Here is a 41128-nt window from a genome sequence, read left to right as displayed (position 1 = left end):
CACACAGTCATTGCCCCTTTTAATTGCCCTTGTCAGGATTTTTATCCCCGGCCTTCCTCATGACATTTCGTATGTGCATTTTGACTGTCATGATATTTATTCGCAATTTCTCAGCAACATATCGCTCGGTTTCCCCTACCCAAAGATATCCCAATATTTCTGCTTCTCGCTTTGTCAGTAAATAATCCCGGGTAAATACCGATAAATTTTTCTCATTTTTTGTTAGATCACCCGATACTGCTTCCGGTCCAGAATAACCACGTGGGACGGCCACTCCTCCTACTCCAACTAAAGCAAGAGTCTTTGAGAATATTTTCATGTCACTGCTGCAAGACGAAATATAGGCTGACACACCGCATGTGAGTGCTGCATCAATCGTCTTGGAGTCGACGTCTAGTTCGTCAGACACAATGACAAGATAGGACGTTGGGAGCGACTTTCGAAGGCTCATAATGTCTTGAAAGCTTTTGAACACGACCTCATGCGAGTAAAATACTACGATGTCGAACGTTCTATCCTGATGAGCGACGCAGGTTTCGACGGAGTCGAATGCTTCGATCTCGTAGGCAGAATCCATCTCTTTGACGGTGATTGAATAAATTTCTTGACTTAATTTTGAGTCATCAATCCAGGCAATTGCTATATTATGGACGCCATACTCGTCCATCGACTCTGCCATTGGATGCTGTTCCCTTCTAAGGTTTTTTTTTGCTTTCTCCTCAATTGCTAGACTCCTTGCTACCTGTTCATTCACAATTGTTCTATATCCTCAAGAAAGCCACAGCTAGGGTCATGAACTCCCTAACTTCTAACATATAATGTTGCGATGATAAGGCCGCCGGTCTCCAATCAAATGTAAATAATAGGGACAACGTCAATTGGCTATATTTCCACACTATCTATGTCGCGGAATAACGCCAAATACCAATATACATGGAAATATTGCTCGATATAATCATTCACTGCAAATCCACTCATCCATTTGAAATATCTTTGCAACTGCTATCCTGTTCCCACAAGCGACCTCATGGGTCAGCGCGCATTGTGTATCTGCGAAGGGCCATCGGTGATCGCAGCCGCTTTGCTCAAATTTGCAGGCTGAATTTGACTATGTTGAGCGGCTGGCCGAGACAAATCGGCGCTTGAATTTGACAATTTCTCTGTCTTATCGTGGCCGAGATAAAATTGTTGCCGCTGCCCGTGCAATGGCCGAAGCCGTGCGTGCTGGAACTATTCAGCCGAATGACCTTGATGAAGCCCGAGTCAAACCGTTCCTTTGGACCAGAACCATGATAGATCGCGATCTTCTTATCCGAATGAGTGGCGAAAAGCGCATCCCCAATTTTCTTCTTTGGCAGTGTAACTGTTCTGAATTTTCTTTTTCTTGATATCTTATCGTTTGACTTCAAAGCTGATAATTTTAAACTGCATTAGAGAAATTTTCCGGCTGTGAGCGCTGTTATAGAAAAGTCATCAGCTGAGGCTGCTTTCTGTACATGATCGGTCATGCCAATTGCTTATGTCCTGAAGCCGTTTGTCCTGACTTCTGATCGGTTAGTTCAGGTATCTGCACTTTGTGAACTTTTTCACTCGGTCCAGCTTGGACCAGAGTGATAGCAACGGCCTCCCAATTATAGCGCTCCGCGCAGGCAAGTTGAAAGCGGACTAAACGATCTCGAAGCATGCCGGGATCCATTCGACTGATGGACATGACATGTCCAAGAATCTCTGAAGCGTCTTTGATGCGACGGACAAAGAAATAATGATCTTTGACGTCGCTTATATCATTGTTCACCTCTGACAGAGACAGGACAATCTGATTTTGCGCAATATAGGCCAAGGTTTTCAGCTTATGCCCGGATTCAAAACGATCGGAGATGATGCCAAACCGTATAGCATCAGCCGATTCGTCTTCAGATGGAAGCAAAGATACGGGCAATATATCGGTCGCTTGCCTTGGCAGGTTTCCGCCCAAGATTGGAAAATGACTTTTACTGCGCAAGTAATCCTTGGCGAATTTGACAGCATCTCGGCGCTTCGGTCTCCACTCGTATGTTCCTGCTAAAACTAATTCATTAACAACTTTTGCCTCAGGCTTCAGCAGTGTCACGGGAGGCATCCCGGGAATAGTCAAAACCACCGGTCGGGCATTAGGCAGATTTACTAAATAGTCACGGTCATTTTTTGAAAGCGTTGCGATCGCCGTCACATAAGGCAGACTATAAAGCTTTTTTTCCCACCAACCGGCTTGGAAAGCTAGCAGCCAAAAAAGCGGATTGCGTGGGAATATTTTTCGCAACGCTTGGCTTGTAATGTTATGAGCGACAAGAACCAGCGGTCCCTTCATGCCAAAAGCCAAGACATCAAGAGGTTCCCACGAGCAAATAGTAAGGTCGTGCCCTAACTGCGACTCTTGCACCAGCCGCCGATTGGCCTCAGTGGCAAAAGCCGCGCGATAGTTCGGGATACCGCGGGCTAGATTCCATAGTTCTAGCCAACGCGGCGCGCGCTTTGGAAAAATCGTGCTGACGATATGGCCAAGATCGCGCAAAGCCGTAATGGTTTTCCGATCAAAGACTTCGTCTCCCCCGTCGCCACTGGTTGGAGCTTTTCCAATCCATAGAATAAACATTTTTGAATACTTTCAGACATTTTCGCTAGCAAAGGACAGTCGTCTGTGCCCGCGGCTTATTCGTTGTGGACGCCAGAACGCCCTATTCCTGGACAAGGTTTCCAAAACTTGCCTTGCGCCTGATAATTTGTCTCTAGCCACTTTGCACTACGCGATCGCGAACCTTGGCGATTGAAACTAGCGGACAGCCGCTTCTTCCAGAGACGCGTTTGATTCTGGCCACTCCCACAGCGCCGCGTCTGCCACTTTGTCTGATCGTGACGGCACGATGCGAATGAGAGAGCCGAACAAAACCAGCGTCATGACGCTGCTATGCGCGACGATGCCCCCTCCAAAAAATAAATGCGGTATAAGGACCACTAAGGCCATTGTGCGACTGGCTGGAGACCCGAGAACAGACCAAAGAAGAAAGATATGGAAGATGACAGCCGTCACCAATCCATATTCATAGATCAATTTATTCGCTGGCCACTGTACCTGGTTGTCGCCCTTGGGAGATGTGCCAGGCCCATCACCGACCAGAAGAAAGGACGGGTTAGCGATCAGCGACCACGTTTCGTCGAATGGGATGACAAGTCGCGCATATCCGCTCGAATTACTCGATGATAGCTCTGTCGACCGATCCAAAAGATGCGAGAAGGCACCGTTCAACCCAGCAACAACCAATAATGGCAGTCCTATGCAGCTCGCCAATTTTAGCAGTTTGCGATCGAGCTTGAACAGAAGGACGGGGGAAACCAGTGCGATCACGGCAAGGCCCGTGCCCGCCATACCAGCGACAAGCCCTCCAGCAAGAATTGCCAGACGCCATGTCTTACGGAACCAGATGAGTTCGGCGGTGAAGGCAATGGCGAGATATTCGGAAGCGATGGACGGTTCCAGAAAAAACACGCCATTAGGTGTAAGAAAAGGCGAATTCCAGCTATAGGGGCGCAAATATGCATAGCCATGTATGAGCAGTCCCGACGGAAGAATGCTGTCCAGATTTGGCCAATATCGGTTGCCGATGGAAAATTGCATGGCCTGCTGCGCGATGATAACAACCGCTATGGCTAGCATGCCCCGCTGAAAGATATTGAAGCAGCGCAACGCGAGTTTACGACTCACATCAACCTGAAATATCAGAGTGGTATAGATCAGAAGAAAGATAAAGACCGCTGGCAAGCTTCCGATCGCTGCCCCCGCAAAGGCTTCGCCCACCAAGGCGAAGGCAACGCTAAAGAGAAGCGCAACAAGTAGAAGTGCGCGGGCCGGTTGAATCACCGCCCGCCCATTGAGAAAAAGCCATAACAAGGCTCCCAGAAGGATGAATGCATCAATTCCGATATTGCTACCGTTACTTGATGTAAGGCCAAGTTTCTGGAGATATATTGCAGACAAACCAATAATGCCAAAGGAAATCATCACATTTCCCTTACGTCGGGTAGCCGAAGTGATCGCGGCAGAGAGGTCTAAGTTATTCACCGCTGGCTGGCTCCTTACGATAGGCGGTGCTCATTGGCGGGGTGCTCATTGCTTTGGCGGGGCATAAACACGCACATAGTCGATAGCGATCGATGCCGTTCGCTCAGGATAATGCGCCTGCTTTTCCCAAGGAAAGCCATAAGCCAAATCGAGAATGATGAATTGAGGTTGGTTGGCGTTAGACCCTAACGGGTGCGCCATTCTTGCAACTTCGCGATCATTAAAATACCAAATGGTCTCTGTCTTCGTCACCATGGACCCGTAACGGTTAAAGCTGTGCGCAAGATCCAGCGTCGTCCCGATCCCCACAGTCCGCTGCAAATACGGTGCCGTAAAGCTCGGGCTACTTTCGCGATTATTCCAGTGAATAGAGGCGAAATACGTCTCGGTGCTCCCGAAGCTTTCGATCACGTCGTCTTCCCACTGCTTCACATAGCGATTGCTTGGCGGCCCAATGCCCTTGTCAATCCCAAGTGTCCAGAACGCCGCCCACGCCGCCGGATTATCCGAAAGCTTCATCCGCGCCTCCACATAAAAAGGGGGTGCTATCGAGAAACTGTCGAAGGTTGAAATCGCTCCGCCGAAATGCGTCGGCTTACCGCGCGTTTCCTGTGGATAGACCGAGACTGAGGCCGAAGGCATTGGCCCGGCACTAATAGTAAGAACTGATCGGTCAATTGAAAACGGGCTAAATGTCGCCGGATTTTCGGTCACGAACCACTCGTAACCGAACCCCTCTTCGTTTTCCGGCGTCCACACGCCCTGCCCTTTGTGAAAGCCTTCTACCGTCGGGCCGCCCGACCGCAGCGAAAGCCTGTCAAATTCATCTTGAAAGACCAGATTATAGCCGGCTGGCTGAGCCCTGACCATCGCCGGCAAGGCGCACAGCGTGATTGCAAAAAATGTTGAGGTCATTCGCGTCATTGCCACGTCCGCTACCCTCTACAGCCGTCTATGCCGAAGCCGCGGCAGGCCAAATACTACATCGTAAATCCCCACATACGCCAGGATGACGACGAGGATGCAGGTGCCTCCAAGCACTGTGCAATCGAGCGCAGCAGCAAATGTTCGTTCCCGAAAAATCTCGCCGAGGCCAAAATTAGCCGCCAGCCAAAACAGCACCGTGGCAGAAAGTGCGACCAGAAAAGCCCCAGCATTGAGCCATAAGAGGCGCCCACGGAGGCATGACATAAAAACAATCCCAATCAACACTTCCTGCGCCGCCAGCAAAGCGAGATACAACAATACTGAGCGGCACCAATAACCAATCGCAGCTGCGACAAGGCTAGCGGCGATGTAGATGTATTGACAAAGAGCAACCCTCACGATTTGTCCGGTCCGCATTTGAGTTGCCGAAATTACCTGGAACGAATTGCCGGCAGCCCCCACCGCGAAGGAAAGAGCAATCCAAGGTTCCAGCGCGGGATCTACGCCATTAAGCCACAATGCGAGCAAACGACCGTGATCGCCAATAATAGCACAGGCCACGGCACTCGCCGCTAGGGTCGCGAGCAAAATAAAGCCACCCATGACGGCTTCCGCCTGATCGGTGTCATGGGAAATCTGCTCTGCGTATCGAATGGAGGCAAAGCGGCTCAACTGTGCAATGACTTGGCGACCTAGGCTGAACAACGCCCGCATTGCCACAAAAGTGGTGAGATTAACAGGGCTTGCCATCGTCGCCAAAATCATCACCGGCAGGCTAAACCTTATCCAACCGGCGGCCGGATCCGTAACGGCAAAGGGAATGACGCCACCGATGTGCCAGCCGACCGCACGCCAACCTGACACGAGAAGGCCAAGCGACTTTGGCTCCTTCAATATGCTGGCTTGAGCTACGACAGCGCCAATGCCCGTTCCAAGCATCACATAAGTCAAGACCGCCGGCCCGGCGTGGAAGACAAGCAATGCGAGGACCGAAAAGATATTGCGGAACGCCACCATTCCAAAAAACAGACCTTCAACGGGGCGAAAATTTCCCAGCGTATCAAGCCAAGAACCACGAACGATAAGGAGCGTATCAAGTGACAAAGTCACAATCAAAACGAGTGGCCATATTTGAAATGGTTCTGCTCGTGTGAGGCAAACCAAAGCAGATCCCGCGATGACAGCAATCGTAAAACCTAGCATCACGCCACGGGTCAGTGCCCAAATTTGCTTAAAATACCGGGCATCACTGGAATCACCATAGTGAACGCTCGACAGCAACTGTGCATGGCCGATGCTGCGGAGCCCGACATCGCTAATGCTACATAGATTTGCAATCGCCAGGGCCACCAACCAATAGGCCGTTTCTGTCTGCCCCCAGACTCGTAGCTGTAGTGGCAGAAGAACCAATTGGTTTACGGCGAGACAAATCTGTGTGCCGACCGTGAGTGAGAAGAATTGCAAAAAAATCTTCAACATTCACCGCCGTAAAGATGGAGTGGCAAGCTGTCGGAGAGGAAATATTTAATTTCCTGATCCTCTGTCTCCTAATTTTTAGTCGATGACAGATGGAAATAATATTCCGCCATTGTGCTTAGTTCTGAGGGCGACAATTTCCCAATTTTCTAGCCTTTGCTGCCAGTTCAGGCATAGCCCTTCTGGGAAGCGCCAGGCGCGCAAAGGAACTATAGACGCTTTATCTGCCTGATTGCAGCTTAGCCGCCGAACCTCCTTGTGGCTGGTCGGAAGGAACTCAAGATGAAGCTCGTTTGGCACGCCGACAATCTTCTCGAAGTCGACTGGCTTCGCGATATACTCGGAAACCTTATCGACAGCGAGGTGACCGACCTTGAATGCACCTGCTTCGATGATAATACCATCCACGTAATTAGCAGCAATTGGAAGCCGATTCCGACCTATGAAACCTATTTCGCCGAATGTCGCAGACGCTGCAAAAAGCTAGTTCTTTTTCATGCGAGCGACGAATATTTTTCAAACGGTAACGCCCTCTATCGGCACTTTGATTTGGTGCTAAGGAATTTCCGCACTTATCTTGCGACAAGCGACGGCATTATCACCTTGCCATTCGGCTACGCCAACGGCACGTCCCGCAGTCCGTACAAAAAGTCTGCTTTGGAACGTCGCTATACCTGGTCTTTCACGGGAGAAGTTAAGGCGTCCCGGGTCGATATGATGGCGGCGATGGCAAGCTTTGGCGGCAATCTTGTCACGAAGACCTCGTCCATTAGTGACGACAGGGGCCACAAACTCAGCAAAACGGAGTTTGACGCAATCCTGATAGACACGGTATTTTCGCCTTGCCCGATGGGCAACGTTATCCTAGAAACTTGGCGGTTGTATGAAAGCCTGGAGCTAGGTTGCATCCCGTTGATCGAAAGGCGGCCCACGCACAATTACTACCGAGCGCTGCTTGGCGATCATCCGATTCCTACATTCGCCAACTGGCAGCAGGCGAGGCAGTTCGCTGATAACCTCTACGCCAACAAGACGGCACTTCTTGCTTTGCAGCAGGAACTGAATATGTGGTGGGAGACGAAAAAGGCGAGCGTCCGCGATACTGTCAAAGCCGCGATTGACGGCCCCTCGCAGGCCGCCGCCCTGCATCGCTTCGCTAGTCTTCCCTACAACCGCCATCCGATGCTGTATGAGCCACTGCGACTGGCAGAATTACTTCGCCACCAGAGCGTCGCTAGCCTGCGGCGCAGGGTCATGCGCCCCAGTGGCCCGCTCAAACGTATTACGCGCGATTCACTGCGGCCATTGGCGCCGAAATCCGGCTCACAGCGCTGAAATAGCCCCGCCCGGAAGCGGCTATTTGGCGAACTCCGGCCGCGCCACAACGAGAGCGCTATTAAACGGCACATCTATCCGGCGTCTTGGCCCATGGAGCTTCGCCGGATGGCCCATCGCTACCATGCCGGGTGGAACATCTTTCAGTACAAGTGAGCGTGCACCCACCACGGCCCCCCGCCCGATCGTCACTCCAGGTGCCAAGAAGGATTGGGCGGCAATCCAAGCCTCATCAGCCACGACAATCGGGCGCGCATGGATCGCAAAATCTGAGGCCTTATAGTCGTGACTTCCTCCGCAAAGATAACTGCCCTGAGATACGACGGCATTCCGTCCGATATAAATTTTGCCTAACGAATAGAGAGTGACGCCATCGCCAATCCAGCTGCCATCGCCGACCTCAACTTTCCAAGGGAAGGTGATATGCACCGAAGGACGGATTCTTACGTTATTGCCAATCTTGGCTCCAAAAAGCCGAAGCACAAATCGTCTCCAACCGTACATAATTTGCGGAGACATATGAACAAGAACTGCTTGCGCAATCCACCAAATCTGTACCATGACGGCCGACCGTCCTCTGAATCCAGGAGGAAGCCGAAAGGACGACAGATCTTGATAGAACATTTTCTCATCCGATAACTGGTGAGAATACACACCTGATAATGCTTCATCCGCATCCATAGTTATCGCTCCAACCTCCACTTAAAAAACGCGGCACGTCATATCTGAATGTCCAGCAACCTCAGGACGTGGCTGTCGTTCCTGTCAGAAACACGCTATTGCTCAGCGATCCGGCATAGCCGGCAAGGGTTACCGTCAGGCTCACGCCAAAGGATGAAAGGTCCACGACTGATGAGCCATTGGTTTGCGTGAGATGACTATTAAGAATGGCAAGGCTCGTGAGTCCAGGAATATTGTCCCATTCCAGCAGATCACCTTGCGATGGTGTGAAGTCGGCCACCGTAATGGCCCCAGCGACGGGTTTGATGTCGAACTCGTCGGCCCCAGGACCGCCGACAAAAATATCGCTCCCGCCGCCGCCAATGAAAACGTCGTTGCCGGCACCACCGCTCAGGATATTGTTTCCACTATTGCCGATAAGAAGGTCATTTCCAGACCCACCGACAGCATTCAGCGTAGCCGGCGAGATGGTGGCAATGGTGCCACCTGGCGTTCCACCAGAGAGCGGCTGCCCCGCCAGCATCGCCGTATAAAAATTCTGGGCTATGAGCGCATATCCCGCATCAGTCGGGTGCGTGCCGTCATAGATCAGGTCGGAGGACGGAAAGTTGCTTTGACTGACAAGACTGACGTTATACCCGGCAGCGCTCTCCTGCTTGACCAAGGCGTCGATCGCCGTGTTAAGCGCCGATACCGTGCTAACAGTGGTGTTCGGCGGTAATTCGGAAAGGTAGATATGGGTGGAGGGACTCGCCGCATTAGCTAGAGTGATCATTTTGGTGAGGTTTGCGATGATCGTTGTCTGCGAGACGCCCTGCAACAGGTCGTTGGTTCCTGCCAAAATCAAAATGGCCTGCGGCTTTTCCTGAGCAAGAAGACTAGGCAGCCGAACGAGGAGCTGCGCTGTGGTATCGCCCGGATAGCCGGCATTGTCTGGATCGAGGAAGGTCAATGGACCATCCGTCTGATCGCCCACGAAGTTTATAAGAGCCCCCGTAGATAGGAAGGACTGCCACAATGGGCCGCGATATCCCTGGTCAGTCGTGCTTCCCTGCACCATCCAGTCATTTGCCGTCCAGCCATGGGTGATTGAATCGCCAAAGGGCATGACCGTTAGCGCCTGAGACCATTGGTCAGTGGCAAGATTGACCACCACGCCCTGCGAATTGTTTTGCAAATTGAGAGAGGGAGCCGACCTGCCAGCATCCGTCCCCATAACGCTGACGGCGAGCGTGGAACCGAAGGTGGCGGCCCCGGTCGCATAGTCATTGGCGCTGACGGCCGTGCCATTCGTCGCAATATAGTCGTCGGCCGTGCCACCGGGGTTAAGCTGCGCGCCATAGAAGTCAAACGTCCCCGTCGTCGTTTGCGCGCTGCTATGCATCAAAGCGACATTAGAATTCGCATTGCCATCACCCATAAAAGTGAAACTGACGCGGACCCAGCTCGATGTAGCGGTCGCCGTCTGTAAATAGTCCACCTTGGCCGAACCCTCATAGTAGTTGAAACTGAATGTACCCGATCCGCTGATCAGCTTCACCCAAACACTAAATGTGTATTCGCCGGATACGTTCGTCGCATAGTACAGTCCAGAATTTGCCGCCGTGATTTTGACCTGATCGGCTGTCGCCGCTCCACCTGATGGGCCGGCAGCAACATTGGCCGTGACAGTCGGCGATGTTCCAAACTTCGTCCAAGGCGAGACATTAAAGGCCTCCGACTGGATAATGAGATTTTCATCGATCGTTGGACCAGGCTGATTATAGGAAATGCCGTCGGTGACGCTGTAAGCAAAGGTATCTTGCTCTATTTCACCGCCCAGCAGATCGGCGGTCAAAGGAAGCCCGGCGTTCATGGTGTAGGTGTAGTTGCCGTTAGCCTGGACGACCAAGGTACCATAGAGGCCGGTGACGGTTGTGGTCCCGGTGATGGCAATACCGTTGACACTCGCGACCGAGAGGCTTGTGCCGGCTGGGCTGATATCATTCGACAGCAGATTGCCGGTGGCCGTTGTCGTGCCCCCGACAGCAACAGCAGCTGTATCCTGATTAGCGACCGGCGTCGAACCCATCACCGTCACGGCCAGGCTGTTGCTAATCGGTGAACTAACCGAAGCTGTGGTATTGACTGCTGTCCCGGTGGTGGCGACATAGGTCAGCGGTATTGATCCGCTGTTGAGCTGCGCCCCCCAAAGTTGAAAAACGCCGCTATCTGTCTGGTTGAGGGCATGCATGATGGCCAGATAGGATGCTGAACTCCCATCACCGGAAAAGACGATAGAGAAACGTTGCCAAAGAGAACTTGCGAGGAAGGCTGTCGTCACCGAGTTGCCCGCGGCCGCGCTGAAATACGTGAGGGAAAAATCGCCAGCCCCCTGGACCAACCTGACCCACACGCTGAATGTATACTGACCCGACACGGCAGCGAGAACCGAGAGAATGGCACCTGGCCCGTCGATATTCACCTGATCGGCGGTAGCCGTGCCGCCATTCGGTCCGGCGCCGACATTGGCTTGCACGATCATCGGCGGAATGCCGACCTCCGTGACTTTCGTCCAGATCGCATTGTCGAAGGCTTCCGACTGCGTGATCAGGTTCTGCTGAACCACCGACACAGTCTGGGTGGAGGTTGTGCCGTCCGAAATCGCGTAAGAGAAGACATCAAGCTCAGTCTGCCCATTGACCAAAGCCAGGACATTCGGCTGGCTATTTCCGAGCGTATACGAAAAGGCCCCGTTAGCCTGGATCACCAAGGTGCCGTAAGTGCCTATGATCGTCGTCGTGCCACTAATCGCCGTGCCATTGACGCTGGTGACCGTCAGCGTCTTTCCTGTGTCGTTGGTGAGTACATTGCCGGTCACCGCCGATGTGGCACCCTCGGTTATGGCCGTCGTATCAGCGACGGCGGTTGGCGGCGTATATGCTCCATTGCCGGTGACATTGACCGTAAGGTTTGCGGTAACGACGACAGGCGTCGTGACGGTCGCCGTCGTATTGATGGCAGTTCCGGTTGTAGCGACATAGGTGAGCGCTGTGGCGCCGGCATTGAGTTGTGCACCCCAAAATTCTAGAGTAGCCATCGCCGTTTGCGTATTCGCAAGCATCAGAGCGATATTTGAACTCGCGTTGCCGTCGCCAGTGAACGTCCAACTCAGGCGGGTCCAGCTGGAGGTCGCATTGCCGTTCATTAGATGATCGGTGTTAGTAGAGGCAGCCCAATAATTGAAACTGAAAGCAGTACTGCCGCTGACCGACTTTACATAGACACTAAACGTATACTGGCCGCTTACCCCGGTCGTGGTATAGAGACCGGATCCTGCTGTCGACAAAGCCACGCTGTCGGCCGTCGCCGCACCGCCAGTGGGCCCAGTGTCGATATTGGCCGTCACAACTGGGCCTGCGCCAGACGTCACAAATTTCACCCAAATCGCGCTGTCAAATGCCTCCGATTGTATAATGAGATTCTGTTGAGTTTGCGTGGTCGTCACCGTATAGTTGGTGCCATCAGACACCACGTATGAAAAAGCGTCCGCCACAGTTTGGCCGCTCGCCAACGCCATGACGTTAGCTTGCGCACTGGCCAATGTGTAAGTGTAATTACCGTTTGGCTGAATAGTTAAAGTGCCATACGTGCCGACAATCGTCGTGGCTCCGCTGACAGTCGTGCCATTGACGCTCGTGACGCTCAGCGTTTTGCCTGCGGGATCGGAATCATTTGTCAGAACATTACCCGCAGCAGTGACCGTTCCCCCTTCGGCAACCGCTGCGGTGTCAGCGACGGCGGTAGGCGGCGTATTTGATCCGTTCCCCGTGACTGTCACAGTCAAATTAGAGCTGATGACAACCGGCATCGTCACCGTCGTAGTGGTATTTACAGCCGTGCCGGTCGTCGCGACATAGGTCGTAGCGGTTGCACCCGCGTTGATTTGAGCACCCCAGAATTCCAGCACACCGCCCGTTGCCTGGGCTGCCGACAACATCAGCGCAACATTGGAATTGGCATTACCGTCACCGGTAAATGTCCAGCTCAATCGGGTCCAAGCGGCGGTAGCCGTTGCTGCCACCATATTATCGGCATTGGTGGAGGCGTCCCAATAGTTGAAACTGAAAGCGCCGCTGCCACTAACAAGCTTGACGTAGACACTGAAGGTATATTGGCCGCTCACTCCGGTGGTCGTATAGAGCCCCGACCCTGCATTCGTAAACGCGACCTTGTCAGCCGTTGCCGCCCCACCGGAAGGCCCGGAGTCCACATTGGCCGTGACGCTCGGCCCGGCACCCGAAGTAGCAAATTTCGTCCAGATCGCATTGTCGAACGCTTCCGACTGCGTGATTAGATTCTGCTGTTGCTGGGTGACGGTCTGCGTGTAAGTAGTCCCGTCCGAGATCGTATAGTTAAAGACGTCGGTAACCTGCTGCCCTTTGCTGAGCGCCAATACATTGGCCTGCTGGCTGGCAAGCGTATAGGTGTAGGTCCCGTCGGGCTGAATGACCAAAGTACCGTAGGTGCCGGTGACAGTCGTCGTATTGGTAACAGCGGTTGTGCCGACATCCACCACAGCCAACGGCAAGCCGGCCGGGTCAGTATCGTTCGTCAATACATTGCCGGTCACAGTGATTAATCCGCCCTCAGTCACCGCCCCGCTGTCGGGCGTGGCTACTGGAGTCCCTGACGCTGACATTTATACTGCCTTCTATTTCACCGCTAATTTTAAATAGGCTAGGTCAAGCCAAGCGCTTCCTGCCTTGCTCAAGCGACTTTATCCACGCCCGCAGCAAGCGGCGCAGCCTGGGCTCGGCCTGATAAGCGATCAAGAAGGCGACGAACGCTGAGACCAGCACACCACCAACCGCACTGATCAAAGTAGAGCCTCCTCGCGCCAGGAATACGTGACGTGCCGCGTGCCCCACCACTTCGTGGACAAGATAAAAGGGATAGGTCGTCAGGCCCAGAAGTCGGATGGCACGCAAAACCGAACTCGGGAGTGCATTCACCTCGGCACGCCAACGCGCAGCCGCCAGAATAAATACGACCGCGGCGATCCAAATGACGAGCGGCACCCAACTGACCGAAGAAAGTTTCATTGAAACCGGCATCAATGGCACAAGTTCTGCCGTGCGGCAGATTATTTCAATAGGTGCTGCAATAGCGACAATCGCTAGACCTATGATACCTTGCCACGTCAATTTTTTTTCTGATGTGAGCCAGCAGAAGATGCCGCCTGAAAAATAGACACCGTGTCTCAACAGCGTCACGTTCTTCCAGCCATAGCCGAACGCGATCCAGGATGTATTGACCGCACCGAGATAATATAGGCCCAGGAAAGCGAGATATAGTCCGCTAAAAATGGCCATCACGAGCGCGATGGCTTCGATATGGCGGAACGCATGTCTGTAGAGCACAATTGCGATTAGCCCATAGAACGTGATTTCAACCGGCAATGTCCAATAGGCCGTGGCGAGGAACGGGCCTGTCGGATAAAGGACGAGCGAGCGGAAAAATTGCAGCAGCAATGATGGTGCTGCAGCCATCATATTGCCTCTGCAAAGAAGAGCCACCAAGCTAATGAGGGCACATATCCAGGCCGCAGGGTAGAGGCGAAGAAAGCGCGAGATCGCGAAGGCTAACACACTTGACGTCTGGGCCGATTGTGAGATGACGAAGCCCGAAATGACGAAGAAGATCTGGACCCCAATCCACCCAAACCAAGCGAGCTTAGCGGTGGTTGGCTCAAGCCAGGTCAGGTGAAAAAGCGCGACGAGCGAAGCTGCCAAGAAGCGCAGAAAATCCAGACCATAAATATACGACTGATCGCGCGCCGATCCGAGGGTCGGCTTCAGGGACACCGTTTTGCCAAACTCTATTTGTTCACCGTCCATCAGCGGCGACCCGATTTGCGGTCGCAGGTGCATGACAAACCGCCGCGCGTTTGATCTGTCTCGCCGCGGTCACCGTTCGTCAACCTCAGGCCAAGTCGCCGCAGGCTCATGCATGATGACAGGAAAATGGCCCCGGCCGCTATAGCCTGCATAAAAGCCCAAACCTGTCAGCATTCGTTTTGGCGCACCAGTGATGACAGTCGCAACGAGGGCGCGACGATCAGCCGGCAGACGCTTCAGCGCTTCCGCAATGACCCGCTGCGGGGTGCGTTCTGCCCGCATAACCCAGATAATGCGATCCACCAGTCGGGACAACACCAACGGATCCGGCACGCGGAGAAGCGGCGGCCCGTCGATCACGACAAGGTCATAGATTGATCGTCCCTCCTCTACGAGTCTGCGAAAGCCATGGCTGTCAAGGAAGGCGACGGCATTCGGCACTGACGCTCGCGCGAAAAGGCAATGCAGGCCGGTCTCTCTGTGGATCTCAAGAACTTTCTCACGTTGCAGCTTGCCGGAGACAGCTGCTTCAAGCCCGCGACCACCATTGGCCATCTTGAAATCTTCCGAGAGAGACGGCCGGTGTAAGTCACCTTCGATCAACAATACGCTTAGACCGTCTCCTGCTGCGCGCAAAGCAAGAGCCGCAGCTACACTCGTCTTCCCCTCACCCCGTTCTGCGGAGGTGACAAGCACCACTACGCCAGCGGTTCCTTGAGCGTATTCCTGAAGCCGCAGCCGAATGCCGCGCAGGGTCTCCGCGATCGCCCCGTGAGGATGGTCGAGCGCCAATCTGCCTAGCGTGCCGCGCCGCGAACCGATGATAGGAAGGCTGCCAAGATTGGGCACACGCAGGAAACTGGAAAGGATACTCACCGAGCCAATCCGAGCGTTGAAGAAATGCCGTTGAACAAGGACACTGACGGTGAGCAGACAGCCGACGACAAAACCGAGGATGACGTAGAGCACCGTGCGCGCGGATTCTGGAAGGGATGGAATGGTCGCCTGCGACACGATTTGTGCGTGGGTGAGTTGCGTCGCACTGAGCTCGGAGTCATGTAAACGCCCAAGCAGGTTGTCGTAGACGCTGTGCTTGCTTTGCGCTGATGCCATAAGCTGATGCAGATCAAATTCGTTTTCTGATGCGACCGCCGCCGCGGCAGCGGCTTGATCGACCTGACCCTGTAGCGCGTCGACACGCGCTTGGGCTACCGCCACCCGCTCGCCCACAGAGCCAGCTGCCTTACCACTGGCCGCTGCCATCTGGCGGCGAATCGCGTTTAGCTGATTTTGAATTTCCTGTTGGCCAAGATTGGCCGGGCCCAATGATGCCTGCGCGGCGGCCAATTGCTGTGACATTTGGATCTGTCGCTCACGCAATATCTGGATTTGGGGAGACGATGCTGAAGCATCATCAAATCCAGATTTGACGAGGCTTTGCGAGAGTTCAGCGTCCGAAAGCTGCTGCTTGGCAGCCGACAGAAGGTCCCATTGCCTACTAAGGTTGATATCGGCATAGGATCCCTGCGACGACGACGATACATTATGCGTGCGCTGAAAGGCAGCAATCGCTCCATCTGCTGCGGCTGCATCCTTTGCCGCGGCTGTCACCTGAGCGGTGAGCCAAGCATTCGGGGCAACAACGGTTGCAAGCCTCGCTTCATAATCTGTGGCAATGTAGCGAGCCATGAGCTCATTGACGACCGTTGCCGCCAAACTCGCATTGCCAGCGGAGAAGGCGATCGCAATAACCCGGCTGTCAGGGTCTCCCGTCACTTTTAAGCTGCTGTGCAAATAAGCTGCAATTCCATTAATATGGTCCGTCAAAGCCCCCTTCTGCTGCTTCGTCGGATGCGCAGCTTTGTGCCAGGTCGGAATGGCGTAACCGAATAGGGTTTTGGGGAGTTCCATGTCCCGAAACGAAGGCAGCCTCAGGGATGGCACAAGATCAGGGCGCTGGTAGATTGCCGGTAGTGACGCCACTTCCGTCAACAAGGTCGGCGAAAGCAGAACGTCGATATCCGTAATCCGCGTCATAGTCGCAGCTGTCTGATCCTTGGGCGCATCAAACATCAAGTAACCAGTGCTGGTGTAGCGAACCGGAGCCATTCCTGAGAGAAAAAAAGCGAAAATGGCAAATAACAGACCGCCAAATAAAATGGACAGTTTACGCGGCAAAACAATCTCAAGAATGGTACGCAGGTCCATCCGTCTGTCCTTAGTTGCTCGGCGTCAACCGACCTGCTGGACGCTGTCCGCAGGAAGAACTGTCAAAAACTTCTCGTCAATCTCATTAGATAACGCCGTGATTCACGCCACTTTTGCAACCTGCGCCATCGACTGTTCAACCTGCAGGGCAATCCAGGCATAGGTCTTTTCCAGGCCAGCGCGAAGGGACTCGCTTGGTGCCCAGTTCAGCTGTTCCTGTATGAGCCGGTTGTCGGAATTGCGGCCGCGCACGCCAAGCGGTCCAGCAATATGACGTTTGATGATTTTTTTGCCTGCAATGTCTGCGACAAGATCGACCATCTGGTTGATCGTGACCATTTCCTCCGAACCAATATTGAGCGGTCCTCGGATATCGGAACGCATCAGCCGCAATGTTCCTTCAACACATTCATCGACATAGAGGAAGGATCGTGTCTGACAGCCATCACCCCAAACCTCGATCGCGTCACCATCCGATGCCATAGCTATCTTCCGGCAGATCGCTGCAGGCGCCTTCTCGCGTCCACCCGCCCAAGTGCCTTCTGGCCCAAAGATGTTGTGATATCGTGCAACGTGAACATCCATTCCATAGTTGTGGCGGTAAGCCATGTGGAGGCGCTCACTGAAAAGCTTTTCCCATCCGTATTCGCTGTCGGGAGCGGCAGGATAGGCCGAGTCCTCGGCGCAATTGGGATTGTCCGGGTCAGTTTGGTTATGTGCCGGATAGATGCAGGCAGAGGATGAATAGAAAATACGCCCGATGCTTCTGCGATGACAGGCATTCAGCATATTGAGATTGATGGTGGCCGAGTTCTGCATGATCGCGGCATCATTCTCGCCTGAGAAGATATAGCCGGCGCCACCCATATCGGCTGCGAGCTGGTACACCTCGTCGTAGTCACGGTCGACGACCTTTGCCACGAACTGCTGGTCACAGAGATCACCCAGCATGAACTCGGTCGGATGAGCCGATGAATATTCGTGGCGCTTATTATCGACACCACGAACCCAGCAACCTTCTTCCATCAAGCGCCGGACCAAGTGGCCGCCGATGAACCCACCTGCGCCACATACGAGGACAGACTTAGTCATTCGCTCATTCTCCAGATTGGTCTCGCGCTGAGTGCTTGGCCGAGCATTCGCCTAGGAACACTTTCTTGGTCAGCTTGAAACGATGAAAACACAACAAAAATCTACGAATGTGGTTTGCAGGACATCTCACGACATCCCGATCAAGTTAAATTTCTTCAGACCTAATTCGAACTTTCTAGTTTCAAATGCTACACTTTCGATAAATGTTGTCTCTATTGACAATGAGCTGTGACCTGTCCAGCCTCAAACCCAGGGATCGTAACAATCTTCCTTTCGATTTGACGAGTAGCCATATAGAGCTAGACGATTTCTGATTAGATTTAGACTCGCGTGTTGAAAACGGCAGAGCAGAGCAATCCCGCAAATCACAAGGTATATCATTATGCGTGTTGCCATTCATGATTACGCTGGTCACCCATTTCAGTTCGACCTGTCACGAGCGCTTGCGCGTCTGGGACACGAAGTGAGGCATTTCTATTTTGGAGATGATCCCGGACCAAAAGGAGATAGAAATCTGCGATTCGATGATCCTTCTGGTTTTTCTATCGAGGCGATACATATTCCTTTGGGCTATACGAAAGATCGAATGCTTCGCAGATTTGCCGCCGACCAGATTTACGCCGTTCACGCGGCAAGGCGGATCGCTAAGTTTGCACCAGACATTGTTGTTTCTGGCAATTCACCTCTTGATGTTCAACGCGCATTGCGAGCCGCTACACATAGGCATGGCGGCACATTCGTTTTCTGGGTACAGGATTTTTATGGATTGGCCATGCAAAAGCTTCTCGCTCGACGTTGGATGGGCGCGGGCGATATGATCTCTAAATGGTATCGCAAAGTTGAGATTGATACATTAAAAAAAAGCGATGCAATCATATTGATTAGTCCGGCCTTTGCACTCCATCTGCCTTCCGGCCTTGCGGCCAGAGATGCCGTTCATATCATGCGCAACTGGGGATCTGTGGACCTCATCCGCCCTGGCGATCGTGACAATGCTTGGCGTCGAAAGATCGGCTTGGGTGAAAAATTCGTCTTCATGTACACGGGAACTCTAGCCCTTAAGCATGACCCTGCTCTACTCCTCGCACTGTCCGATGCATTCGCTGACGATCCGGATGTCGAAATCGTCGTCGTGGCAGCCGGTGTTAACGCCCAACGCCTGGCTAAGGAGCAGGAATCGGCCCCAAGGGCTAATTTGCGGCTACTACCGCTGCAGCCTGCAGTCGAACTAGCCGATACGCTGGCAACAGCCGATGTGCTCGTCGCTCTTCTGGAAGAGGATGCAGGAGAGTTTGCCGTACCGTCTAAACTTTTAAACTATCTCTGTGCTGGTCGCCCGATATTGCTGTCGGCGCCATCCAGCAACCTTTCCGTCTCGATATTGGCCGAAAGCGAAGGCGGAATTTCTGTGCCTCCGCTCGACCGGCTTGGGTTCGTCACACAAGCCCGGCGCCTCTACGAAGATAGCTCCTTTAGCCAAAGGCTCGGGCGGTCTGGGCGTGATTATGCAGAACGACATTTTGTCATCAGCGAGATTGCGGCTCGCTTTGAGGCCATCTTCAATCAGGTGCGTCCGGCTGCTTGCTTGCCGTCTGCGCCTGACAAAAGACGTAAAATATCTCGGCCCACTCGGAACGATTACCCAAGGACCGGCTAAATCAATCGTTCCGCTTTATGCCCTTAGGACTAGCCAGATCACGGGCGGCGCTCTGTAGCGGCTATAATGCCAAGCCAGAGTGGCTATAGCGCCAGAATTTTTAAACTGGCTATATTTTTGTGAAGGAACCTTGGATCTTAGCCCCACGTTCTCGTTATGAATTGATCAATTCAACCAGACCGCCTAACCGGAGGTTCAAAGCAATGTTGGACTTGCCTAGTGCTGCACGACAGGCGGCTCTGTTTGATCAAATCACGAATGATCCTTCGCCTGTGGCTAGCGATGCGACACCCCTCTGTGTCGATCTCGATGGGACACTTGTCAGGACGGATTTGCTTGTCGAAGGGCTTGTCTCACTATTCACGAGCAGGCGCGCGGTTAATGCTCTACCAAGCCTGCTCACTCTGAACCGTGCGATCTTGAAACAACGCGTAGCAGAGCTCGCCAATATCGACGTGACGATCTTGCCCTACAATGAGGAACTTATCGCATATTTGATAGAGCAGAAGACTATAGGCAGAAGGCTCATCCTGGTCACAGCTGCCGATGAGACGCTTGCCCGTGCCGTCGCTAGTCACCTGGGCATTTTCGATCTGGTTTTGAGTTCCGATGGCAAGACCAATCTAAAAGGCAAAAAAAAGGCGCGCCTTCTTGTCGATTACTTTGGGAAGGGCGCCTTTGACTATGCCGGAAACGATAGGAACGATCTCGTCGTGTGGAGCGAGGCAAGGCGTGCCATCGTTGTTAATGCCAAAGGTCAGGTCCAGTCCAAGGTCAGGAAACTCGACGATGTCGACTTTCGTTTTGCCAGTCGCGCGTCGGTCTTTCGCTATGCTTTGAAAGCATTGAGACCACATCAATGGTGCAAGAACGTACTCGTCTTCGTTCCTATGATCATGGCACATGCCGTAGAAAATCGAACCACTTGGCTTCACGCCTTTGCCATGTTTCTGGCCTTCTGTGCAATGGCCTCCTGCATTTATTTGCTTAATGACATCTCAGATTTGGCGGCCGATCGTCGGCACCCACGCAAATGTCGTCGGCCTTTCGCGAGCGGCCGGCTCGGCTTGCCAATAGGACTGATGCTGGCCGTCCTATGCGGAGTGCTCGGATTTTCACTCGCTCTTTCAGTCGGTGGACAGGTCATCATTCTAGTCTATGCGGCCATTTCGGTTGCCTATTCGCTCGGCCTCAAAGAGTTTCCGATACTCGATGTCTTTTTATTGGCGACTCTCTACACAATCCGAATGCTGGGCGGCGGTGTGGCTACGGGATATGACGTGTCCCTTTGGCTTCTCGCGTTTTCCGGGTTTCTGTTTCTCTCACTCGCGCTCGTAAAGAGAGCCGGCGAAATGGATGGTGTGCTGCGCGCGGGCGGAGCCGGAAAGGCCGCGCGACGCGGCTATCTGTCAGATGATCTACCTATGCTGACGAGCTTCGGATGTGCTTCATCCTTTACGTCAAGTATCGTCTTGGCCCTTTTTGTTCGGAGCGATGACGCTATGCTTCATTATGGAACACCACAGCTTCTGTGGTTCGTTGTTCCGCTCACACTATTTTGGCAATGCCGTCTCTGGCTTTCAACCACGCGCGGCCACATGCATGATGATCCGATTGTCTATGCAGCGACCGACTGGGTCTCCTGGATTGTCGTCGCCCTTGTTCTTGTGGTCGTGGCTGGTGCGGCTTTGGGCCTGCCTTTGGATATGATAGGGATTGCACGCTGATGACCCTTAATACACTTTTTCTTATTCTACTTAGTGTTTGTCTGTCGGCCTTTGCACAGGTTTCATTCAAATTCGGTGTCGGCAGCGCGACTGTATCGGCATCGGGAAAAGCTGGACTCCTGACGTCGCTAAGCCAGGCATTATTTACGCCCGGCGTTATCGGTGGGCTTGCGCTCTATGGCATTGGAACAATCATCTGGCTCGGTGTATTGCGGCGTATCGACGTATCCCAGGCTTATCCCTTCATCGGCCTCGGCATCGCTCTAACGACATTTTTGGGCTACGCATTATTCGGCGAAACCCTTGGTATGCAGCGTATTCTCGGAATGCTGTTGGTGATCGGTGGCATCGTTGTCGTGGCTTGGGCGTGATGCGGGCGGGATGAAGACCATTTCTTTGTTAGGTTTTTTTCATGAACCTCCACAAAAACCAATCAATCGACCGTTTTTTTTCTATCTCACGATGTTTTTAGTCTTTTCTTCTGTGGTATTTTATTCGATTACTATTTTACTTGCGCATATTTGGCCAGAAGCGCGTCCGTTGGCACCGGCAAACCCACTCTCTTTCGCCTATCACCTCATCTTGCCGGCCGGGACTAATCATGGTGACTCTTGGAACGCCATGACCGCGGCGCTCGGATTGCTGCATGAAGGCTCGACGAATATCTATGAAAGCCTATTTTTTGAGCGCGGACTCAAGTTTCAATACCCACTATCAAGCCTTCTGCCACTTGATCTGCTCAGCCGGTTGATGCCCGTCTCGGCTCGACTTCTCAACGCCATCAACTCGATCTGCATGGCCGTTCTCGTGGTCGGACTGTGGAAGCTGTCAAGGCACGCATGCCTTCAGCTGGCCATGACGGGGACCCAGAGGACTCGACATCGGTTTTTCTGGCCACTCATGAGCACGCTTCTTGCGGTTGCTACTTTTTATCCCATCACGCGCGCGATTCAACTTGGGCAGATTCAGATTTGGATAGATTGTCTGGTAGTGTGGATCTGCTTGTTCTTTTGGCGGGGCAATAAACTTGTCGCCGGTATGTTAATCGGATTCATCTGCACCCTGAAACCTCAGCTTGGTCTTCTTCTGCTATGGGCGCTTGCTTGGCAAGAATACAAAATATGTCTCGGTTTTCTTGCGGTATTCCTGCCTCTCGAAATTGCAACGACAGCGCTGTATGGCATACACAATACGTTAGCTTATCTTAAGGTTCTGTCTTTTATCTCCGCCCACGGCGAAGTTTATTTTCCAAATCAATCTTTTAACGGCCTTGCCAGCCGCCTACTCCACAATGGAGACAGCTTGATATGGCAAGCGCATAGCTTCGCCCCTTTTGATGGCGTCGTGTATCTCACGACGCTGATAACAAGCACTGCTCTAATACTGATAGCACTCGTGATGCCGCTCCGGCTGCGTCGTGGCGCTGACATAACTGACCTCTGCGTGGCTCTTTTGTGTTTTACCATGGCGTCGCCCATTGCCTGGGAGCATCACTACGGCATCACATTGCCTATTTTCTGCGTAATGCTTTATCGGATCATGGCCAAAGCGCTTGCGCCTCGACGCCGCTATCTTTTGGCAGTAACTGCGGTCGCCTGGTGCCTTATGGCCAACTTCATGCCTTGGCTTAATATGACCGCAGGGTCGGTGGCAAACCCACTCCAAAGCTATCTCCTGTTCGGCGCCATAATTCTGCTCACTATTTCAATTGTGGTCTCCCTATCACTAGCGCAGGGTGACAAGGACAGCCGTTTTCCGGCCGGACAGGCATTGTCTTCGGATCCCCTTTCAGGTCCGATTTCCAGCGGTGAGGGCATTGGCTAGCTCCAGCTGCATATCGTCTTTGTCGCTTATTGGAAGATGCCAAGAACCATGACGTCATTCAGTCATCTTTTGCCGTGGCGCGCCGGCCGGGGGAGACCGGAGAACTGGACCGCCCAAAGTTGGCTCAGCCGGGCCCGGGCGAAGCCAGGGGCCCTAATATTGGTTGTGGCTGCGGTCACATTCGGCTTGATAGGATTTGCTGTCAGCGACCCCCAGACCCTCTTCTGGGATTTTCGGAGCGCCTATTATCCAGCAGGCGCCGCCGTTCTGCACGGTGCGTCGCTCTCTCCCTTTATTCACAAAGGCATATGGGGCTTTGTCAATCTACCCGCAATGGCTTGGCTCTTTGCGCCATTCGCCGTTGTATCGGCGAAAATCGCAGCTTTGTTGTTTACATTCACCGGTATCTGCGCCTTGGCCATTGCCTATCTACTGATGGTCGATCTTGCTCGATTGACGTCGATTGGCCGCGCTTGGCTACTGCTCGCCATGAGCGTCAATGGTCCTCTCATCTATAGCCTCAAGCTTGGAAATACGAGCCATATTGTGCTGGCGATGCTAGCCGGCGGATTGTGGCTGCTGCGTCGAAAGCTCGTTTTGCTTGCGGGCGTTCTGCTTGGTATTGCCGCCCTAGTAAAATTACCCTTGTTGCTATTTGGCGCGTATTTTCTTCTGCGGCGAAATTATTTGGCTGCGATGGGTTTCTTTGGCCTTATCCTAGCTGCTTTCGTGGTTTCGGTTGGCATCTTCGGCTGGGGACTGCACGTGCAATGGTATGAGGACGACATAAGAACGTTCAATAGCCATGCGCTAGCTGCCTTCAATGTGCAATCTCTGCAGAGCTTTCTGGTCCGCCTTCGAGAGCCCGCACCGCCGCTCGCGGATTGGCAACTCTACGTTCCGCTGCCAGAGGCGAGGTATTTAGCCCTTAGTGGGACGCTGGCACTGTTGGCGTTCTTTTTCTGGTGCAATGTCATTCCTAGACGCGAGCAGGATCCGACAAGGGCGATTGAGCGACAAAACTATGAGTATCTAGCGGTGATCGTTCTTTGCCTGATTAGCAGCCCATTGTCTTGGACACATTATTATTGCTGGCTGCTTCTTCCAGCAGCCTTCGTCATCGGCCAAGCGACGCGAGGTGGCAAGCTGCCTTGGATTTCGGTGGCTGGGCTGATGCTTGCCACTCCTCTCGTTCTGCTTCTTCATCCTGGAAGCGACGGTCTGGCGGCCTTCTATGAAAAAGCCATAGTCTCCATTTGGCTGCTCGGTGGAATTGTGCTTTTCGTGACACTCAGCCTGGCAACGAGAACCGCTGACAGATTGCGATGACCCATGTCTGTTTAGGTTTAGGGCGTGGCTGCCAGCATGCCAACCCAATGGATGAGTTGGTGCCGTAGGAAAACATTCCATACTTGATCACGCGCCAATTGGGGCGCCTAAACGCACAGGCCATTGTTGGATCGGCTTTTCTCCAATCCATGCCAGCAAGGAAGCGCCTGACGCCTGCGGCCCCAATGCGTTGTCAGGGGGGTGATCAGCCTGACAATGACATGTGGCGCCGATAGTGGACATACCATCAAACCTAACTCGCGCTACAATATTGAAATTTTCTAATATATCAATTAGCCCCTGCATGCCGTAGATGCGATGGCAAAAAGGCGTAATTTGTTACGGGTTGTGCTTACGCCCCTCATCGAGGGCGCATTCAGCAAACGAATGGGCCATCCCCATTTCAACCCAAATAGACTAAATAATTTGACATAAAAGAAACGATCCCAGTTCGTTTCTGGCAAATTTGAACACATAATTAGCCCTTTATCCTTCGTTTCAGGATAACTGCTGGTCGGCCTAGCCCGATTGATGGTTTTTAGACCGATATCGCGATGAACTGCCCATTGATCGTAGTCGCAATGACATTTGTTTTTTGATGACAAGAGCCAAATTTGTGTCCACAGTCGTATTGATTTTGAGATGTCCGATAACGCGTCGATCAAAACCTTTACACTGGACAACAAAGATGGACATAAACCAATTAGATAGCAGCATCGCCGGCGATGAATTCGATGCACCTCAGATACCGACGGCAGAGCCCATACATCATGCCGCAAGCCTATCCATTTGCTGGATAGCGGCGGTTTCCTTGACACGAACCTGCCTAACGGAACTGATACTGCATGTTGATCCGCGCTTTTCCATAACCACTTTTGATTCAGCCCAGCATTTTCCTACTGAAAAGCAGAGCAATTTTGATCTCGTCGTCTATCATTCCCAAGCAACACATACGATCAATCTTGCTGAATTGACCGCACTGACCCTTTCGCTCCCAGCCTCGACTCCGCTTATAATCCTTTCTGACGCAACAGATTTGTCACCTGATGTTGTTGCCGAAATCCTTAAGCATAGCATCTCGGGATTTCTATACTCCCGCGATACATCAATAAAGATTCTGATATCCTCTCTTGCGTTTGGCACGTCCGGAGGAACCTTTATGCCCAGAGATTTTTTTGCATCTGGTAGTGCGGTGAAAGCCGCCCCTTTGGAGGAACCCGTCGAAAGACGGCTGCTTACACCGAGGGAGCTCGAAGTATTGTCTCTGATAAGACAAGGAAAACCGAACAAACTTATCGCCCACACTTTAAATCTTAGTGCGTCCACAGCCAAAATTCACGTTCGGAACGTGATGAGGAAACTTGGAGCTACAAACCGGACGCAAGCCGCATTTAGATCTCTTTCATATTTGCGTAACAATTCCGACTGCCACACTCCGGTTTGAACATTTGCGACAAATACGCCATATCACCGAAGTCGTAACTATTTTTATCAGATCATCATCAAATTTATGCTTCGTCGATCAATTATTTTGTTATTGCTGGATTTTTACATGAATATTTATTGTCGGCTGCAAAAGCCGCCGTCGCTATAGGGCAAACGAGAAGCTTGCCTTAGTTGATGCCACTAAGCCCCGTGATCTTGAACAGCGCGTGCGGAAGTTCGAGCGTCTCCTCGAGCTTAGAACCATGGAAAGGGATGTAACCGAGGAGGCGCCTGCTATCGGTCGGACAAAAGGGCCTTCTGGCGGTTGCCTCCGCCGCCCCGGGGCGTCGCACGGTAATGGTCGTGGCCGACGCGCTTGGTGTGGTCTGGCCGAGCAGATGTCTCGCATACCTAAGCGTCTTGGTCCTTACCGTCACCAGGGCAAGGAGAAGTTGATCCTCATCGTTCGATCGCTTACTGACGGTGAGTTAAACAGATCGACGCAACACTTTATTCTTTAGACAAGAAGGAGTGTGATCCGTGACGTATCGCTGCCGGATTTTCTTCGCGGAATAACAGAAATCGGAGACCTGGGTCCGCTGGCAAGGTGGTGAGTCGATGAGCTCGATCGGTCGAGGGGTTGAGCGCAATTCTTCGTCGATTTATCGCAAGTGGTCCCCACAGCAGATTGCGGGCTGACGCATGCGAGAGCATCCAGATGAAGCGCACCTGCGCTTGTCCTACGACACGATCTACAAAAGCCTGTTTATTCAGGCTCGTGGCGTTCTGAAGAAGCAATTGCTGGTATATCTGAGAGCCAAACGCCCTATCCGCCGCTCTCGCCATGCCAGCCTGAAAGGCGATGGGCTTGGACAGATCAAAGACCCCATCTCGATCCGTGAGAGGTCGGCGGCGGGCGAGGACCGCGCGGTGCCAGGCCACTGGGAAGGCGATCTGATAGAAGGCTCTGTCAACAGCTTCATCGCCACGCTCGTCGAGCGCCAGTCGCGCTTCGTCATGCTGGCGAAGGTCAGCAACAGGGATACTGCCAGCGTCATGACTGCCCTCATAAAGCAATGCCAAAACTTGCCGCGTGAGCTGTATCAATCCCTCACATGGGACCGTGGGACGGAGATGGCCGGTCATAAACGCTTCACCGTGGCTACCGATGTCCAGGTCCATTTCTGCGATCCGCAAAGTCCCTGGCAGCGTGGCACAAACGAAAACACTAACCGTCTCCTGCGCCAATACTTTCCCAGGGGCACGGATTTGTCGGTATACAGTCAGTCAAAGTTGAGCGCTGTCGCGCGCCAGCTCAATGAGCGCCCACGCAAAACGCTCGGCTATGAAACACCCGCCGAGCGTTTCCAAGCATGCGTTGCGTCGATCCGTTGAACTCCCCCTCAGATTTCGTAACTTGGGCTTAGATCCAGGCACAATCCAGGTGGCCACCTCGCATCAGTTACGAACCATCGTAATATAGGAACTTCAAATAGTCGGCGCGCTTGCCGCAGAAAATGAAAACTTGTCCAGAGACGGGATCGACGCCAAGGATCGGGCCACCTGCGCCGTGAGACCATCGAAGCCATAGCGCATGCTGGCGGGACGACATGCCAGTTAGGCCCGCGCTCCTGCGGCAACCGGATCACAGGCTCCGCAGCACCGCCAACACGCGACGGAACGCCCTGTCATCGACGGTCGCTCATCCCCCCTGCCGCGCGGCGGAACGACCGCCCGGGGTCACCGTATACCGCACGCGACGGCCCTGGTAAGCCTTGTCTCGGATCCAGTAGCCGCCTTCCTCAGTGGGCGACCGACCCGTACACTCTAGATGCCCGACGATCCCAAACGGGATGAAGGTAACCGGCAACTCGCCCGCCGCATTGGCATACATGACGTCCAGCTTCTGATGTCTGCATCACGTGGTGGCGGCGATCTTTATTTTTGCTTTCGCCATCCACCGCTATCGATAGATCAAACGGACATGGATGCCATAGCGGCGGGCTAAGCCTGGAGCCCAGCCCTCTGGGTCCGATGACTCCGCCACAACCCGCGCACCACATGCCGCGCTGTAAGCTGGCCGTCGTTCAGTGACGATCTCGATCCGAGGCCCGGAAGTGGCCTCTGTGGCTACCACAGTCGTAGCTTCAGTAGTTGGGATTCTCTCGCTATCCATCTAACAAAATTGAGCAAAAACCGCTCATTCGAACAAAGCGGCCATCACCAGCCGCTTACTTTTGTCTTCGCGATCGATACCTGCGGCCGGGAACTTGTTGCCAGGCGAGCTAGCACCGGCAGCCTGAGCGGACACTTGCGCTCACTAGCATAGGCCAATTTCTTAAAACCGTAGCCGAGCCGCCAGAATGAAACAGGCGATACTGGTCGCTAGGAAGCATATGACCATCAGTCGAAGAGCGAACTGACCGAGCTTTCCTCGGAGATACGACGGATGGCCTCCGCCAGCAGTGGCGCGATTGTCACCTGGCGAACATTCGGCGACAGCCGCGCAACCTCTGTCGCCAAGATACTGTCCGTAATCGTCATCATCTCAACCGGAGAAGACGCAATGCGGTCGACCGCGCTACCTGACAACACACCATGCGTCGCATAAACATTGGCAGAACATGCGCTTTCCTTGATTAGCGCCCTAGCGGCGTTGCAAAGCGTGCTGCCAGAATCGACAATATCGTCGATCAGGATACAGTCGCGTCCGGCCACATCGCCGATAACGTTCATAACTTCGCTCACGCCTGCCCGCTCTCGTCGTTTGTCGATAATAGCCAAATCGACGTCCAACCGCTTGGCTAGAGCGCGAGCGCGTACTACGCCGCCGACATCGGGTGAGACGATCATCAGATTGCGGCCTGCGTAGCGCTCCTGAATGTCGCGAGCGAAGAGGGGTGCCGCATTGAGGTTGTCGACAGGAATGTCAAAAAAACCCTGAATCTGGCCGGCATGCAGATCCATCGTCAGCACGCGGTGGGCACCTGCCTGGGTAATCAGGTTTGCGACCAGCTTGGCACTGATCGGCGTTCGAGGGCCTGACTTGCGGTCCTGTCGTGCATAGCCAAAGTATGGAATAACGGCAGTAACGCGCTTAGCAGAACCGCGCCGTAGCGCGTCCAAAGTGATGAGCAGTTCCATCAGATGATCGTTCGCAGGATAGGCCGTCGACTGAATCACGAAAACATCTTCTCCACGGACATTTTCATGAATCTCGACGAAAATCTCCATATCCGCGAAACGCCGAACGGAGGCCTTAGTAAGTGGCAGGCTCAGTGCGGCAGCTACCGCCTCTGCGAGCGGACGGTTACTGTTGCAGGCAACAATTTTCATGCAGCGAACCCTGTCACTAGCTTTGGTTAGAGAAGCTGCCCAAAAAATTATAAAATCATCCTATTAATGCAACCATTTTAATTTTCTTCGCATATTTATTAGATCAAACACTCTATTCTGCCACTAGCCACAAGGAACTAGGGGACTAATCTGCAAGCTAATCCAAATGCCCCTTTCCGAATAGCCGCGATTTAGCTTAGAGAGTTTGACCCTATGTGTCGAACATGGAGCGGCAGTATTGTTTATCTCGGGACCGATAATCCATTGGCCAGCGACGAAAGTGTCAGAGCAATATCTTGGCCTTTTTTCAGCCTCTCTTCTCGGAACGATCTTGTCACTGATGTCGACCGGATATATTTTTGGCACCGGAAATAACCTATTCCATCTGGGCATAGTCGGAGCTCTTTATGATCTTCCACAATATAAGCATGACGTTTTTATTCAGTCCTTGAGACATTACTCCGCAGGCCCATGGCTACTATTTTCGGGCAAGGATAAAACGCTCAGCGTCAGCGACTTATTTTTTCTTTTACTATTTCTATCACGCTTCCTCTCCATTTTGGGCTTTCTGCTCTGCGCTTCCTTGATCGGTCTGGTATCGACACCAGAACGGCTCGTTTTTGCCTCTATCATCGCCACCTGCAGCGTCATGCGTGGCCTATCGCTGGCTGGCGGCGGTGGCCTCTTCATCGCAGAATTCACTCATTCTGAGATCGCAAATGGCCTCACATTGATAATGCTCTATTTTCTAGGCCGTCGTAATCTTCTCCTAGCCGTGCTGTTCAACGCACTAGTATTTTTTACAAATGCTTTTGTTGCGATATGGAATTTGGCACCACTTCTCATGATCGGGGGTTACTGGATTTGGGCCGGACAGATTAGCCACAAGAAAGCACTGCGCGATATTGCAATTGCTATTGTTCCGGCGCTCGCCATTGCCGCTCCGGTTTTAATCAATGTCGCGACAAATCCTGATTATGGTCGTCCTATGCCGGTAGATTACGAAACTTTTCTAGATCAATACTGGCCACTTCATTTCCTTTTTTGGAAGAACTCTATAGGTGCGATTACGGGCCTCGGCATTGTTATTGCGCTTGGAGCAGGAAGCCTCCGTGCTCTGCATCTCCGGAATCCGTTCATTGCTCTTGCGTCACTCGGCTATATTCTCGTGTATCTTGTGGGCATCATCGTGCCACTACTGACGCACAACCCTACGATCCTCAATTTACACCTCCTTCGGTCCAGCACTTTTCTACATATCATGACGAGTCTCATAGCCGCAGCTCTGACGACACGATGGTTCTTTCATAACGACGTGATCGAGCGCCGCTTTTGCGCTCCGCTTTTGCTGCTTGCGTTTTGCTCGGTCCGCGCCTTCATTCCGCTGGCTATTCTGCCAATTTTGCTCTCACTTTCGACATCAATGCGCCGGACTTTATTGCGCATTGTAGAGCGGAGACCATCATCCCTAGCGGTAGTTTCCTTGTCAGTGGGAGCTATTATGCTCGGTGCATGGGCCGTGTACGGGAAGCAGGAAGCCACGACCATCCGCGAAAGCCGCCAGCAGCTCCAGAACTGGATTGCCATCGCTCAATGGGCGGGCGACCACACTGCTCCCGATTCCGTCTTCCTTCTCCCGACGAAAGACATTCGACCTGGCGCTGCGCCGCCAAAATCCTTCGCCGGTGATACCGCGGTTTTTGAATTTGTGTCTCACAGACAAGTTTGGGTAGATTTCATCCGCGGCGCGGCCGCCATGTGGACACCATCCTACTATCGTGAGTGGAATAGCCGGATCTGGCCCGTCTTGGCGTTGCAAGGTCCGGAAGAACGCATGGCCTACGCCCGCAAGCACCATATCTCGTATCTAGTAGAAACTTGCACGCAACCAGCGGCTATGTTCAGCTTTTCCGGGCTCTGCGTCTACGCAACCGGTGTCGAGGTCAGCGCACCAAATACCTACTAGCCCTTGGGCCTTGCGATGCGGATTAATGTTTCAAGCGCCCCGAGATCTGCGCATTCCAAATCGAAAGAAGACTCTACTTCGTCGATTTGCGTAAGACCTAAACAAAATACTCCTTTAAGCGCCTCATAGGCGGCCTATGGAAGAAGCGAGCCAAGCAATGCTTCAAACCACCGGTTAACGGCGTCATAGCACTTACAGTGCTCGTGCCTTTTTCAGATGTCGCTAGTCGCCGACTAGCCTCTACCAGCCGGCCAAGTTAAGCTGCCGCATGGCGGCAGGTAGTTCCCGGCAATCACCCTAGCCACCGTCGCTGCGAACTGCCCGCCGAAGCAGACGCGCCAGCTCCATACACCCTTAATTGGCGCTCACCGTCGGACCGGCATGCCATCGCGAGATGCCACATTATCGAGACTGAGAACCTAACAAAATCCGACGGCGTATGAGACAATCTCAGCCGGGGACCCGAAGTCAAGACGGGAGCCTCAAGGCGCGTTCATGTCCCACCCCCCGCCCCTTCCGCATCGCTAACGTGACAACGCCAGAGCCTAAGCCTGATATCATTGATCAGCGCCAAACTCTGCTAGAACTCAATGACCTAGGATACCCCTGAACAGGTTGAGGAAAATTAATAGGCTCTCGCCCAATGGGATTGGTCCAGACTAAACCGCGATCAAAAGGGCTAGTTGTTCTACGAAGCGTTTTGAAATACGACTGACGTACAACAGATAAATACAATTCATCACAGGAGATGAGGACGCGTCTGTACCGACTTGCAGTTCGTAAAGCTCTTGCGATTATTGCAATCTCTATAATGGCAGGCTGCCGACATGGCCATTTCGAGAACCATATCTGGCACGGATGAAAATAATGGCTTGAAGGGTTCCGCGTATGGATGTGGCGTCGTCTATTTTCTTTTCTCCTCATTTTGCAGCACGAAGCAAAATTGTCTGGCAGACCTCAGTCTAAGGTTTACGAAGAATGACTAACTTGACTGATCAGCGTCCTATTACCTCTCCGAACATAAACAAACTTGTGGAAACCGCTATGGAAGATCGTATCCGTGAAATCCTTTCCCGTTGCGCTCGCTTGAGCGTGCCAGTCGAAGCTCTCAACGATGAGGATAACCTATATGATGCCGGGTTGAGTTCACTGGCGACCGTCAACGTGATGCTCGCTATCGAAGAGGTGTTCTCTGTAGAGTTTCTTGACCATCTTCTCACCCGCAGGTCCTTTGAGAGCATTTCCTCTCTTGCGGCAGTCATTGCTAGCCTGAAGTCGGGAGCTTTGACGTTTTGAAAGACTTCGGCACGCTGATCGATCGCGCGAGAACGGCAGCCATCATCGCAGCTGCCCATGCCGACAGCGTTGACATTGAGTCATGCTTTCCTCACGAATCTCTTGAGGGACTAAAACAAAATCGCCTTCTCGGTCTTCTCATTCCGGAACGCTTCGGGGGACCCGGTGCGACCCTAAGGGATGTGGCATTGGTGTGCCGCATCCTAGGGCAAGCCTGCGGGTCGAGCGCTTTGATCTATGCCATGCATCAAATTCAGGTCGCCTGCCTGGTTGCAACAGCGCGTGGCGCCGCATGGCAAGAGGCGTTCCTGAGACGCGCTAACGCCGATCAATTGTTGCTGGCGTCGGTTACCTCTGAAGTGGGGACAGGTGGAAATATTCGTTCCAGCCTCTGCGCGCCTGAATACGAGGGGAATCGGCTTACGTTGCGCAAGCGGTCCCCCGCGATCTCATATGGCGAGCACGCAGATGCGTTTCTTGTAACGGCCCGACGCAGCAACGAGGCGCCGTCGTCAGATCAAATTCTCATTGTGGCTGAACGAACCGACAGCGCGCTGGTCGAAACCAGCCGTTGGAATGCACTGGGTATGCGTGGTACGGACAGCAAAGGGTTCGATATTTCCTTTTCTGCCAATGCCGCACAGATTATTTCTGTCCCGTTCGATGATATTGCACAGCACACGATGCTTCCCACATCCCATATTCTGTGGGGCTCGGTATGGCTTGGTATTGCGACGGACGCCACAGAGAAAGCGCGCGCATTTCTTCGCAATGAGGCGCACCACAACGCGGATGCACTACCACCCGGTGCGGTTCGCCTGGAGAAAGCGGTGTCAATGCTGTCCTCGATGCGCGCGCGATTGGATAGCGCAGTTAACGAATATCTTAATATTCAGATCAGCGATCGCGAGGCATTGCCGCTAGGTTTTCTGGCCGAGGTCAACGGGCTAAAAATTGCGATGTCTGAGGCGGCTCTTGCGGCAGTACATCATGCGATGCTTATTTGTGGCATCGCGGGCTACAAATATGGAACGCCTTTTAGTCTCGGCCGCCATATGCGCGATCTTCATTCTGCGCCGCTGATGGTCAACAACGACCGAATCGCGGCTAATACTGCAGCGCTGCTTGTTGCTCAGCGCGCGTCCTTGATGAAGGAATAGAACATGCTAGAGAAGGTCTCGTTTCGCGATACTCTTTTTGAAGCTGGTCTGCTGGTCGCGAGCGGCGTCGACGGCATTTACGGCCGCAGCGGTGACTTTGAAGCTGTGGTCGATGGAATAGACGGGCTGATCTCCCGTGACGGCGCTATGCCGGGAGCGGAGGTGGTGCGCTTTCCGCCTGCTATGCCGCGATCAGTCATAGAAACGAGCGGATATCTCAAGGGGTTTCCGCATCTCGCTGGCACGGTGCATTGCTTCTGCGGTGACGACCAAGCTCATAAGAAGCTATTGCAGTGCCTCGATGATAAAGAAGACTGGACAGGGCAACAGAAATCCGTTGACCTAGCCCTGACGCCGGCAGCCTGTTATCCGGTCTATCCAATGATTGCGTCTCGCGGTCCGGTCAAGATGGATGGCCATATCATCGACGTGTCTTCGTATTGCTTCCGCCATGAGCCATCTCTCGAACCAACGCGCATGCAGATGTTTCGTATGCGCGAATTTGTGTGTATTGCGACTCCCGAAATTACCAAGGCATTTCGCGACCGATGGGTGGAACGTGGGCATGCAATTGTCAGCGCGCTCGGGTTGCCGGTAGCCGTCGACCTTGCTAACGATCCTTTTTTTGGTCGTGGCGGTAAAATTATGGCCGACAGCCAACGTGACCAGGCGCTGAAATTTGAACTGTTGGTGCCTGTCAATAGCGCAGAAACGCCAACCGCATGCCTCAGTTTTAATTATCACATAGACCATTTCAGCAGCATCTGGGATCTTAAAATGCAGGACGGTCGTCTTGCTCATACGGCATGCGTCGGCTTCGGATTCGAACGACTGGCGCTGGCCTTGTTTCGCCATCACGGCCTCAATCGTGCAGGGTGGCCGGCGCATGTCCGGGCGGCACTGTGGCCGAACTGAGTCTGCATACCGAGCCGAGGCAAACGGCCCGGTTTACGCCGCACGCCCTCCACGGCGGCGGGCAATCTTGGCCCGAAACAAACTGCTATACTGATTTGTGGATTGAGGTTCTCGCCAAGCTTGGCGAAATTCCCGAAGCTGCGTTCGGTTTTGGCATTGCACAGGCATATGAGGGTGACCAGTTTACATTCTGTAAAATTCCATCCGAGGATCTGCGCCGCTTGTACGGGCTGACCGTGCAGGAAATATCGATCTACCATACTTTGGATCAGCACATCGCCCAGCATGTCGGAAGAGGCCGAGTGGTGCTCTTGGAAGTCGACGCCTTCTATCTGCCCGACACTCTGACCACGACCTATCGACGCCAGCATGTCAAAACAACGATCGCAGTCGACTACATCGATCTTGCTACGAAGCGAAGCGAATACTTCCATAATGCTGCACGCAGCGTGCTCCAGGATGAAGATTATTATGGTGCGTTTCGTCTGCGGCCGGAATTCTCTGAACAGCCCGACCTCCTTTCTCCCTATGTTGAAATCGTCAAGCGAGGCGCAGCGCCGCTCGACCCGGCTGCTTTGCATGCGACAGCGGTCGATCTACTGCGGAGACACCTATCCGACCGGCCAACGATCAGCCCCTTTTCCGCCTGGCGCGATGCATTTCCAAATGATCTTGCAAGGCTGAGCGCTAGACCAGAAACATTTCACGATTATGCGTTTCATTTCCCGCGCGCCATTGGGGCAAATTTCGAGCTGTTCGGCAGTCACGCGGCTTGGCTCGCGCCAGACCAACTCCTGAGCGTGCAAAAGGCTTGCGCCAGGATCGCACACACTACAAAAATCCTTCAATTTCGTCTTGCCCGTAGCATAGCACGCAATTATCCAGATCTTTGCCTGGAATGCTTTGACACGCTCGAGGCCGCATATGCCGAGATTGTGCAGGATCTCAGGTGGTTCACATCATGAGCTGCCATCACTGGCACAAAGCTGACCTGCCGAGCGACCCATGACGAACCCAGCTATATTGTCCGATACGGTGGCGCTTGGCATTGCCCAACCTTTAAAGGCATCATGGCGGGCCACGCGCACGGCTCGCGGCGCTGCCCCAGACCCTGCCGCACTTTCAGCCGACACGCTGTGGCTAGACGCCAGGGTTCCGGGGACGGCGCTCCAGGCTCTGCAGGGGTCTGCCGCGTGGACGGCGGTCACGCCGATGCCTCTCCATGAAGACGATGTCTGGTATGAGACAGCCTTCGAAGCCTGCCCAGGCCAGAAGCTACGCTTCCTGGGACTTGCAGGGCTTGCCGAGGTCTGGATCGATGGCGAGTGCGTCGCCGTTTCGACGAGCATGTTCCTCCCCCTGGCCATTGATCTCGCGACCGGCGGGACGGTGCGGCTGTCGATCTGCTTCCGGTCCCTTTTTGCCGCGATGGCGGCCACCTCGGAGCGACCCCGTTGGCGCACGCGGCTGGTGACGACGAATGCCTTGCGCCTCTACAGACAGACCTTGCTTGGCCATATGCCCGGCTGGTGCCCTTCCTTCCATGCCATCGGCCCGTTCCGTCCAGTCGAACTTGTCGATCGCCCTGGAATCCTGCAGTCATGGCGGTTTGCAACCCATATGCGAGGCAATGACGGGATTTTGTCAGTCAATCTCACATTTAGTGGGTCGGCAGCCCGGTTTCGCGCGCTCACCCTAAGTGTCGGTACAGTCGTTTTTGCTTTGGAGGATGTTCGAGACGGTAGCATTGCGGCGGAGGTAACACTGCCCGACGTCGCGCGCTGGTGGCCGCACACGCACGGCGAGGCGATTTTGCATATGGTCTCCTTGAGCGACGGCACTACTGAACTCGCACTTGGCCAAGTTGGTTTTCGTGAAGCCACGATCAGGCGTGGGGAAGACGAGACCGACTTCGCTTTGGAAATGAACGGTGTTTCCGTTTTCTGCCGTGGCGCCTGCTGGACCAGCGCGGATTTGCTCGGCCTTGCCGGCGACCGCGAGGCCTACGCACCTTGGCTTATCGCCCTGCGGGATTCTGGCATGAACATGGTTCGCGTCGGCGGCACCATGCTCTACGAAAGCCAAGCCTTCCACGATCTTTGTGATGAACTTGGAATTATGGTCTGGCAAGATTTAATGTTCGCCAATCTCGATTATCCGCTTGATAGCGAGCCTTTGCGCCAGCAAGTGATCGCGGAAGTCGAACAATTACTGAGCCGTCTCGGAGGCAGCCCGTCTTTTGTCGTCCTATGTGGCGGCTCGGAAATAGCGCAGCAGGCGACGATGGTTGGTCTAACCGCCGAACGCCGCCAGATGCCTTTCTTCGAGACGGTCCTGCCCAGACTTATCCGGCACCTCAGCCCCGATCTGCACTACATACCACACTCTCCATGGGGCGGGGCGTTGCCGATCACTGTCAGTGCGGGGGTTGCGCACTACTACGGCGTGGGCGCCTATCGCCGACCGCTGGAGGACGCGCGGCGTGCCAAGGTGCGTTTCGCCAGCGAATGCCTCGCTTTCGCCAACCCGCCAAGCAGTGTGTCCCCGGCCGCCCTTAAAAGTGACAAGGCTCCGCGCGATCATGGGGTTTCCTGGGATTTTGCCGATATCCGCGACCATTATCTCGGCACCCTATATGGATATGAGCCTGTGAAGCTGCGCCTGGAGGATCACGCGCGGTATCTGGAACTGTCCCGCGCCGTGACTGCGGACTTAATGGAATCTGTCTTCTCCGAATGGCGGCGGCCGGGCTCACCCTGTTCAGGCGGCCTCGTCTGGCAGCTCCAAGATCTGGCGTCCGGAAGCGGCTGGGGCGTCATTGACAGTCATGGCCACAAGAAAGCCGCTTGGCACGGCTTGCGCCGTGTCCTGGCCCCGATCCAACTGCTGCTGTCAGACGAGGGAATGGACGGAATCGCTCTGCATGTTTTGAATGAAAGTCCCGATGCGGTTTCCGCCGTCCTATCACTCGACTGTCTGAGACGCGGCGCGGTCTCCGTTGTGTCGGCCCAACAGCCAGTCGAAATCGAACCACGAAGTTCTGCCTCGTTTTCTAGTCAAGCGATACTCGACTCTTTCTTCGACATCACCAGAGCGTATCATTTTGGCGCACCGGAGCACAATGTCACCATCGCCACACTCCGATGCGCCAAATCCGGAAACATTCTGTCAGAGGCGTTTCATTTTCCGGTCGGCCGCGCATTGCCGCCGGACGATCTGGGTATGCAGGCCACCATCGTCGGGATTGATTCCTGCTGGTTCATTGACATCATCGCTGCACGGTTTGCCCAGGCAGTACATATCGTCGCGGACGGCTATCAGGCGGACGAGGACTGGTTTCATCTGCCTCCTGCCAGACCGCGTCGCATCCGTTTGCGGGAAAAGCGCGGCTGGCACGAACCGCCAAGCGGCCTCGTGATAGCAATCAATGGCACGACCACGGTGTCGTTCCGCGCTCCCCGCGAGACGGGCACGGCAACGCGAACTAAGACGGCCGCGCTCGCATGATGCCCGTAACGTTCGATGGATGCGCCGGGTGGTTGGACATCGGCTCGAACGGAACCGGCATCGTGATTTGCCCGCCATTCGGGCAGGAAGCGATGCTGACCTACCGCGGATGCAAGATCCTGGCTGAACGACTGCACGCACGCGGCTTCAGTGTACTGCGTTTCGACTATCCCGGAACCGGTGACTCAGCCGGAAGCGAAACCGACCCGTCGCGTTTAGAAACCTGGCAGCTAAGTGTCTCTTCGGCAGTGACGTTCTTGCGCCGCGCAGCTGGCGTTGAGGCCATCCTGCTGATCGGTGTTCGTCTGGGAGCGGCACTTGCGCTCCAAGCTGTCGCGCAAGACAATTCAATCATCGCGGTCTGCTGTCTGGCACCCGTCGTTTCAGGCAGAAGCTATGCCCGCGAATTAAATTTGCTAGCCAATGGTTGGCGCGAAGCAAACCTGCTACCCCAACAGCAGGCAGGTGCTGGCTATCGCGATATAGTCGGCGACCGGCTAAGCGAGGAGACGTTGCAGGCAATTTCAGCGATCGACCTGCGTGCAATTGCCGTGACTGCCACTGACGTCATGTTAGTGGAGGCGTGCGGCACGCCATCGATCGACAGTCTAGCCACGCATTTGCGCAAACTCGGTGCGCGCGTGACGCACGAAGACTTTCCTGGAGCGGCGACGTTCCTGCAGGATGCTTTCTCTGTCACAATCCCTGATCGCACGTTCACTAAGGTCGTCGCTTGGTGCGAGAGCTTACCGCGGACGAATGGGCAGCTCATGTCTTTGCTCCCTCCATCATCCCGTGCGCTACATTTGCCGACGGCAATAGAGGAAGGTTTTCAATTCGGGCCGGAGAACGGCCTGTACGGCGTTCTTTGCTCGCCATCACAGCATTGCGCGACGGCGGCGCCTACCGTGATTATGCTCAACACCGGCTTCGGTCGACGCACCGGCGATGGGCGTGTTTACGTCACTTTGGCAAGACGACTAGCTAATATGGGAATCCCTTCGCTCCGCATTGACGGGGGCGGTTTTGGTGAAAGTGCTGCGCGAAACAACCATACGCTTCATCCTTATGCGCCGGAGCTCATAGACGACGTGGTCGCAGCTGTTGAAGCTCTCGCCATTCGTGGACTCAACCAGTTTATCCTCGTTGCCATATGCTCGGGCGCCCATGTCGCGTTCCACGCCAGCCTACGAGAAACGCGCGTTAATCAGTTGATCCTTGCAAATCTGCAAAAATTTATTTGGCTAAAAAACGCACCGTTGAAAGTCGAGAACAAAAAACAGCGGCGTCCCCTCACCTTCTATTTGAAGGCGGTTATGCGAAAGGAAGCCTGGGAGCGTCTGCTCAGAGGCAATGTTGCAGTTGGCTCCATCAGTGCAGCGCTCGTGCGAAGACTTTTCTTAAACATCTATCATTGGGCCTCGCTCCTATTCGAACGCACAACTGGATTTCAAACGCGAGCTGGCCAGGTGAGACGCTGGCTCTCTGGACTTGGAAGACGCGGCGTACGGATCAATTTCCTCTATAGCGAAGAGGATCCTGGACTCTCCGAACTCTCCCGCGCTGTAGGATCACGGTCATATTCCCGCGAGCAATTTCCGCACCTCTCGGTCGAGTTGATCCCCCGGGCAGACCATGCGCTGCTGGACTATGCAGCCCGCCAGCATTTCATTGATCGCATCTGCCAATTCGTGGCCGACGGCAGCGCCGATTGGACAATGTGAATAACAGTGGAACACGCCCCCCATGTTGGGGTTATTGACGTCCAATCGGTACACCAGTTCAGACTGACTTCCATGGGGTTCATGGAAGACGGGGAGAGGATGCTGGAGCTAGAATCGATCGCAACGATCCGCCTGCCTATTTTGCTCAGTAGAAGCCGATCACGGTGATCTGCCTGAAGCTGAACCTATCGCGCAAGGTGGGTTGGAAGGTTATTCTATCAGAGGCAAGAGAGTTTTGTTACAGGGAGGAGAAACAACCACAACCTAAGGTCGGTTCCCTGCGCAACAATCTGGGCCTGCTCCTCGCGGCCAACGCAGGCAATCGGCGCGTGGCTGCCTGACGCTGACCCGGATTTTCGAGGCGCCGCGCGACCAGGACTACAACGGCGGATAACTATTAATTCGCGCTGCAATCAGCATAATCTAAACTTCAAACCTCATTTTGATTGGTTTTATATTACAAATAGACAAAATGTCGTGGGCAAGACGACTGGTTAATATCTCGCATTTTATGCCATATATACTTATCCTCCGCTATGCGGCACGGCCAAAAGGGCACTGTTATGCTGAAAAGAAGCCTTTTCTTGAACGGCTTATTCCCGAGCACAACGGAGAAGGTTGTGGTTCCCACTTTCTGTTACGAAATAAAAAGACAATGCGATAGCAAATTTGCGCCGCTGCGGCACTCAATCATGCTGATTCTTTGATTTTTTTCTACTGCCCTTTGGAAACAGTCACCGATATTGTGAGCTAACAAACTTTTCACTTTCGATAATACTGCCGGTCAGTCTATATTCACGTTGCGTTAAATTTTTCTTAATCGTACTGTCTGTAATACTTACACCGGCTGGTGGCGACGCCCATCGTATTAACTGACGGATAGGTCATCCTGTTTTCTCTCTATATGCCCTAATGCAATCGTCGAATGTATATAATTTTCAATTGCGTATAAGTAGATTAATATTTCGATGCGAGTGTGCTACGTTAGTCGAACTATATCTGTAAACGTGGTCCAATCAAACTCCGCTTAACTTTGCTAAGTCAATTTTTTATAATTTATCTAATCTAAGAGCGTTAAATTTCATATTTAGAGTGAAGAAAGTCTAGCTATCTCATATCATTATGAGATCGTAGCGATTGAGAATTCTTTATAAAAAATAATATTTTTTATAAAGAAAGCAGCTGAGACCCGGTCGGACTACATTCTTGAGCGTGTTATGTACTTTTCGTTGGCCATGTCGTAAATGTAGGGCATGAGAAATGCCCGCACCCGCAAGCCATATCCATCTGATGTCAGTGACGAAGAGTGGTCGCTTGTGGTCGGGTATCTGACCTTGATGAAGGAAGATGCGCCGCAGCGGGAGTATCCGCTGCGCGAACTGTTCAACGCCCTGCGGTATGTGATCCGTTACGGTATAGCTTGGCGTGCCATGCCGAACGACCTCCCGCCTTGGCATGCGGTCCACCAGCAGGCCCACCGGTGGTTGGCAGCGCGATGTTTCGAGACCCTGGCGCAGGATTTGCGCGCTGTCCTCCGTTTAGCCGTAGGACGCCAGGCGGAGCCGACG

At 53.5% G+C, this 41128-nt stretch carries 28 protein-coding genes and 1 pseudogene; 17 read left to right on the top strand and 12 right to left on the bottom strand.

Going from position 1 to position 41128, the window contains the following annotated elements:
* Positions 1-19 precede the first annotated feature (19 nt).
* A complete protein-coding gene (locus tag ASILVAE211_RS26425; RefSeq protein WP_227323820.1) occupies positions 20-754 on the bottom strand; it encodes a LuxR C-terminal-related transcriptional regulator in 735 nt (244 codons plus the stop codon).
* 337 nt (positions 755-1091) lie between these two features.
* Here ASILVAE211_RS26425 and ASILVAE211_RS23600 point away from each other — a divergent pair, with 337 nt between their 5' ends.
* Positions 1092-1388, top strand: coding sequence for an undecaprenyl diphosphate synthase family protein (locus ASILVAE211_RS23600; RefSeq protein ID WP_227323819.1), 297 nt, complete (start codon positions 1092-1094; stop codon positions 1386-1388).
* Positions 1389-1504: 116 nt separating this feature from the next.
* Here the strand turns inward: ASILVAE211_RS23600 and ASILVAE211_RS23595 are convergent, their stop codons facing one another.
* From ASILVAE211_RS23595 to ASILVAE211_RS23580, 4 genes are all read right to left on the bottom strand, one after another.
* Positions 1505-2632: a glycosyltransferase family protein gene (locus ASILVAE211_RS23595; RefSeq protein WP_227323818.1), complete on the bottom strand. Its 1128-nt coding sequence runs from the start codon at positions 2630-2632 to the stop codon at positions 1505-1507.
* Positions 2633-2809: 177 nt separating this feature from the next.
* A complete protein-coding gene (locus ASILVAE211_RS23590; RefSeq protein WP_227323817.1) occupies positions 2810-4096 on the bottom strand; it encodes a hypothetical protein in 1287 nt (428 codons plus the stop codon).
* A gap of 45 nt (positions 4097-4141) precedes the next feature.
* Positions 4142-5020: a glycoside hydrolase family 16 protein gene (locus ASILVAE211_RS23585; protein WP_227323816.1), complete on the bottom strand. Its 879-nt coding sequence runs from the start codon at positions 5018-5020 to the stop codon at positions 4142-4144.
* A gap of 18 nt (positions 5021-5038) precedes the next feature.
* Complete coding sequence (locus ASILVAE211_RS23580) at positions 5039-6502, bottom strand: hypothetical protein (protein WP_227323815.1); 1464 nt, start codon at positions 6500-6502, stop codon at positions 5039-5041.
* A 279-nt stretch (positions 6503-6781) separates the two neighbouring features.
* On the opposite strand from ASILVAE211_RS23580, the gene ASILVAE211_RS23575 reads away from it, so the two are divergent.
* Positions 6782-7834 carry a glycosyltransferase family 47 protein gene (locus ASILVAE211_RS23575; RefSeq protein WP_227323814.1) on the top strand — a complete coding sequence of 351 codons (1053 nt, stop codon included), beginning with the start codon at positions 6782-6784 and terminating at the stop codon, positions 7832-7834.
* A 21-nt stretch (positions 7835-7855) separates the two neighbouring features.
* On the opposite strand, the gene ASILVAE211_RS23570 is transcribed toward ASILVAE211_RS23575, so the two are convergent.
* From ASILVAE211_RS23570 to ASILVAE211_RS23545, 5 genes are all read right to left on the bottom strand, one after another.
* Positions 7856-8515 (bottom strand): WcaF family extracellular polysaccharide biosynthesis acetyltransferase, encoded by a 660-nt coding sequence (locus ASILVAE211_RS23570; RefSeq protein ID WP_319799636.1) that lies wholly within the window; start codon positions 8513-8515, stop codon positions 7856-7858.
* A gap of 61 nt (positions 8516-8576) precedes the next feature.
* The gene (locus ASILVAE211_RS23560; RefSeq protein WP_319799635.1) at positions 8577-13196 is read right to left on the bottom strand and encodes a phage head spike fiber domain-containing protein; all 4620 of its coding nucleotides are present in this window, start codon (positions 13194-13196) and stop codon (positions 8577-8579) included.
* 43 nt (positions 13197-13239) lie between these two features.
* The gene (locus ASILVAE211_RS23555; RefSeq protein WP_227323813.1) at positions 13240-14394 is read right to left on the bottom strand and encodes an acyltransferase family protein; all 1155 of its coding nucleotides are present in this window, start codon (positions 14392-14394) and stop codon (positions 13240-13242) included.
* Between the two features lie 69 nt (positions 14395-14463).
* A complete protein-coding gene (locus tag ASILVAE211_RS23550; RefSeq protein ID WP_227323812.1) occupies positions 14464-16602 on the bottom strand; it encodes a GumC family protein in 2139 nt (712 codons plus the stop codon).
* Positions 16603-16704: 102 nt separating this feature from the next.
* Positions 16705-17694, bottom strand: coding sequence for an NAD-dependent epimerase/dehydratase family protein (locus ASILVAE211_RS23545; protein ID WP_227323811.1), 990 nt, complete (start codon positions 17692-17694; stop codon positions 16705-16707).
* 382 nt (positions 17695-18076) lie between these two features.
* On the opposite strand from ASILVAE211_RS23545, the gene ASILVAE211_RS23540 reads away from it, so the two are divergent.
* The 7 genes and pseudogenes from ASILVAE211_RS23540 to ASILVAE211_RS23510 form a co-directional block, all read left to right on the top strand.
* Positions 18077-19351 carry a glycosyltransferase family 4 protein gene (locus ASILVAE211_RS23540; protein ID WP_227323810.1) on the top strand — a complete coding sequence of 425 codons (1275 nt, stop codon included), beginning with the start codon at positions 18077-18079 and terminating at the stop codon, positions 19349-19351.
* A 203-nt stretch (positions 19352-19554) separates the two neighbouring features.
* Positions 19555-21078, top strand: a complete 1524-nt coding sequence (locus ASILVAE211_RS23535) for a UbiA family prenyltransferase (RefSeq protein ID WP_227323809.1) — start codon at positions 19555-19557, stop codon at positions 21076-21078.
* A complete protein-coding gene (locus tag ASILVAE211_RS23530) occupies positions 21078-21449 on the top strand; it encodes an SMR family transporter (protein ID WP_227323808.1) in 372 nt (123 codons plus the stop codon). Before ASILVAE211_RS23535 ends, ASILVAE211_RS23530 begins: the two co-directional genes overlap by 1 nt.
* A 10-nt stretch (positions 21450-21459) precedes the next feature.
* Positions 21460-22902 carry a glycosyltransferase family 87 protein gene (locus tag ASILVAE211_RS23525; RefSeq protein ID WP_227323807.1) on the top strand — a complete coding sequence of 481 codons (1443 nt, stop codon included), beginning with the start codon at positions 21460-21462 and terminating at the stop codon, positions 22900-22902.
* Between the two features lie 165 nt (positions 22903-23067).
* Positions 23068-24231, top strand: coding sequence for a glycosyltransferase family 87 protein (locus ASILVAE211_RS23520; protein ID WP_227323821.1), 1164 nt, complete (start codon positions 23068-23070; stop codon positions 24229-24231).
* A gap of 688 nt (positions 24232-24919) precedes the next feature.
* Positions 24920-25675, top strand: coding sequence for a response regulator transcription factor (locus tag ASILVAE211_RS23515; RefSeq protein ID WP_227323806.1), 756 nt, complete (start codon positions 24920-24922; stop codon positions 25673-25675).
* A 632-nt stretch (positions 25676-26307) separates the two neighbouring features.
* A pseudogene (locus tag ASILVAE211_RS23510) lies at positions 26308-27051 on the top strand (IS30 family transposase); the annotation flags it as partial.
* Positions 27052-27118: 67 nt separating this feature from the next.
* On the opposite strand, the gene tnpB reads toward ASILVAE211_RS23510, so the two are convergent.
* Both tnpB and ASILVAE211_RS23500 read right to left on the bottom strand, forming a co-directional pair.
* Positions 27119-27268, bottom strand: coding sequence for an IS66 family insertion sequence element accessory protein TnpB (gene tnpB, locus ASILVAE211_RS26580; RefSeq protein ID WP_227323805.1), 150 nt, complete (start codon positions 27266-27268; stop codon positions 27119-27121).
* 791 nt (positions 27269-28059) lie between these two features.
* Entirely contained in the window at positions 28060-28992 is a 933-nt protein-coding gene (locus ASILVAE211_RS23500; protein ID WP_227323804.1) for a ribose-phosphate pyrophosphokinase, read from the bottom strand.
* A 340-nt stretch (positions 28993-29332) separates the two neighbouring features.
* On the opposite strand from ASILVAE211_RS23500, the gene ASILVAE211_RS23495 reads away from it, so the two are divergent.
* The 8 genes from ASILVAE211_RS23495 to ASILVAE211_RS23460 all read left to right on the top strand — a co-directional run.
* Complete coding sequence (locus tag ASILVAE211_RS23495) at positions 29333-30958, top strand: hypothetical protein (protein ID WP_227323803.1); 1626 nt, start codon at positions 29333-29335, stop codon at positions 30956-30958.
* Between the two features lie 1044 nt (positions 30959-32002).
* Positions 32003-32254: an acyl carrier protein gene (locus ASILVAE211_RS23490; RefSeq protein ID WP_227323802.1), complete on the top strand. Its 252-nt coding sequence runs from the start codon at positions 32003-32005 to the stop codon at positions 32252-32254.
* On the top strand, positions 32251-33414 hold the full coding sequence (locus ASILVAE211_RS23485) for an acyl-CoA dehydrogenase family protein (RefSeq protein ID WP_227323801.1): 1164 nt from the start codon (positions 32251-32253) through the stop codon (positions 33412-33414). The genes ASILVAE211_RS23490 and ASILVAE211_RS23485 overlap by 4 nt, the downstream gene beginning before the upstream one ends.
* Positions 33415-33417: 3 nt before the next feature.
* Positions 33418-34329: an amino acid--[acyl-carrier-protein] ligase gene (locus ASILVAE211_RS23480; protein WP_227323800.1), complete on the top strand. Its 912-nt coding sequence runs from the start codon at positions 33418-33420 to the stop codon at positions 34327-34329.
* Complete coding sequence (locus ASILVAE211_RS23475; protein WP_227323799.1) at positions 34317-35294, top strand: DUF1839 family protein; 978 nt, start codon at positions 34317-34319, stop codon at positions 35292-35294. The genes ASILVAE211_RS23480 and ASILVAE211_RS23475 overlap by 13 nt, the downstream gene beginning before the upstream one ends.
* A 40-nt stretch (positions 35295-35334) precedes the next feature.
* Entirely contained in the window at positions 35335-37836 is a 2502-nt protein-coding gene (locus tag ASILVAE211_RS23470; RefSeq protein WP_406566097.1) for a glycosyl hydrolase 2 galactose-binding domain-containing protein, read from the top strand.
* 32 nt (positions 37837-37868) lie between these two features.
* Entirely contained in the window at positions 37869-39560 is a 1692-nt protein-coding gene (locus ASILVAE211_RS23465; protein WP_227323797.1) for a serine aminopeptidase domain-containing protein, read from the top strand.
* Positions 39561-40813: 1253 nt separating this feature from the next.
* On the top strand, positions 40814-41128 hold a 315-nt coding region (locus ASILVAE211_RS23460), incomplete at its 3' end, for a transposase (RefSeq protein WP_227323796.1).

The sequence above is a fragment of the Acidisoma silvae genome, assembly GCF_020618775.1.
Classification (GTDB): Bacteria; Pseudomonadota; Alphaproteobacteria; order Acetobacterales; family Acetobacteraceae; genus Acidisoma; species Acidisoma silvae.
The sequence above is the reverse complement of the archived record's forward strand: the minus strand, read 5'-3'. Positions and strand labels throughout refer to the sequence as shown.

Bases quoted from the DNA above. Each gene is read 5' to 3' on its own strand.
- ASILVAE211_RS23500 (WP_227323804.1), bottom strand. From the start codon at position 28,992: ATGAAAATTGTTGCCTGCAACAGTAACCGTCCGCTCGCAGAGGCGGTA.
- ASILVAE211_RS23575 (WP_227323814.1), top strand. From the start codon at position 6,782: ATGAAGCTCGTTTGGCACGCCGACAATCTTCTCGAAGTCGACTGGCTT.
- ASILVAE211_RS23470 (WP_406566097.1), top strand. From the start codon at position 35,335: ATGACGAACCCAGCTATATTGTCCGATACGGTGGCGCTTGGCATTGCC.
- ASILVAE211_RS23515 (WP_227323806.1), top strand. From the start codon at position 24,920: ATGGACATAAACCAATTAGATAGCAGCATCGCCGGCGATGAATTCGAT.
- ASILVAE211_RS23550 (WP_227323812.1), bottom strand. From the start codon at position 16,602: ATGGACCTGCGTACCATTCTTGAGATTGTTTTGCCGCGTAAACTGTCC.
- ASILVAE211_RS23535 (WP_227323809.1), top strand. From the start codon at position 19,555: ATGTTGGACTTGCCTAGTGCTGCACGACAGGCGGCTCTGTTTGATCAA.
- tnpB (WP_227323805.1), bottom strand. From the start codon at position 27,268: ATGTCGTCCCGCCAGCATGCGCTATGGCTTCGATGGTCTCACGGCGCA.
- ASILVAE211_RS23595 (WP_227323818.1), bottom strand. From the start codon at position 2,632: ATGTTTATTCTATGGATTGGAAAAGCTCCAACCAGTGGCGACGGGGGA.
- ASILVAE211_RS23570 (WP_319799636.1), bottom strand. From the start codon at position 8,515: ATGGATGCGGATGAAGCATTATCAGGTGTGTATTCTCACCAGTTATCG.
- ASILVAE211_RS23585 (WP_227323816.1), bottom strand. From the start codon at position 5,020: ATGACGCGAATGACCTCAACATTTTTTGCAATCACGCTGTGCGCCTTG.
- ASILVAE211_RS23580 (WP_227323815.1), bottom strand. From the start codon at position 6,502: ATGTTGAAGATTTTTTTGCAATTCTTCTCACTCACGGTCGGCACACAG.
- ASILVAE211_RS23480 (WP_227323800.1), top strand. From the start codon at position 33,418: ATGCTAGAGAAGGTCTCGTTTCGCGATACTCTTTTTGAAGCTGGTCTG.
- ASILVAE211_RS23555 (WP_227323813.1), bottom strand. From the start codon at position 14,394: ATGGACGGTGAACAAATAGAGTTTGGCAAAACGGTGTCCCTGAAGCCG.
- ASILVAE211_RS23540 (WP_227323810.1), top strand. From the start codon at position 18,077: ATGCGTGTTGCCATTCATGATTACGCTGGTCACCCATTTCAGTTCGAC.
- ASILVAE211_RS23495 (WP_227323803.1), top strand. From the start codon at position 29,333: ATGTCGACCGGATATATTTTTGGCACCGGAAATAACCTATTCCATCTG.
- ASILVAE211_RS23490 (WP_227323802.1), top strand. From the start codon at position 32,003: ATGGAAGATCGTATCCGTGAAATCCTTTCCCGTTGCGCTCGCTTGAGC.
- ASILVAE211_RS23545 (WP_227323811.1), bottom strand. From the start codon at position 17,694: ATGACTAAGTCTGTCCTCGTATGTGGCGCAGGTGGGTTCATCGGCGGC.
- ASILVAE211_RS23525 (WP_227323807.1), top strand. From the start codon at position 21,460: ATGAAGACCATTTCTTTGTTAGGTTTTTTTCATGAACCTCCACAAAAA.
- ASILVAE211_RS23530 (WP_227323808.1), top strand. From the start codon at position 21,078: ATGACCCTTAATACACTTTTTCTTATTCTACTTAGTGTTTGTCTGTCG.
- ASILVAE211_RS23560 (WP_319799635.1), bottom strand. From the start codon at position 13,196: ATGTCAGCGTCAGGGACTCCAGTAGCCACGCCCGACAGCGGGGCGGTG.